This is a genomic window from Streptomyces sp. NPDC031132 (assembly GCF_055570595.1).
The window spans coordinates 57,143-106,919 of the sequence record NZ_JBVIGX010000016.1; the positions used below are offsets into that span (position 1 = coordinate 57,143).

The window sequence follows — 49,777 nt, forward strand, 5'->3', positions numbered from 1 at the left end:
TCCTGGCGCTGGGGGCCCGGCGGATCGTCACCGGCTCCTCCGGCAACCACGGCATCGCGCTGGCCCGGCTGGCGGCCGGGCTCGGCGCCGAGGTGACCGTGGTGCTGGCCGGTGGCGCGCAGCCCGCGAAGATCGCCCTGATCCGGGCCCTCGGCGGACGGACGGTCAGCGTGCCCGGCGGCGTCGCCGAGCGCGACGCCCGGGCGCAGGCGCTGGCCGAGGAGACGGGGGCGGTCCTCGTGCCCTCCTCCGACCACGAGCTGGTGGTCGCCGGGCAGGGCACGGTCGGCCTGGAGATCCTCGCCGAGGCGCCCGACGCCGAGACCGTGTACGTGCCGACCGGCGGGGGCGGGCTGCTCGCGGGGGTCTGCCTCGCCGCGTACGGGCACCCGGTGCGGGTGGTGGGCGTCGAGCCCGCCGGCACCCCCCGCTACGCCCGGTCCCTGGCCGCGGGGCACCCCGTACGGCTGGCGCCCGGTGACACCGTCGCCGACGGGCTGCGCGGGCAGCAGCCGGGGGCGGTGCCTTATCCGGTCATCCGGGACCGGGTCGACGACCTGGTCACCGTGTCCGACGCGGAGATCCTCGCCGCGGCCGCGCTGCTGCGGCGGCGCGGGATCGAGGCCGAACCGTCCGGCGCCGTCGCCCTGGCCGGGGCGATACGGGCGGGACGCGGCACCGGCCGCTCCGTCGCCGTCGTCTCCGGTGGCAACACCACGGCGGCCCTGACGGCGGCGGCCACAGCTGCCACAGCATCCCGTACCGACCGACCTACGCACACGACTCGCACCACCCCCACCACTCACACCACCCGTACGCTCCTGGAGGAGATCTCATGACCGCGACCGTGGCCGAGACCCAGAACCTGACCGCGCAGCTGACCGGCGCCGCCCTGACCGAACTGGTCGTCTCGATCTACCGCGAGACCCTGGGGGTGGCCGACCTCGACGAGCAGAGCGACTTCTACGAATGGGGCGGCGATTCGCTGACCGCGTTCCGGATCACCGCACGGCTCGAGGAGGCACTGGGGGCGGAGGTCCCGGTGGCCCTGGTCTTCGCCTACCCCTCGCCCGCGGACCTCGCCGACGTGGTCCACGCCGACTTCGTCCAGGCATGAGGGGCCGGCCATGACCGATACCTACGTGCCCGGCGGCCGCTGGCGGCTCTGGGACCAGTTCGCCCTGCGCGGGGCGGGTTTTCCGGTCGGGGGCGTGCTGCGGCTGGCCCCGGACGGGCTGGCCGCGGCCGCCGACAAGTTCGAGCCCGGCGACGGCTCGACCGGCCCGGCCGCCCTGGCCGGTGAGCGGTGGGGTGAGTTCACGGCCCTGTTCGCCGACGCCCAGGTGGAGGTGGCGCACACGCTCCAGGAGATCGCCCGGACGCCCGCCTTCCGGGAGGCGGTGGCCTGGCAGAACCGCCCGGTCCTCGGCTCCGGGATCACGCCCTTCCTGAACTGGACGCCGACCGCGGCGGGCCGTACCAGCATGCCCCGCCAGCGCGAGGAACTGGTCGCCCACTACTGGCAGCGGTTCTGCGTCAAGAACGACACCATCGGGTTCTTCGGCCCCGTCGGCTGGGGCCGCTGGGACCTGTCCGCGCAGGGCGTCCGCGTCGACGCCGGCGCCCCCGGCACCGGCCTGATCGCCGGATCGGAGGTGTACTTCGCCAGCTGGGCGATCGACGCCCTGGCCGCGCGGATCGACAGCGACCCGGAGATGCGGGAGTGGGTGGCGCCCCGGCGCGTGCCGTTCGTCCGCCAGTCCGGGATGGACGTGACGGTGCCGGGCCGGCCGCGCCAGGCCCTCGGCGAGGAGGCGCGCGCCGTGCTCGCGCTGTGCGACGGCGTACGCCCCGCGCGGGAGATCCGTGCCGCGCTGCCGGACGTGGACGTGTCCGCGGTCCTGGCCGACCTGGTCGCCCGCCGGTGGGTGGTGTGGAAGCTCGAGGTGCCCGCCGACGCCCGCCCCGAGCGGCACCTGCGGGCCTGGCTGGACCGGGTCGGGGACGCGGAGCTGCGCGCACCCGGCCTGGCCGCCCTGGACGCCCTGGAGCGGGGCCGGGACCGGGTGGGCGAGGCGGACGGGCCCGAGGCCCTGGTGGCCGCGCTGACGGAGCTGGAGGGCGAGTTCGTCGCGCTGACCGAGACCGCCGCCGTACGCGAGAAGGCGGCCGGTACGGCGCCCTGCCGGGCCCTGGTGTACTCCGACTGCCGGCGGGCGGCGACCGCCACCCTCGGGCGGACCGTGCACGAGGCCCTCGCCCCGCTGGACCCGCTGCTGACCAGCGCCGGCTGGCTCACCGCCCGGCTCGCCGACGCGGTGATGGCCAGGGCGCGCGAGGTGTACCGCCGGCTCGCCGCGCAGGGACCGGTCGACCTGGCCGCGTTCTGGTTCGCCTGCATGCCGATCCTGCACGGCGCGGCCCGTACGGAGTCCGCCGATCTCCAGCAGGAGTTCCGCAGGCGCTGGGACGCCATCCTGTCGCCGCCCCCGGGGACCCGCCGGGTCAGGCTGCCGCTGGAGGTTGTCGCGGGGCCCGTTGCCGAGCAGTTCGGCGGCCCGGGCGGCGGCTGGACCGCCGCCCGCTACCTCAGCCCGGACATCATGATCGCCGCGTCCGGGGAACAGGCCGTGGCCCGCGGTGACTTCGAGCTGGTCCTCGGTGAACTGCACGTCGCGGCCAACACGTTGGGCGCCTCGCTGTTCGTCAACCAGCATCCGGACGCCGAGGAGCTGCTCCGGCTCACCGACCGGGACCATCCCGGTCCGCGGCTGATGCCGCTGCTGCCCAAGGAGCACCGCTCGCGGCTGTCGGCGCGGATCCGGCACTCCCTGGTCCGCCCCGAGGACTACTACGTCGCCCTCGTCGACTTCACCGCCGATCCGGGCCGGCCCCGCACCGTGCTCAGCGCCGACGTGACCGTTGCCGAACGGACGGACGGCGAGCTGGCGGTGGTGCTGCCCGACGGGTCCGAGTTCCCTGCGGTGGACGTGTTCTCGCACGTGCTGACCACCCTGGCGATGGACCTGTTCCAGATCCTGCCGGACGCGGCCGAGCACTCCCCCCGGGTCACGGTGGACCGCCTCGTCGTGGCCCGCGAGACCTGGCGGCTGCCGCCGTCGGACATGGACTTCGCCGAGGAGAAGGACGAGGCCCGCCGGTTCGTACGGGCCCGGCAGTGGCGGGAGCGGCGCGAACTGCCGCGGTTCGTGTTCGTCGTGCTGCCGACCGAGACCCGCCCGTTCTACGTGGACTTCGACAGCCCGGTGTACGTCAACATCCTGGCCAAGGCGGTCCGCAGGATGGCCCGCAAGGAGCCGGAGGGCCGGGCCGTGTTCACCGAGATGCTGCCGAGCCCCGAACAGGCCTGGCTGACCGACGACCGGGGCGAGGCGTACACCTCCGAGCTGCGCTTCGTGGCGGTGGACGAGGGCTGACCGGAGCAGGGCCACACGCACGAACGGAGCGACGCGTACCGGCGGCGCGCACGGCGGTTCAGCAGGCCGTGCGGGGCCGCCGTTGCGCGTTCTACCCCCCGGCGGCTGCGTGCGCGGCTGCGTCTTCTTCCCTACTGACGGATCTCCGCAGACAGCAGTGTTGAGGAAAACACCGCTTGGAGGCCCACAGTGAAGGTTGTCGCAGCGCACGGCGGAGCGGCGAGGCACGGCATCGAAGCCGGCGGCGTCGTACGTGACGGTGACGTCGTACGTGACGGTGACGGAGTGTCGTTCGCGCAGCGGAGGCTGTGGTTCCTCGACCAGCTCACCGGAGGCTCCGCCGAGTCCCTGCTCCCGTTGGCCCTGCGCATCCGCGGCGCCCTCGACGTCCCGGCCCTGGAGCGGTCGCTGGCGGGCATCGTGGACCGGCACGAGGTGCTGCGCACCCGGTTCACGGCCGTCGACGGCGAGCCCGTGCCCGTGGTGGACCCGGCGGGCCGCACCCGGCTGGCGCGGACGGAGGCCGGCAGCACCGAGGAGCTGTTCGACCGGGAGCTGGCGCGCCCGCTCGACCTGGCGAAGGAGCACCCGCTGCGGGCCACGCTCGCCCGCCTCGGGCCCGACGAGCACGTGCTGCTCCTGGTGGTCCACCACATCGCGGTGGACGGCTGGTCGTGGGACGTGCTGCTGCGCGAACTGGACGCCGGCTACCGGGGCGAGGCGGTGGACGCGCCCGCCCTCCAGTACACCGATGTGGCCCGCACCGAGGCCGAGCGGCTGGGCGGGCCGCGCATGGAGCGCCTGCTCGGGTACTGGCGCGAGCGGCTCGCCGGTGTCGCCCCGCTCGCGCTGCCCGCGGACCGGCCGCGGCCGGCGTTCTGGGACGGCTCCGGTGACGTGGTCCGCTTCGAGCTGCCGGCCGAGCTGGTCGCCGAGGTCGACCGAGTGGCACGCGAGCAGCGCGCGACCCGCTACATGCTGCTGCTCGCCGTGTACCAGGCCCTGCTGGGGCGCTACTCCGGCCGCTCCGACATCGCCGTCTGCACCACCCTGGCCGACCGCGGGCGCGCCGAAGTGGCGGGCCTCATCGGCCCGTTCGTCAACACGATCGTGCTGCGCACCGACCTGTCCGGCGATCCGACCTTCGCCGCCCTGCTGAGCCGGGTCCGGTCGGGGGCCCTGCGGGACTTCTCGCACTCCGAGGCCCCGTTCGACCGGGTGGTCGGCGAGGTGGTCACCGAGCGCGACCTGTCCCGCCACCCGCTCGCGCAGGCCTCCTTCACGCTGCTCAACACCGTCCCCTCGGCGGCCCGTCTGGACGATCTGGACGTCGACCTGGTGCGGACCCCGCTGACGGGCACGCCGCTGGACGTGTTCCTCGACCTGAGCCTGCGCGCCAACGGCGACATCGCGGCCCGGCTCCAGTACTCCACGGCCCTGTTCGACGAGAGCACGATGGTCCGCTTCACCGAGGGCTACGTTGAACTCCTGCGTGCGGTGACGGCCGCGCCGGGAACCCCGGTGGCCGAACTCGCCGGCCGGCTCGCGCCGTTGCCCGGCAAGGAGCGCCGCCGCCTGGTCGAGCTGGCGGGCTCGGGGCGCCCCGGGCCGGCCGCGGCGGCGCCGTTCACCGTGGCGGGCGCGCCCGACGCGGTGGCCCTGGTGTGCGGGGAGGAGAGCCTGCGCTACGGCGAACTGGACGCCCTCGGCGGCGGCCTGGCCACGGCACTGCGGGCGACCGGCGTCGGCCCGGGAACCCCGGTGGGCGTGTGCATGAAGCGCGGGATCCGGTCCGTGGCCGCGATGACCGCGATCTGGCGGGCCGGCGGGGTCTACGTACCCCTGGATCCCGCGCTCCCCGAGGAGCGGCTGCGGTTCATGGCCGAAGAGGCCGGGCTGCACTGCGTACTCACCGATGCCGCGACCGGCGAACTGGCCGCCGCGCTCGGCCCGCAGGTGCTCCGGGTGGAGGAGGCCGGGCCCGACGGTGCCGCCCCGCACCACACCCCCGATCCGCAGGACCTCGCGTACGTCATCTTCACCTCGGGCTCGACCGGCCGCCCGAAGGCCGTCGGCATCGAGCACGGCGCGATCGCCGCCCATGTGGACGCCGTCCGCGCGGAGTTCGGGATCACCGCCCGGGACCGGGTACTCGCCTTCTCGTCCTTCTCGTTCGACGCCTCGCTGGACCAGCTGCTGACCGCCCTCGGCTGCGGGGCCACCCTGGTGGTCCGGCCGGACGAGCAGTGGCTGCCCGCGCAGCTCCCCTCGGTGGTCGAGCGGCACGGGATCACCGTCCTGAACCTGCCGCCCACCTACTGGGCCGAGCTGGCCTTCTCGCTCACCGACCGCACCGCGGCCTCGCTGGCCCCGCTGCGCCTGCTGATCCTCGGCGGGGAGTCCGTCCCGGCCGCGGCACTGGCCGCCTGGCAGGCGCGGGCCCCGCACGTACGGGTGCTCAACGCGTACGGCCCGACCGAGACCACCGTCACCGCCACCACGCACGAGATCGGCTCGGCCGGGGACGCCGAACGGGTGCCGATCGGACGCCCGCTGGGCTCCCGCCGGACGTACGTGGTCGATGCGCACGACGAGCTCGTACCGGTCGGCGAGCCCGGCGAGCTGCTGATCGGCGGCCCGGAACTGGCCCGCGGCTACCTCGGCCAACCTGCCCTCACCGCCGAGAAGTTCGTCCCCGATCCGTACGGCGGTGACGGCGGGCGGCTCTACAGGACCGGCGACCTGGTCCGCCGACTGCCCTGCGGGCAGCTGGAGTTCCTCGGCCGCACCGACGACCAGGTCAAGATCCGCGGCTTCCGCATCGAACTCGGCGAGGTGGAGGCGGCCTTGGCGCAGTGCCCGGGCGTGGTGGCCGCCGCGGTGGCCGTCGGCGCGGACGCCCAGGGCGGCAAGAGCCTGACCGGCTACGTGGTGGCCGGTCCCGGCGGCCCGGTGGAGCCCGTCGTACTGCGGTCGTTCTGCGCCGGCCGGCTGCCGCACTACGCCGTGCCCGCGGACTTCGTCGAGCTCGAAGCGCTCCCCGTGAACGCCTCCGGCAAGCTCGACCGGGCCGCCCTGCCCGCCGCCCGCCCGGACGGGGAGCGGGCGGAGCGGGACCGGGCGGCCGCGGGCGGCCCCGCGTTCCTCGCGCCGCGCGACGCCACCGAGCAGGTGGTCGCCGCCATCTGGGCCGAGGTGCTGGGCGTGGACCGGGTCGGCATCGACGACGGGTTCTTCGACCTGGGCGGCCACTCCCTGCTCGCGACGATGGCCGTGTCCCGGATCGCGGAGCGGCTCGGCCGCGAGGTGGAGCTGCGCACCCTGTTCGAGAACCCCCGCATCCGCGAGTTCGGCCCGCTGGTGGCCGCCGCCCGGCAGGCGGGCGCCGCGACCGTCGTCCCCGTGGACCGCTCGGGGCCGCTGCCGCTGTCCTTCGCGCAGGAGCGGATGTGGTTCCTGGACCGCATGTCCGACGTCGGCGACGAGTACGTGCTGTGGTTCTCCTGGAGGATGCGCGGCGGGCTCGACCGGGACGCCTGGCAGGGCGCCCTCGACGAGGTGGTGGCCCGGCACGAGGCGTTGCGGACCGCCCTGGTCGAGGTGGACGGCCGCCCGGCGCAGCGGGTGGTCGACGGGGTCCGCGTACCGCTGGTGTGGCAGTCGGCCCCGCCCGGCGACGACGAGGCCGTACGGCTGGCCCGGCTCCGGGAGGTGGCCGTCCCGTACGCCACCCGCCGCTTCGACCTGGCCGGTCCGCCGCTGCTGCGGGCGGGGGTGTGGGAGCTGGACCCCGAGGACCACGTCGCCGTCATCGCCTTCCACCACGTGGCGACCGACGGCTGGTCCAAGGACGTGATCATCGGCGAGCTGGCGCAGGCGTACGCCGCCCGCGTGGCCGGGCGCCCGGCCGGACTGCCGCCCGTACCCGTCCAGTACGGGGACTTCGCGGTCTGGCAGCGCGACCGGATGGCCGGCGAGGTGCTCGAGCGGCAGCTGGCGTACTGGGAGCGGGCCCTGGCCGGTGTACCCGTACTGGAGCTGCCGACGGACCGGCCGCGTCCGGCGGGCTGGTCGGGGCGGGGCGGGGCCGTCGAGATCGACCTGCCGAAGGAGTTGGAGGCCGCCCTCGGCGAGCTGGCCCGCCGGCACGGGGTGACCCGGTTCACGGTGCTGCTGGCCGTGGTGCAGATCGTGCTGGGCCGCTGGTCCGGGCAGCAGGACGTGGCGGTGGGCACACCGGTCGCGGGCCGCGGCCAGGTGGAGCTGGAGCGGCTGGTGGGGCTGCTGGTGAACACGGTGGTGCTGCGCGGGGACCTGTCGGGCGCGCCCTCGTTCGCGGAGTTCCTGGGCCGGGTCCGGGAGTCGGTGCTCGGGGCCTTCGACCACCAGGAGGTGCCGTTCGAGCGGCTGGTGGAGCAGCTGCGGCCGGAGCGGGACCCGTCCCGCAACCCCTTGTTCCAGGTGATGTTCGACGTACAGGAGAGCGCCGCCGGCGGGCCGCGGGTCGAGGGCCTGGAGGTGGAGCACTTCGTCCTGCCGTGGGGTTCGGCCAAGTTCGACCTGACCGCCACCTTCCTGCTCTATCCGGACCGCTTCGCGCTGAACGTGGAGTATGCGAGCGATCTCTTCGACGCAGCCACGGTCACCCGGTTCGCCGGGCACGTGGGCCGGGTGCTGGAGTCGGTCGTCGCCGATCCGGAGCAGGCCGTCGGGCGGCTGGAGCTGCTGTCCGCCGCGGAGCACGCGGAGCTGGCCGGGGCCGCGGGCACCACGGCGGCCGCCCCGGCCACGCCGTTCAGGGTGGCGGGTGCGCCGGACGCGGTGGCGCTGCTCTGCGGGGACGAGAGCCTGACGTACGGCGAACTGGACGGCCTGACCGGCGGGCTGGCCCGCGCCCTCGCGGCCGCCGGCGTACGGCCGGGCACGCCGGTCGGCGTGTGCCTGCGGCGCGGCATCCGCTCCGTCGCCGCCATGGCCGCGATCTGGCGGGCCGGCGGGGTCTACGTACCGCTCGACCCCAGGCTGCCCGAGGACCGGCTGCGGTTCATGTGCGCCGAGGCGGGCGTGCACAGCGTCTTCAGCGACGCCTCGACCCACGCGCTGGCCGCCGGGCTCGGGCCGCGGACCGTCCCCGTCGACACCGTCGTGGCCGACCCGGACGCCCCGCACCACACCCCCGCTCCCGACGACCTCGCCTACGTCATCTTCACCTCGGGCTCCACCGGCCGCCCCAAGGCCGTCGGCGTCGAACACCACGCACTCGGCGCGCACACCGCCGCGGCCCGCGAGCTCTTCGGCATCACGGCGGAGGACCGCGTCCTCGCCTTCGCCTCCTTCTCCTTCGACGCCTCTCTGGAGCAGGTGCTGCCCGCCCTCGGCGCGGGAGCGTCGGTGGTGGTCCGGCCGGACGAGGTGTGGGCGGTGGAGGAGCTCGCCGAGGCCGTCCGCACCCGGGGCGTCACGGTCATGGAGGCCACCCCCGCCTACTGGGAGGAGATCGTCGCCCGCCTCGACACGGTCGCCGGGGACCTCAAGAGCCTGCGCCTGCTGGTCACCGGCGGCGAGTCACTGCCCTCGGCGCCGCTGGCCCGCTGGTTCGCGCACCTCCCCGACGTGCCCGTCGTCAACACGTACGGCCCGACCGAGTCGGTCATCTCGGCCACCGCGCACACGGTCACCGCACCGGTCGAGGGCCGGGTGGCGATCGGCAGGCCGCTGGGCTCGCGCCGGGCGTACGTCGTGGACGCCCTCGGACAGCTCGTCCCCGTCGGGGTGCCGGGCGAGCTGCTGATCGGCGGCCCGGAGCTGGCCCGCGGCTACCTCGGGCAGCCCGCCCTCACCGCCGAGAGGTTCGTACCCGACCCGTACGGCGCCGCCGGCGGCCGGCTGTACCGGACCGGCGACCTGGTCCGCCGACTGCCCTGCGGAGAGCTGGAGTTCCTCGGCCGCACCGACGACCAGGTCAAGATCCGCGGCTTCCGCATCGAACCGGCCGAGGTCGAAGCCGTCCTGGAACAGCACCCGGGCGTGCACGGCGCAGCCGTACAGGTCCGGGAACTGCGCGGGGAGCGCGCCCTCGTCGGCTACGCGGCCGGCCAGGGGCTCGACGCCGAGGCGCTGGCCGCCTGGTGCCGGACCCTGCTGCCCGGCTACATGGTGCCCGCGGCGTTCGTCCTGCTCGACGCCCTGCCCCGCACCGTGCAGGGCAAGACCGACACCGCCGCCCTGCCCGATCCGGTCCTGGCCGCGCCCGCCGCGTCCGTGGCACCGCGCACCCCGACCGAGGTCGTGACGGCCCAGATCTGGGCCGAGGTCCTGGGCCTGCCCGAGGTCGGGATCCGGGAGGACTTCTTCGCCCTCGGCGGCCACTCGCTGCGCGCCGTGGCGGCCGCGTCCCGCCTGCGCACCGCGTTCGACTGCCCGATCCAAGTACGCGACCTGTTCGACCACCCGACGGTCGAACTGCTCGCCGTGGAAGTGGAACGACAGCTCATCGACCAGATCTCCTCGATGAGCGACGACGAGATCGACCTGTCCCTGACCTCCGACTTCTGATCGCCGCAGCGATCCAGCCCCGATCCCAGCCTTGATTGGACGGCACTTCCGATGACCACTGCACAGGTCGAACCCTCCACCACCGCTTCCACGACGCCCGGCGGTCTCTCCCCCGCGGCCCGCCGGCTCCTCGAAATGCGCCTGCGCGGCAAGGCCGCCGCCGCGCCCGCCGGCATCCCCCGGCTCGACCCGCGCCCCGCGCAGGCCCCGCTGTCGGCCGCCCAGCAGCGGCTGTACTTCCTCGACCAGCTCGACCCCGGCGGCGTCGAGTACCTGATGCCCGCGGCCTGGCGGTTCACCGGCCCGCTGGACGCGGCCGCGCTGAGCGCCGCGATCGGGGACCTCGTCGCCCGCCACGAGCAGCTGCGGGTGGTGTTCACCCACGAGGAGGGCGTACCGGCCCAGCACGTGCTCGCCGCCTCCGACGCACCCGGCCTGGAGGTGGTCGACCTGCCCCCGGCGGTGCGCGACGGCGGCCCCGAGGCGATCGCCGAGGCCGTACGGGAGGTGGCGCTGCGCCCCTTCGACCTGGCCGCCGCGCCCCCGTTCCGGGCCACCCTGCTGCGGATCGCCGCCGAGGACCACGTCCTCGTCCTGGCCATGCACCACATCGTCTCGGACGGCTGGTCGCTGGACATCCTGACCGGCGACCTGAGCGCCTCCTACCGCGCCAGAGCCCAGGGCCGGCCCCCGCACCTCGTGGCACCACCGGTCGAGTACACCGACTACGCGCACTGGCAGCGCGGGGCCGACGAGAGCACGGAGCTCGGCTACTGGCGCACGGCCCTGTCCGGCCTGACCCCGCTCGAACTGCCCACCGACCACCCGCGACCGGCCGTACGCACCTCCGCCGGCGCCGTGCACGCGGTGGAGCTCCCCCAGCCGCTGACGGCGGCCCTCGCGGAGCTCGGCCGCCGGGCCGACACCACCTCGTACATGACCCTGATGGCGGCGTTCCAGGCGGCGCTGGCCTTCCACAGCGGCCAGGACGACATCGCGATCGGCACCGTCGTCGCCAACCGGGAGCGCCCGGAGATCGAGCAGCTGGTCGGGTTCTTCGTGAACACCCTGGTGATCCGCACCGACCTGTCGGGCGACCCGACCTCGGCGCAGCTCCTCGCCCGGACCCGGGAGAGCGTCCTGGGCGCCCTGTCCCACCAGGGCCTGCCCTTCGAGCGGGTCGTCGACGAGCTGAGCCCCGAGCGGGACCTCTCGCGCAACCCCCTGTTCCAGGTGCTGTTCTCGCACTCGGCCGCCGCGGAGCAGGGTGCGTACACCCTCGGCGGGGCGACGGGCACGGCCTTCCCCATCGACCTGACCACCGCGAAGTTCGACCTGACGCTGGACGTCAGCGAGGACGCGGACCGCATCCGGCTCCGGTTCGTCTACCGCCCCGACCTGTTCGACGCCGCATCCGTGGCCCGGCTGGCCGAGCACACCGTCGCGGTGCTGCGGGCGTTCGCCGAGGCCCCGGACGTCCCGCTCGGCATGGCCGACCTGCTCACCGCCGAGGAGCGGGCCGCGCTGCTCGGCCCCGACGGCCCGGCGAACCGCCCGCTCGCGGGCGCCGTACCCGAGCCGGCGCCGCGGCTCGCGCTGGAGCGGCTGACCGAGCGGATCCGGCTGGCCCCCACGGCCGTGGCCGTCTCCGGCGGCGGCCGCAGCCTGACGTACGCCGAACTCGACGCGGCGTCCCTGGCCCTGGCCCGGCGGCTGCGGGCCGCGGGCATCGGCCCGGAGTCCCTGGTGGGGGTCTGCCTGGGCCGCTCGGTCGACCTGGCCGTGGCGCTGCTCGGCGTATGGCGGGCGGGTGCGGCGTACCTGCCGCTGGACCCCGCCCACCCGCGGGCCCGGCGAGAGTTCACGGTCGGCGACGCCGGGGTGGAGTGGGTGGTCGCCGACGGCGTCGGCCGCGCCGCGGTGGAGGGGCTGCCGGTCGGCGTGATCCCCCTGGACGGTGCCGCCGACGAGGCCGCCGACGAGCTGCTCCCCGCCGCGCTCCCCGGACCGGAGACCCTCGCGTACGTCATCTACACCTCGGGATCGACCGGGCAGCCCAAGGGCGTCGAGATCACCCACGGCAACCTCGCCTGGCTGCTCGGCGCCGCCGACCGCCACTTCGACTTCGGCGCCGACGACGTGTGGACGCTCCTGCACTCCCCCGCGTTCGACTTCTCCGTCTGGGAGCTGTGGGCCCCGCTGACCTCCGGCGGCCGTGTGGTGGTGCTGACCGAGGACGAGGTACGCGACCCCGCCGCCGTGCACGCCGTCCTGCGCGACGAGCGCGTCACCGTGCTCAACCAGACCCCGGCCGCGTTCAAGGGGCTGCGGGCCCATCTGGCCCAGCAGGGGGAGGAGTTCGGTGCGCTCGCGCTGCGCACGGTGGTCTTCGGCGGTGACGCCTTCGACGCCCGCGACTACCGCGACTGGTTCGCCGTGCCCGAGGGCGAGCGGCCCGCGCTGGTGAACATGTACGGGATCACCGAGACCACCGTGCACGTCACCTACCGGCTGATCACCGAGGAGGACACGGTCTCACCCGTGTACTCGCCGATCGGCCGCCCCCTGGCCGGCCAGCACGGCTACGTCCTGGACCGGGCGGGCCGGCTGGTGCCGCACGGCACCGTCGGAGAGCTGTACGTGGCCGGCGGCGGTGTCGCCCGCGGCTACCGCAACCGCCCGGAGCTGTCCGCCGAGCGCTTCCCCCTCGACCCCTTCGGTCCGGCCGGGACCCGTATGTACCGCACCGGTGACCTGGTACGGGTGCTGCCCGACGGGCAGTTGGCGTACGCCGGCCGGGCCGACCACCAGGTGAAGATCCGCGGATTCCGCATCGAGCCCGGTGAGATCGAGACGGCGCTGCGCGCCCTGCCCGGCGTACGGGACGCCGCGGTGGTGGCCCGGCCCGACGCGCACGGCGGCGCCCGCCTGGTCGCCCACGTGGTGCTGACCGAGGGCCGGCCGCTGGATGCGCCGGACCTGCGCGACAGGCTGCGCCTCACACTGCCCGAGTACATGGTGCCGGCGCTGTTCGTCCGGCATCCGAAGCTGCCGATCACCGCCAACGGCAAGGTGGACCGCACGTCCCTGGTGGCGGTGGCCGCGGACGGGGCCGCCGCGCCCGCCGGGCACGTCCCGCCGGCCGGTGCGACGGAGGAGGCGCTGGCCCGCATCTGGTCGGACGTGCTGGGCGCCGAGCGGATCGGCCGTACGGCGAACTTCTTCGACCTGGGCGGCGACTCGATGCTGGCCCTGCGGGTGATCGGGCAGGCCCGCTCCGCCGGGCTGGGCCTGAGCGTCCCGGACCTGTTCCGGGCCCGCACCCTGGGCGATCTCGCGGCGCTGGCGACCGAGGCCGCCGACGGCGCCGGCCCCGCGCCCGTGGAGCCGTTCTCCCAGCTGGACGCGGCCGATGCGGCCCGGCTGCCGGAGGGGCTCGACGACGCGTACCCGCTGACCATGCTGCAGGCCGGGATGCTGCACGAGATGCTGGCCGATCCGGGCCGGGGCGCGTACCACAACGTCACCGACCTCAAGATCACCGTGCCGGAGGGCTTCGACCTCGGCGCCTTCCAGTCCGCCGTGGACGCCGTCGTACGCGGCCACAGCATCCTGCGGTCCTCCATCGACCTCGCCTCCTTCTCCGAGCCGCTCCAGCTGGTGCACCGCACCGCCGGACTCCCGGTCGGCTACAGCGATCTGCGCGGCCTTCCCCACGAGGAGCAGTGGGCCTCCGTACGGCGCTACGTCGACGCGGAGTTCGCCCGGCGCTTCGACCTGGCGGCCCCGCCCCTGGTCCGCATCCACCTGCACCGGCTCACCGACCAGGAGCTGCGGCTGACGCTCACCGACTGCCACGTGGTGCTCGACGGCTGGAGCCTGACCTCGCTCATCGCGGACCTGCTCGACCTGCACCGGCAGGCGGTGGCGCAGGGCCGTACCCCGCAGCTGCCGGCGGCGCCCCCGTACGCCGAATACGTGGCCCTGGAGCGGGCCGCGCTCGTCGACGAGGAGGGGCTCGAGTTCTGGCGCAAGACGCTCGGCGACCTGAGTCCGATCCGGTTCACCCGGCGCGGTACGGAGGCCTCCGACAGCGGCCAGTTCGTCCACGAGGTGCGCCGCTCCTACGCCGCCCTCGCCGAGCCGATCGGCCGGCTGGCCCGGCTGGCCGGGGTGCCCCGGCGTACCGTCCTGCTGACGGCGTTCCACCACACCATGAGCCTGTTCGCCGAACGCGACGGCGACGCCGAGGGCCACTCGGTCGGCCTGGTCACCAACGGCCGCCCCGAGGTGCCCGGCGCCGACCGGATGCGCGGGCTGTTCCTGAACACCGTGCCGTTCGGGGTACGGCGGCCGCGGGGCAGCTGGCTGGAGTACCTGAAGGCCGCGTTCGCCGCGGAGCAGGAGATGCTGCCGTACCGCAGGGTGCCGCTGGCCCGGATGGCGCAGCTGAGGCCCGGTGCGCCGAGCGTGGCGGACACCCTGTTCAACTACGTCAACTTCCACCGGCTGTCCGGGGACAGCTGGGACGACTCGCTGGAGATCGCCCGTACCGCCTTCCCGCTGATGCTCAACGCGAGCGTGGAGTCGCTGATCCTCGACGTCGACCCGGACTACCTGGCCCCCGCCACCGCCGAGCAGCTCGCCGACCTGATGTGCGAGGTGCTGAAGGCGATGACCGGGCGGCCCCAGGCGCCGGTCGCGGCGCCGGCGCTCGCCGGCGAGGCGCGCATGCGGGCGCTGGAGGAGTGGGGCCGCGGGCCCGAACTTCCGGGCACCTCGCTGATGTTCCACGAGTGCGTCGCCGAACACGCGGTGCTCACGCCCGGCGCGGTGGCCGTCCGGCAGGGCGAGCGGGAGGTCACGTACGCGGAACTGGACGACTCCGTACGGGAGTTGGCGGACCGGCTGCGGGCTCTCGGGGTCGGACCGGAGGTGCCCGTCGGCATCTGCCTCGACCGCGGAGCCGAGATGGTCCGGGCGGTGCTCGGGGTACTGCGGGCGGGCGGCGCGTTCCTGCCGCTGGAGTCGCAGCACCCGGCCGACCGGCTGAAGTTCATCGTCGAGGACAGCGGGATGGCGGTGCTGATCACCCAGTCCTCGCTGCTCGGGGTCGTGCCCTTCGACGGACCGACCCTCGTCGTGGACGATCCGGAGACCTGGGCCGCTCCCGTCGGCGCGCCGGTGCCCGCGCTGCCCGTCACCGCGGACAACGCCGCGTACGTCCTCTACACCTCCGGCTCCACCGGCACGCCCAAGGGCGTCACCATCCAGCACCGCAGCCTGACCAACATGCTGGAGGGGCAGCGCGATCTGTTCCCCGTGACCGCCGAGGACCGGGTGCTCCAGTTCGCCTCCCTCAGCTTCGACGTCTCCATCCTGGACCTGACGTGGGCACTGGCGAACGGCGCCCAGCTGTGCACCCCGCCCAGGGAGGCGCTGCGCGCGGGTGCCGACCTGGCGAACACGCTGCTCGAGTACGGGATCACCGTCGCGATGCTCGCGCCGAGCGCCCTGGCGGCCCTGGGCGAGGACCGCTTCCCGGCGCTGCGGATCCTCCAGGTGTGCGGCGAGGCCTGCCCGGCCGAACTCCCCCAGAAATGGGCGCGCGGACGGCGGTTCTACAACGTCTACGGGCTCACCGAGACGGCGGTGTGGTCCGTCTCCACCCTCCTCAAGCCGGACTGCAAGCGGCCGCCGATCGGCTGGCCGATGCGCAACACGCAGGTCTACGTGCTCGACGAGGACCTCCGGCCCGTTCCCGTCGGGGTGCAGGGCGAGGTCTACCTGGGCGGGTGCGCCATCGGCCGGGGCTATGTCAACCGTCCCGACCTGACCGCCGCCGCGTTCGTCCCCGACCCGTACGGCGCCCCCGGCAGCCGGCTGTGCCGCACCGGCGACATCGGCGTCCAGCTGCCCGACGGAGCCGTGGAGGTCCTCGGCCGCCGCGACAGCCAGGTGAAGCTGCGCGGGTTCCGCATCGAGCTCGGCGAGATCGAGCACGGGCTGCGGGAACTGCCCGAGGTACGGCAGGCGGTGGTCCTGCTGCGGCGCGACCTGCCGGAGCCGGCCCTGGTGGCGTACGTGGTGCCCGAGGAGGGCGTGGAGCCCGTCGTCGAGCCCTTCCGCCGGGCGCTGCGGGCCAAGGTGCCCGCGTACATGGTCCCCGCGCGGTTCGTGTTCCTCGACGCGATGCCGGTCAACAGCAGCGGCAAGATCGACAAGAAGGCCCTGCCGCTGCCCTCGGCCGACCGCCTGCACAGCGCCACCGCCTACGTCGCGCCGGGGACGCCGGCCGAGGTGGTGCTGGCCGAGGTGTGGCGCACGGTCCTCGGCATCTCCCAGGTCGGCGTCCACGACGACTTCTTCGCCCTCGGCGGGAGTTCGCTCTCCACCGTCCGGGTCGCCGCGCAGGCCGCCGCCCGCGGCTTGAGCGTCTCCGTACGGGACCTGCTCGAGCTGCCGACGATCGCGCAGCTCGCGGCCCGCGCCACGGAGGCGGCGGCGCAGGCGGCCGGGGAGACGTCGGCCGTGGAGACGTCGGCCGGGGCGAAGGCCCGGGCCGTCACCTCGGAGGTCCGGCTGCGCGAGGGTGACGGCGCCCCCCTGTGGTGCGTGCACCCCAGCGGCGGCAGCGGCGCCTGGTACGTACCGCTCGCCCGGGCCCTCCCGCCCGGGCAGCCGGTCCGGGCCTTCCAGGCCCGGGGCCTGCTCGGCGGCGTGGACCCGACCACGATCGCCGGCATCGCGGCCAACTACGCCGCCGAGATGGCCGCCCACGGCGGGAACGGCCCGCACGACCTGCTCGGCTGGTCCATGGGCGCCAACATCGCCCTCGAGATGGCCACCCAGCTGCACGGGGCCGGTCACACCGTCGCACCGCTGACGCTCATCGAGCCGCACCTGCCCCACCCGGCGTCCCGCGAGCGCCTCGCCGCGGTCGGCCGGGACATGGAGCGGGGGCTCCGGATGCGCGACCGCGTCCGCACGCTGGCGCCGTCCGCGGAGCGGGAGGCGGCCGTGGCCGAGCTCACCGCCCTGCTGCTGGGCGCCGGCATGAGCCCCGGCGAAGCCTCCCTGGTGGAGCACGCCCCCATCGAGGTCTGGCACTCCCTGCTGACCGCCCTGTCCGACTACGTACTGCGCCCCTACCCCGGCCACGTCCACCTCCTGGTGGGCAGCGCGGCCGCGGAACTGCCCGACGGCGAACCGATGCCCGGTCTGGACGTGGACTTCCGGACCTACGTCGAGCGCTGGCGCGAGATCGCGCTCGGCGGGCTGACCGTCCACGTCACCGAAGGCGACCACATGTCCATGATGTCCGAACGGCTGATGCACAAGACCGCTGGTGTGCTCGGCCGGATCCAGTCGGAGGCACGCCGATGACCGTCCTGACCACGAACACGGCCCCGAACGCCACCCTGGGCGCGACCACGAGCGCGACCACGAGCACGGACCCGTCCGCCCTGGTGTGTCCGATCACCGGGAGGACCGCGCCGCCGGCCGCCCCGCCGGCTCCGGTGACCCGTACGAACCCGCCGGCCCCGCCCGTCCCGCCGGCCGCCTTCACCGAGCGGTACCTCCTCGACCCCGCCGTCAACGCGGACCCGTACGGGTACCTCAACTCCCTGCGCGACCACGACCCCGTGTACTGGTCCGCCATGCACCGGGCCTGGCTCGTCACCGGGCACGCCCAGCTGATGCACTGCCTGCGCGACCCCGCGGTCTCCGCCGAGCGGGTGCGCCCGCTGATGGACGCCGTGCCGGAGGGCGCCCGCGAGGACGCCGAGCGGGCCTTCGCGATCCTGTCCCGCTGGATGGTGTTCAACGACGCCCCGCAGCACCGGCGGCTGCGCCAGGTGTTCCAGGAGCAGTTCGCGGCCCGCTCGATCGGCCGCTACCGGGCCTTCGTCGAGCGCGCCACCCGCGCCATGCTCGCCCGCCGCGCCGTCCCCGGCCGGATCGGGGACCTGGTCGCCGACATCGCCCGCCCGCTGCCCGCCCTCGTCTTCGCCCGCTGGCTGGGCGTCCCCCAGGCGCACGGACCCTCCTTCTGGTACTGGAACGCCCGGGTCGGCGACCTCGTCCTGGGCGCGGCCCAGGAGGAGCGCGAGTACCGCACCTCGCTCCAGTCCCTGGTCAACCTGGACGACTACCTCGCCGACCTGGTCGCACAGCGTCGCGCCGACCCCAAGGACGACCTGATCAGCGCCGTGCTGGCGGGCGGCCAGATCGGGAAGTCGGTCAGCGAGGAGGAGTTCGTCGGGATGCTGACGCAGATGGCGTTCGCCGGCGGCGAGACCACCAGCAACCTCATCGTCAACGCCGTACTGGCCCTGCTGGAGCACCCCGAGCAGCTGGCGGCCGTACGGGAGGACCCGCATCTGGTGTCGATGGCGGTGGAGGAGGCCATGCGCTTCGACGGCCCGTCGAAGATGTCGATCCGCACGGCCGCCCGGGACTTCGACCTCGACGGGCGATCCGTCCGCGCGGAGGACCGGCTGTTCCTGGTGACGGCGGCGGCCAACCGGGACCCGGCGCGCTTCGCCGATCCGGACCTGTTCAGCGTCCGGCGCGGCAGCGCCTCGCACCTGGGGTTCGGCTTCGGCGCGCACTTCTGCATCGGGGCGGCGTTCGCCCGGCTGGTGGCCGGCGCGGTGGTCGACGTGCTCGTACGCGAGTACCCGGGCCTGGAGCTGCTCGACCGGCAGCAGCACACCTGGCAGCTCTCGCTCCTCAACCGCGCGCTGACGGCCCTGCCCGTCCGCTACTGACCACGGCGAAGGGATTCTGTTCATGGCTTCCACCCTGGTGGACGCGCGGTCCCGGCTGAGCGCCCCCGCCCGGCTGCCGTCGTTCCGCCTGTTGTGGCTGGGGCAGTCCCTGTCCCTGCTCGGCGACGGGTTCAGCTACATCGCCTTCTCCTGGATCACCCTCGGCCTCACGCAGTCCCCCCTGGCCCTCGGCTACGTACTCGCCTTCCAGGCGGTGCCGCGGGCCCTGCTCACCCTGGTCGGCGGCTCCCTCAGCGACAAATGGTCCTCGCGGACGCTGATGACGCTCTCCAGCTGGGCCAGGGCCGGCCTGATGGCCGGCGTGGGCCTGGCCGGACTGGCCGGGTCCCTGACGGTGTGGATGCTGTGCTGCGCCGCCGCGGGCTTCGGCGCGGTCGACGCGTTCTTCCAGCCCGCCCGGGCGTCGATCCTGCCGTCGGTGGTGGACAAGGAGCAGCTCGCCCCGGCCAACGCCCTGCTCGCGGTCGCCGCCAAGGTGTCGGCCGTGCTGGGCCCGGCCGTCGGCGGCATGGTGGTGGCCTTCTCCAATGCCCCGGTCGCCTTCCTGGTCGACGGGGTGTGCTTCGCCCTCTGCGGCCTGTGCGTCGCGAGGATCCGCCCGCTGCCCCGCCCCGGCGGGGACACGGCGGCGGACCCGGCCGAGGCCGCCCTCTCACTGGGCGCCCGGATCCGCGCCGGGCTGCGGTACGCGTTCGAGGATCCGCGGATCCGTACGATCCTGGCCGTCGACGCGGCGGTGACGTTCTGCCAGGCGGGCCCGTTCACCGTCGGCTTCGCCTCCCTGGCCAAGGTCGACCTGCACGGCGGCTCGACCACCCTCGGCCTGCTCAACGGCGCGCTGGCCGGCGGGGCGATGCTGGGCACCCTCGTCGGCGGCGCCGTGAGCAGCCGCCCCCGGATCGGCCTGCTGATCGCCGCGCTCGCGGGCTGGCTCGCCATCGGCACGGGGCTGCTCGGCCTGATCGGCAGTACGGCGGGTGCGCTCGTGACGGTCCTGGCGATGGGCTTCGGGATGGGGTTCCAGGGGGTCTTCGGCCTCAGCTGGATCCAGCGCACCATCGACGGCCCGGTGCTGAGCCGGGTGATCTCGGTGGACATGGTCATCGGCTACGCGGTGGCCCCGCTCTCCCTGATCGTCTGCGGAGCCATGGCGCAGTCGGGCACCGGCCCGATGTTCGCCCTCTCGGCGGCGGTCCTGGCGGTGACGGCGATCGGGATCCTCAGCTCCCGGAGGGTTCGCGAGATGCGCTGACCGGGCGCCGGCCGCCCCCGCGTCGTCCCGGCGCGGGGGCCGGGGCGTCAGGGCGCCGAGGAGGCCAGGGACGCGGAGAGTTCGCAGAGGGCGGCGCGGTTGGTGCGGCCCGTCTTGGTGCCGAGGGCGGCGATGTGCTTCTCGACCGTGCGCGGGGAGATGTAGAGGCGGTCGGCGATGTCCTTGTTGCCCAGGCGCTCCGCGAGGAGCCGGAAGACCTCGTACTCGCGGACCGTGACGCCCTGGGAGCGCAGGACGTCCGGGATCGTGCTCGAACCCGTGCGGCGCTGCTGGACCGGGGCGCCCATCCGGCGCAGGGCCGCGCGGCAGGCGCCCGCGACCGCGGTCACGCCGCCCTGGTGGAAGTGCTCCTCGACGCGGCGCAGCCAGGCCACCGGCTCGCCCCAGCCGTCCTCGTACGCCGCTTCGGCGATCAGCCGCAGGCCCAGGTGGAGTGCGGTGGCGTACGGGGCTGCGGCGCGCAGGGCCTCGGCCGCGGCGGCCGCGGCCTCCTCGGGGCGGCGTTCGCGGCCCAGCAGGACGGCGCCGGCGAAGAGGACGAACTGCCGGTTCCAGCGCATCCGCCCGGGCGCGGTGGCGGCGATCTCCTCGTACGCGGCCCGGTCGGCGTCCCCCGACAGCACGTCCAGGAGCAGGCCGATGCCGTACCGGCCACTGAGGTAGTACGTGCTGGGGTTGGTGTCCTCGAGGTCGGCGACGGCGCGCAGTTCGCGGACGGCGCCGGGCCGGTCCTCCTCCGTCAGCGCGCAGAAGGCCCGGGCGAGGCCGCGGGTCAGCGGTTCTTCCTGCGAGCCGGCCCCGTCGCAGTCGGCGAAGGCGGCGAGGGCGCTCTCCATCGCGGGCCGGTCGCCCCGGTGGGCCGCCATCGCCGCCCGGGCCATCAGGACGTAGCGGGTGGCCGGGGCCAGCCGCAGGCGCTGTACGACGGCCAGGCACTCCTCGGCGGACTGCTGCGCGGCGGTGAACTCGGCGCGCAGGACGGCGTCGAGGATCATGATGCCGTCGATGGTGTAGACGATGGTGGCCGAGCCGAGGCGCTGGGCCTCGCTGCGGGCCGCCAGCAGGGGGGCCGTGGCGCCCTCGGTGAGCCAGTAGTTGCCGCCGATCCGGGTGAGCGCGTACATGCGCTGGAGCGGGAGCTGGTGCTGTTCGGCGGTCTGCAGGGCCGATTCCAGCAGGGCGGTGGCCTCGTCGAAGTCCCGTTCGCGGGCGAGGGTGGCGAGGAGTTCCAGGGACTGGCAGGCGACGGTCGCCAGGCCGTGGCGCTGCGCCGCCTCGAGTGCGGAGTGGGCGAGTTTCTCGGCCAGTTGGGTGCGGTCCGGGCCGGGGGTGTCGAGTGCGAGGTACGCGGCGGTGACGTCGATCGAGGCGGTGCAGCGTTCGTCGGGCCGGGCTCCCAGGAGGGCTCTGGCCTGCGATATCTGTCTGTTGCCGTCCTCCCAGCGGCCTGCGGTGTGGGCCACCTTGGCGAGCCGGGTGTGCAGTGCGGCGAGCCGGGAGGCGCTCAGGCCGCTGCCCCCGAGGGTGTGCAGGTTCTCCGCGAAACCGAAGGCCCGGGCGAAGTCCCCGGCTTCGGCGAGTGCGGGGAGCAGGGCCTCCAGGGCGTCGGTGCGCCCGGCGGGGTCCTGGCTGGCGGCGAGCAGCCGTTCGGCGCGGCTGAGCAGGGTGATCGCGGAGCCGATCGCGCCGGCGGCGAGGGCGCGCAGGCCGGCGTCGGTGAACAGGCGGCCGGCCTCGGCCTCGTCGCCCGCCTGGGAGCGCAGCTCGGCGACGAGGGGGCACCAGTCGCCCTCGAGGTCCGGGTAGAGCGCCTGCACCGCGTCCGCGGCACGGCCCGACATCGTCGCCCGGTTGCCCGGGGTGAGCTGGGTGAGTAGGGCCTCGGCCGTGAGCGAGTGGCGGAACGCGTACCAGTCCGGGGCGGGTTCGTCGGGGACGACGAGCTGGGCCGCGACGCCGGCGTGCAGGTGGCTGAGCAGTCCGCGGTCGTCGATGCCGGTCATCCGCTGGAGCACGGTCAGCGGGAAGCGGCGGCCGATCACGGCGGCCGCGGACAGCAGGGTCAGCCCCTGCGGGCCGAGCCGGTCGATGCGGCGCAGGATCCCGCGCGCCAGGGCGGTGGACACGTCGCTGCGCAGGTCGCCGACCACGCGCCAGCCGTCCTCGAAGCGGACGAGCGCACCGCTGCCGATCATGCCCTGGAGGAGTTCCTCGACGAGGAAGGGGCTGCCCGCGCTGTCGTCCCAGAGCCGGTCCAGGGCCGCCTGCGGCACCAGCTCGGGTTCGGTGTCCAGCTGGGCGGCGATGACCGCGCGCACCTCGGGGCGAGTGAGCGGGGCGAGTTCCAGTACGGTCCCCACGCCGCGCCGGCGGGCCGAGTCGGCCATGTCGAGCGCGTCGCAGGGCTCCGTACGGATCGTGGCCAGGAGCACCACGTTGGTGTACTCCAGGTTGTCCACCAGGTACTCGACGACCGCGAGCGTCTCGGGGTCGGCGTCGTGCAGGTCCTCCAGGAGGAGGAGCTGTCCGTGCTCCTTGCCGGTGGCGATGAGCAGCCGCAGCACGGCCTCGCCGAGGATGACCATGGAGCTGTTGTCCTGGGCGTCGCTGCTCCAGTCCGGGATGATCCTGCCGAGCGCGGGCCGGTAGGGGCCCAGCGGCAGGTCGTCCAAGGAGGTGCCGTCGAGCGGGCCGCTGCGGAAGAGCGACATCAGCGCTTCGGTGAGTGGCCGGAAAGGGACGGTGGGGCCGGTGGTGCTGCTCCGGCCCCTCAGGGCCCGCACGCCCATGCCGAAGGCCATGCCCACGGCTTCGGCGGCGAGCCGGGACTTTCCGATTCCGGCTTCGCCGACCAGGAAGACGACGCCGCCGCGCCCTTCGCCCGCGTCGGTCAGTGCCTGCTTGATCTCGCGCAGTTGCGAGTCACGACCGACGATGTACCGCGAACGGGAACGCATGTCCGCAATCTAGTTCATGTGAACGGCTCATTGTGCGACGAAAGTTGGCCGTTCCGAACAAGGGCGGCGTGGAGATCCGGGAAAGATCCGGAGAAGATCGGACACGGACCACCAGGTGACGGGAGACGGGCTACCAGGTGACGTTCGGGGCCGAGACGCTGGTGTCGATCGAGCTCAGGGTGATCACGATGCCGCTGGTGAGCACCACACCGGCCAGCGCACGGGCCCGGGCGCACGCCTTGTTCCGACCCGACAGGGTGATCCCGCCGGCCGGGTCCTCGATCCGCGCCTCGGCCGCGGTGTCGGCGGCGGCCTCGTCGGCGGCGGTGACGGACTGGGCGTTGACCTGGGGCTTCTGCATGGTGGTGAGTACCTTTCTCGTTGCCTGACGGGGAGTGGTGCTCAGTGCTGACGTGCTGCGGTGCAGAGCTGCCGATCGGGTTCGAGCAGCAGGACGGACGGAACGGCCTCCGGGAAGCCCAGCCTGAGCAGGGCGTATCCGATCCCGGAGAGCCCGGTGAGGAAACCGGGCGAAGGCACGTGGTCGGGGGTGCCGCAGCGGTGGCCGTGGTCCTCGAGCCGGCCGAGGACCTCCCCGGCGCGGTGGCCGAGTGCGGCCCGGGCCCCCTCGTGGCCCTGCCCGGCGAGGACGCCGAGCAGTTCCAGGGAGCCGAGGGCGCCGTGGTGCAGGCTGAGGTCGGAGGATGCGAAGGGCGCGCCCGACAGGGCGGCGCACCGGTCGAGTTCTGCGACGGGCACGTCGGCGCCGAGTGCGTCGCGGCCGAGTGCGTCGCGGCCGAGCACGTCCGCGGCGGCCAGCGCGGTGCCCGCGAGGCCGGTGTGCCAGCCGAGGTCCGTGGGGCGGCGCAGGGCTTCGTCCAGCGCCGGGCGCAGCAGCGCGGCACCGGCACGGGAGTACGCGGCGTCCGGCTGCCCCGCCTCCTGCGCGGCGGCGGCGTGGCGCAGCAGGGCCCAGCCGATTCCGGCGTCGCCGTGGGCGAAGCCGGGAACCACCGGGCGCTGTTCGGCGAGCCGCTTCTCGGCCCGGACCAGCAGCCGGTCGGCGAGCCGCCGGGCCACCGCCCCCGCCTCGGCCCCGTACGTACGCTGCGCGGCGACCGCGGCGGCCAGGGCTCCGGCGAGGCCGTCGGCCAGATCGGCGGACCCTTCGGCGCCCTCCTCGGCGTCGGCCTCGGCGGCGCGTTCCAGGGCGGCGAGGGCGTCGGGCAGGCAGTCGCCCAGGCCCTCACCCAGCAGCGGGGCCAGCCGGGCCACGGTGTAGACGATGCCGCCGAGTCCGTGCAGGGCGCCGGGACCCACCGCGGCGCCGAGCCCGGGGTTCGCGGCCAGCGTCGCCAGCAGCGCGGGCAGTGGCCGTACGGCCTGCCGGGCCAGCGCGGTGTACCGCTCGGCGCCGGTCAGGGCGCCGAGCTGGGCCAGGAACAGCGCCACCCCGCAGTAGCCCTGGGCGAGCCCGCCGCCCATCGGCAGCACGGCCCAGTGCTCGCCGGCCACCTGCTCCAGGCCGAGCCAGTTGACCCGGCCGCCGCCGTGCACCGCCCGGGCCGCGATCTCGTCCGCGATGCCGCAGGCCGCGGCCAGCAGCCGGGAGGGCTCGGGTACGACGGCCGGCGCGGCGGGGCCGGCGAGGGTCGAACGGGGGCCGCCGACGCTGAGGTTGGCCCCGGTGACGGCGAGCGTCGCCGAGATGATCCACTCCTGGTCGTGGCGGTCCACCTCCCCCATGGCGGCGATCTTGTCGCGGGCGGAGCGCAGGCTCGGGGCCGGCAGCACCCCGTCGAGGCGGGTGCCCCGGGAGGCGCGCAGCGCGGTGTCGGCGGGGTGGTGGAAGAAGAGCGGCACGTCCCCGGACCACAGGTCGGCGATCTCGTCCTCGATCAGCCGCTGGCGGGCCGGGTCGTGCTCGGACTCCGCCCAGAGCACGGCGAGCACCGCGTCGCGGGTCAGGGCGTCGCGCAGCACGTCGGGGTGCGTGGACTCGTCCAGCAGCGTCGTGTAGAGGCGGGTCGAGCGGGCGATCAGGCGCCCGGGGCTGGTGGCCCAGCTGGCCAGCAGACCGCCGTCGAGGCCCTCCCCGCCGTCGGCGTCTGCATCTGCGCCGCCCAGGAGTTCGGCCCGGTGTTCGGCGATCGCGTCGTACCCCGCCCGGAACCCCTCGAGCAGCGCCGCCCGGTGGTCGGCGTGGCCGGCCGCCCGGCCCTGCGGCGCCGGCCGGTTCTGCCCGGCCGCGCTGGCCACCGGGCCGCGCAACAGCCGCATCCGGTCCGTCCCGGCGGCCTCCCAGCGCAGTCCGTCGCTGGGGTACGAGCCGCCGTCGCCGCCGCCCAGCGCCGAGATGTCCATGGCGCCGTTCTCGCCGATCAACAGGCTCGGCAGCAGGCAGGTGCGGTACACCGAGGAGGCCAGGGCGTCCGCCGCCGGGTCGGAACCGCAGGTCACGGCCGCGGGCAGCCCGGAGTGGAGCAGGGTCTCGGCGTCCACCAGCACCGGCTGGTCACCGCAGGCGATGACGTTCTCGTAGTGCATGTCCACGCCGTCGACCGCGTAGAGGAGAGCGAGCAGCGCGCCCTGGCGCCGGTAGAACCGGTCCAGTTCGGTGGGCGTGGCGCACCAGCCGTGCTTGATGAACTCCAGCCACCCGTACCCGTCGCCGCGCACCGAGCGCGGGGTCCTCAGGCCCAGGCCCGGCACCTTGCCGTTGGTCCAGTCCACCGCCCGGTCCAGCAGGACGTGCTGGTCCAGCGGCCGGGGCTTGTAGACGACGGTCGCCCCGTCGGCGAAGCCCAGCAGGGCCACGGACCGGTTGCCCTGGTGGACGTCGCCCCGGCCGAGGTCCACCCGTACCAGGGCGCCCGGGTCGCAGCCGTGCAGCAGCCCGTCGACGATCGCCGCCCGGTCGGCGGTGAAACGGTCCAGCAGTTCCACCGTGGCCGCGGCGGCCAGGACGCAGGTCTGGCCCAGCATCCGCGCCAGCACCGGGTGGCGGGTGAAGAGTTCGGCGAGGCCCTGCCGGGTGCCGAGCCGGGCCAGGAAGGCCGCGAACCGCTCCCGCGGGGTCTCCCCCGCCAGCAGGCCCTCCGTACGGGCCCGGTGGAGTTCCCGGACCAGGGTGCGGGCCGCCTGCCGGATCAGCCGGTCGCCGAGCCGCTCCTCGAACGCGGCCCGCACGGCGCCGAGTTCACCCCCGGCGAGGTCGATGCCTGCGGCCGCCTCCGCCCAGGCCGCCTCGATCAGGGGGCGCAGCGCGGGCAGGAACACCGCGGCGCCGTCCGCGTCCTGCGCCGCGGGGACCGGCCGGCCGGCCCGTGCGGGGGCCGCGGCCACCGTCTGCTCGATGTACCGGGCCCACTGCGGCTTGGCCGTACGGGCGGCCAGCCGGCCGGGAGCCTCCGCCGCGAGGGCGTACGCCACGTCCTCGCCGGCTCCCAGGCTCGCCAGCCGGGCCGCGAAGCCCTCCGGGTCCCCCAGGGCCCACAGGGGCGGGGAAGCCGGTCGGCCGTGCGGGGCGTCGGCCGGTGCGGGTACCGGGGCACCCGGGGCGGCGAGCCGCTCCCGCAGGTTCAGGGCCCGTGCCCACCAGGAGGGGGCCAGGCCGCCGACCTGGGTTTCTTCGGCGGTGGTGGCGGTGTCAGTCACAGGAGAAAACTCGCAGAGCGCGGCGCCGCGCACATGGGGGCCGATCCCCCATATTCCGCGGACCCGCCCCCATGGACCCTGCGGGCCTGCCGTACGGGGTCGTGCGGCGGCCGTCGGGCGGGGCGGCGGCGCACCGGTTCCGGCAGGTCGCGGGCGGCCTCGAGGGCTGCCTGCGCAGCATCCGTACCTGCGGAAGGGCAGGTTCGCGAAATGTGGGGGCCGGGGCCCGATGCCCCGCCCGGCCGGTGCCCCGCAGCCTGTGTCCAGTGCCCCTTCCGCCCGTCCGGCTACCCCGGCCGGCGGATGATCATCGGAGGACCTGGTGGGAGTACCCGTCCCTGTCGACGTCGTCGCATTCGACCCCGTGCTGGAAGCCGGAACCAAGAGCACCCTGTTCGCCTGCCCGGAGGTGTGCCTGACGGCGCCGGGCGGCGCACCGCGGGTCGTGGTCATGACCGTGGACCAGGTCGGCCGGCCGGAGCTCGACGTCCTGCGCACCGTCCGCGACGCCCCGGCCCGCCCCGATGTGGTGCTGGTGGCGGGCGAGTTGGCGCCCGACGGCGCCCTGCACGCCATAGCGGCCGGCGCACGCGGGCTGCTGCGCCGCCGCGAGGCGGACGTCCATCGGCTCTCGCGCGCCGTACTGGCCGCCTCCCGCGGCGACTGCACGCTGCCGCCGGACCTGCTGGACCGGCTGCTGGAGCGCTCCGGCGCGGGCGGCCGGGCGGGCAGCGGGTCCGACGGGAGTACGGACCCGTGGGCGGCTGCGGGCCTGAGCGACCGGGAGCGCAGCGTGCTGCGCCTGGTCGCCGACGGCCACGAGACGAACGAGATAGCCAAGCAGCTGTGCTACTCGCCGCGCACCGTGACGAGCGTCGTCCACGACATCACCCAGCGGTTCCGGCTGCGCAACCGCGCGCACGCGGTCGCCTACGCCCTCCGGGTGGGCCTGCTGTGAGCGCCGTAGCCGAACTCACGCGCCAGAGCGCGCCCGTACGCGTCCCGGCGGCGCCGGACCGGCTGAGCCTGCTGCGCCAGGCCGGGGACGGCCGGATGCCGTACCCGGCCCTGGTCCGCCTGCTCGGCGCGGCCACGACCGCCGGCACCGCCATCGGCATCGCCACCGGAGCCGCCGGAGCCGCCACCGCGACCGCACCGGGGCCCCGGTCCGCGGCCCCGCCGGACACCCCCCGGCTCACGGCCCGCCAGACCGCGGTGCTGACACTGATGGCGGAGGGCCACGGCAACGCGGTGATCGCCCGCACCCTGTCCTGCTCGGAGCACACCATCAAGAACGTGATCTACGAGCTGATGTCGCGCCTCCAGGCCCGCAACCGCGCCCACGCCGTGGCCTGTGCCGTACGGCACAGCCTCATCTGAGGTGTTGGCCGGAAATGCGCCCTTGCCCATCGTGGTGCGGTGTACGGTCAGCGCTCAAGTAGGCCTGTCGAGACGGGGGTTGGGGTGACATGAGCAACGAAGTTCGCCGTCGGAGCGCGGACGTCCGCCGCAGGGTGGAGCAGATCGCGCTCGGCCTGCTGGCCACGTCGGGTGTGGTGGTCCTGCTGGCGGACCTCTTCGGCTGGCTCGACGCACTCGCCCCCGGAGGCGCGCTCCCCAAGGTCACGCTGCTCATCCTGAGCACGGTCACGGTGTTCCTGTTGCTGGAACTCGACCGCCTGAAACGGCTCGACGAGGTGCAGGACGACGTCAAGGCCCTGGACACCAGCGTCCGGACCAAGATCGACACCCTGCACGACAACGTCGAGGCGCACCTGTCCAAGCTGGACGTCGACGCCATCGCCCAGCGCCTCAAGCGGCAGCACTACGGCGGCGTGGTCGGGGTGCACAGCCGCTTCCCCGAAGACGTGTTCACCGGGTTCCTCGAACGGGCCGGGGAGGAACTGGTGATCCTGCAGACCTGGATCCCCAACCTGCACCATCTCAGGGCCGCCCTGCGCAAGGCGCTCGTCGATCAGCAGATCAGCGTACGCATCCTGCTGCTGCACCCCTCGTCGCCGGTGGCGGGGCTGCGCGACGAGGCGCTCCGAGCCGTGCGGGATCCCGCGCTCGCGGTCAACGTGAGGGCCAGCGTCGAATCCTGCCTCGCCGGACTCGCCCAGCTGAACGGGGACGTTCCCGCCGAGAGCCGGGCGCGCCTCCAGGTGCGGCTCTACAACTCCCTGCCCTCCATCGCCGTGTTCAAGGTCGACCAGCATTTCCTGGTCAGCTCGTTCCTGCACGGCCAACTCGCCATCGACTCCACCCAGATCGAGATCGACGGCGGCGACACCGTCATGGGCGAGGAGGTCCAGCAGGAGCTGCGCACGCTGTGGAGCATCGGCAAGGACGTGGATCTCCTCGACTGGCGCACGTCGGTGGCAAGCATCAGCCTGTGATCCACGGAAAGGTACGGCCATGCACGATCTGCACGCTCTGGACGCGTTCGAGGATTCCCTGATCGCCGAGTTCACGGCGCATCCGGTCCTCGCGAACGCCGCCGGGCTCCCGGAAGAGGACTTCGCAGCGCTCCTGCTCCAGCGGCGCTTCGTCTCGCTCGCCTTCACCCCCTCCTACGACCTCGCGATCGACCTGCTGCGCGACGAGGAGGGGCTGCGGATCGCGCGGGTCATCCTGCGCGAGGAGTATCCGGACGGCCACGGCCTCACGCCCTCGCACCGGGAGGACATGACGCAGGACATGAGCCGGCTGGGGATCTCCCGCTCCGCCCTGGCGGCCTCGCGGCCCACGGCCGAGACGCAGCAGGTCGTCCAGGACACCCTGGAGCTGATCGCCGACGCGGGCGGCCACGCGAATGCCGACCTGCGGCTGCTGACGATCCTGCGGTTCTGGGGCGAAGTGCTGGTCTCCGTCGAGTACGGGCAGCTGTGGGAGCGGATGGCCCCCCAGCTCACCGACGACGGCAGGAACCGCTCACGCTTCTACCACCCGCACCACGTCCACGACGCGAAGACGCACTCCCTGGCGACGGTGTCCCTGCTGTCCGGCTCCCACTCCGACCGCCTGGCCACGCGGGTGACCGAACTCCTCGCCCAGGAGGAGTCGACCGACTGCTTCCGGGAACTGGAGGAGCACGCCCTGCGCCTCAAGACGGCCTTCTACGACCAGTTCCTCCCCGCCGTGGACCGCGTCGCGGTCTGAACCCCGGGAAGCCGGGGACGCCAGGCGGGGAGGAGCCGAGCGGCATCAGCCCCCGTCGGGCGCCAGCCGCAGCGAGATGGAGTTGATGCAGTAGCGCTGGTCGGTGGGCGTGGGGTAGCCCTCGCCCTCGAAGACGTGGCCCAGGTGGGAGCCGCACTTCGCGCAGAGCACCTCGGTGCGGACCATCCCGTGCGAGACGTCCGCCTTCAGCTCGACGGCGTCGGAGTCCTTCGGGTCGAAGAAGGACGGCCAGCCGCAGTGCGACTCGAACTTCTCGGTGGAGCGGAAGAGCTCGTTGCCGCAGGCGCGGCAGGAGTAGACGCCGGCCGTCTTCGTGTCGGTGTACTCACCGCGGAACGCCGGCTCGGTGCCGGCCAGGCGCAGCACCTGGTACTCGGACGGCGTCAGCTCCGCCTGCCACTGCTCGTCCGTCTTCTCGACCTCGTACGACATGACTTTCCCGCTCCCTCGTCCGCTCAGTCCGTCAGCCGGGCGAGGATCGCCGGACCGAGGTCCGTGACGTCGCCCGCGCCCATGGTGAGAACGAGATCACCGGGCTTGGCCATTCCCGCGATGACGTCGGCGACGGCGGCCTTGTCGTGCTCGGCGGTGACGTCGGCGCCCGCGGCACGGGCCGCCGCGATGATGATCTCGCTGGTGATGCCGGGGATCGGGTCCTCGCGGGCCGGGTAGATGTCCAGGACCACCGAAGAGTCGGCGAGGGAGAGGGCCTGGCCCATCTCCTTGCCCAGCTCCTGGGTGCGGGAGAAGAGGTGCGGCTGGAAGACGACCAGGATCCGGGAGTCCCCGGCGGCGCCCCGGATGGCCTCCAGGTCGGCCGTCATCTCGGTCGGGTGGTGCGCGTAGGAGTCGATGACCTGCACGCCCGCGGCCTCGCCCTTGAGCTGGAGGCGGCGCTTGACGCCGGTGTACTTGCCGAGGGCGGAGGCCAGGTTGTGCGCCGGGATGCCGAGGGCGACACCGGCGGCGAGGGCCGCGACGGCGTTGTGCGCGTAGTGGCGGCCGGGCACGGAGACGGTGAAGGTGAGCATCCGGCCGCCGATGACCACGGTGACCTCGCTGGTCAGACCACGCGGGGTGATCTTCGTGATCCGGACGTCGGCGTCCGCCTCCTCGCCGTACGTGACGACGTTCAGGCCCTCGGTTCCGCGGACCCGGCGTGCGATCTCGGCGGCGCCCGCCTGGCCGTGGGCGACGACCAGGGTGCCGCCGGGCACGATCTTGCCGACGAAGGTCTCGAAGGACTCGTAGATCTCGTCCATCGACGCGTAGTTCGCGTGGTGGTCGAGCTCCGCGTTGAGGATGATCGCGACCTGCGGGGTGTACTTGTGGAAGCTGCGGTCGCTCTCGTCCGCCTCGGCCACGAAGACGTCGCCCTCACCGTGGTGGGCGTTGGAGCCGGGGGCGTCCAGGTCCCCGCCGATGGCGTACGAGGGGTCCAGGCCCAGGGCCGACAGGGACACCGCCAGCATCGACGTGGTGGTGGTCTTGCCGTGGGTACCGGCGACCGCGATCGGCCGCAGGCCGTCCATCAGGCCGGCCAGGGCGTCGGAGCGGTGCACGACGGGGATGCCGAGCTCGGCGGCGCGGGCCAGCTCCGGGTTGTCGGCGCGGATGGCGCTGGAGACGACGACGCAGGTGGCGTCGTCGGCGAGGTGGCCGGCCGCGTGGCCGACGTGGACCGTGGCGCCGTGGGCGCGCAGTGCCTGGGCCGTCTCGGAGTCCTTGGCGTCGCTGCCGGCGACCTGCGCGCCGCGCTGGGCGAGGATCTTCGCGATGCCGGACATCCCGGCGCCGCCGATGCCGATGAAGTGCGGGCGTTCCATGGCGTTCGGCAGGCCGGGCGGCGTCATACGGGATCTCCCCAGAGTGCGGGTCGGTGCGTCGGGGGTCTCGGCGGTGCGGGCCGCCCGGCGCGTGTGTCGGACGCCAGCCTATTCGTTGTGGGCGAAGAGCTTGAGCACCGGAACCCCGACCTTGTGGCGCGCGCGGGAGGCCCAGTCCCGGTGGAAGAACTCCTCGACGAAGTGCGGGGCGGTCAGGACGATCACCTCGTCGGCGTTCGACTCCTCCACGACGGCCTTCAGCTTGTCGAGCGGGTGGTCCTCGATGATCTGCCCGCTGGCCTTGGCGCCCTTCTTGCGCAGGGCCTCCAGGGAGATCACGAGGGCCTGCTCGGCCGGGCCCCGGGCGGCGTGTCCCTCGGGCACGTCGCCCTCGCGGAGCGCCTCGGGCAGCTCGCCGAGCGCCACGTCGTCGATGGCGCGCAGCAGCCGGTCCTGGTCGCCCCGGGGCTGCATGAGGACGAGGAAGGAGACCGGGTCGTCCCCGTGCAGGCTGGTGACGAAGTCCACGTCGAAGCCGGTCAGCGGCTGCTCGATCATCAAAACGCTCGTGAACACGGACGCCCTCTCCTTCATGGGCCGAGGCCGGTCGGCCGGCCCCTGCGGAAACCATCCTGCCCCGCTCTCGCACGGGGCCTTGCGGGGATATGTCTGCCCAGGTATGTGCCCACCGGAAGCTAAGCGGAACAAGAAATTCCGCCCCTTCTCAGATCCGACGGTAGCTCGTGAAGAGGAACCCGGCCTCCTCCAGTACGGAGGCGGGCGCCAGCCGGTGCGGCACGGCGACGGAGGGCCCTCCGGAGATCCTCTGGGCGCCGCCCGCCGCCAGCATCGGCGAGATCGTCAGGCACAGCTCGTCCAGCGCGTCGGCGGCCACGAACTGCCCCAGCAGCCGGGGCCCGCCCTCGGTGAGCTGGCGGCGCAGCCCCCGGTCCGCGAGCTCCCGCACCACCCGGCCCGGATCCGCGCCGGCCCCGCTGCCGGCCACCACGACCTCGGCCCCGGCCTTGGCGGCCGCGGCCACCCGGTCGGCGGGCGCGGTCGCCCCGGTCACCAGGAGGGTGGGCACCAGGGGGGAGGTGAAGAGGGGGAGCGAGAAGTCCAGGTCGAGGCTGGCCGTGACCACCGCGATGGCCGGCGCGGGACCCTGTCCGGCGGCCGCGCGCCGGGCCGCGAAGGCCTCCCGGGCCCGGGCCGGGCGGTAGCCCTCCTGGCGAACCGTTTCGGCGCCGACGACCACCACATCGGCCAGGGCCCGCAGGGTGCCGAAGATCCGCATGTCGGTCTCGCCGGAGATCGGCTGCGAGCGCCCGTCGTGCTGGGCCGCGCCGTCCAGGGTGGAGACCATGTTGGCCCGCAGCCAGTGGCCCTCCGGGCCGAGCTCGGGGTACGCGTACGCATCCGCCAGCTCGTCCAGCGACCACTCGCGGTCCGCGGGGGCCCCGGGGGCTGGTGGCTGATCGGCCGGTGTCTGATCGGTCACAGGGAACAGGCGTCGCATCGGTGCAGTGTGCCACGCCCCGTAGAGTTAAGAGCTGTGTCAACATCACTCTCCACCTCCGGATCCACCTACGGGCGACCCCCGATAGCCGGCCCGGCCGACGTCGGCCCGCAGGCCCTGTGCGCCCGCGAGCCCCGGGTGCCCGCCGAACGGCTGGTGGCCGAGATGGTGCCGCCGCCCCGCTTCGACTCGGTGCGCTTCGACACGTACAACCCGGACCCCGGTCAGCCGAGCCAGTCCGAGGCCGTCACCGTGCTCAGCGGCTTCGCCGCCGGGCTGGGCGGAGCCCACGCCAGCGGCGGCGGCAAGCGCCGCTGGTTCGCGAAGAAGGCCCCGGTGCCGACCGCCCCGCGCGGGGTCTACCTCGACGGCGGCTACGGCGTCGGCAAGACCCACCTGCTGGCCTCCCTCTGGCACGCCACCCCGGCCGAGCCCGCGCTGAAGGCCTTCGGCACCTTCGTGGAGCTGACGAACCTGGTCGGCGCGCTCGGCTTCCAGCAGACGGTCCAGACCCTGGGCGGCCACCGCCTCCTGTGCATCGACGAGTTCGAACTGGACGACCCGGGCGACACCGTCCTCGTCTCCTCGCTGCTCAGCCGCCTCGTCGAGCAGGGCGTGGCGCTCGCCGCCACCTCCAACACCCTGCCCGGCAAGCTCGGCGAGGGCCGGTTCGCCGCCGCGGACTTCCTGCGGGAGATCCAGGGGCTCTCCGCGCACTTCCGCCCGCTGCGCATCGACGGCCAGGACTACCGCCACCGCGGCCTGCCGGAGGCGCCGGCGCCGTTCTCGGACGAGCAGGTCACCAAGGCCGCGTACGCGACCGAGGGTGCGAGCCTGGACGACTTCCCGGGCCTCCTCGAACACCTGGCCCGGGTCCACCCCAGCCGGTACGGCGCCCTCACGGACGGCATATCGGCGGTCTGCCTGACCGACGTCGGCCCCGTCCCGGACCAGTCGACGGCGCTGCGCCTCGTGGTCCTGGCGGACCGGTTGTACGACCGCGAGATACCGGTCCTGGCATCCGGCGTCCCCTTCGACAAGCTCTTCAGTGAAGAAATGCTGAACGGCGGCTACCGCAAGAAGTACTTCCGGGCCATCTCGAGGCTCACTGCGCTGGCGCGCGACGCGAAACCCCTGGTGTCCCAGTAGGTTTGGAGGCGCCGGCCGTTCCCTATGGAGGACGGTCCGGCCGTTCTCCCATCCTCCGAAGGGATCCACCATGGCCACCACGCGTACCGCGCACACCGACTGGGAAGGCAACCTGCTCAAGGGCAGCGGTGTCGTCACCCTCGACTCCTCGGGTCAGGGTTCGTTCGACGTCTCCTGGCCCTCGCGCGCCGAGGCCGCGAACGGCAAGACCAGCCCGGAAGAGCTGATCGCCGCCGCGCACTCCAGCTGCTACTCGATGGCCCTCTCGCACGGCCTGGACGGTGCCGGCACCCCGCCCACCCGGGTGGAGACCAAGGCCGATGTGACGTTCCAGCCGGGTGAGGGCATCACCGGCATCCACCTGACGGTGCGCGCCGAGGTCCCGGGCCTGGACGCGGAGGGCTTCGCCGCGGCCGCGGAGGACGCGAAGAAGAACTGCCCGGTCAGCCAGGCCCTGACGGGCACGACGATCACCCTCAGCGCAGAGCTGATCTAGGCCGTCCCTTTCGGATCCTGCCGGTTGAGCCCGCGTCGTCCGGGGCCGTGCATCGCACGGCGGACAGGCTCCCGAGTACCGGACGTACTCGGGAGCCTCGACAACGCGGCGAGGTGCGGTGCCGGACGGCGCGGGTCTGGGGGCACCTCCCAGCGGTAGCTGGGGGAGCAAGATCCGGAACAGACGGCCTGGCGACTCCGCCCGGCGGGGCGCCCTTGCCGCTCCGCCGGGGCAGGGGCGCCGCTCGGCGCGTCCCGGTGCGGGGGGCGGGGGTGCGTGGTAACACGGCCCCGTCACCCCTCACCCCGGGAGCCGCCGATGTCCGTCACCCGCCGCACCCTGCTCGCCGCCGGCACCGGCGCCGGAATCGCCTTCACCGGAGCCCTCGGCGCCCTCTTCGCCGGGAGCTCCCGCGCCACCCCGCCCCGGCAGGGGTACGGGCCACTGGTCGCCGACCCCGGCAAGCTGCTCGACCTCCCCGCCGGGTTCCGCTACCGGGTGCTCTCCCGCGCCGGCGACCCCCTCCGCTCCGGCGAGGGCGTCGTACCGGCCAACTGCGACGGCATGGCCGCCTTCGACGCGGGCTCCGGCCGCGTCCGCCTCGTGCGCAACCACGAGAACCGCACCACCGCCGCCCTCCGCGTCCCGGCCGTCGGCGGCCTCACGTACGACCCCCACGCCCTCGGCGGCTGCACCCTCCTCGAGCTCGACCCGAGCGGCGGCGTCACCGCCGAGCGCGTCGCCCTCGCCGGCACCGCCGTCAACTGCGCGGGCGGCCGCACCCCCTGGAACACCTGGCTCAGCTGCGAAGAGACCGAGGACCGGGCCGGGACCTCCGGGTACACCAAGGACCACGGCTACGTCTTCGAGGTCGACCCCGGCGACCCGCACCGCTCCGGCGCCGTCCCGCTCACCGCGATGGGCCGCTTCGCGCACGAGGCCGTCGCCGTGGACCCGTACCGCGGGACCGTCTACGAGACCGAGGACGCCTTCATCGAGCCCTTCGGGCTCTTCTACCGCTTCCTGCCCGCGCAGCCCCTCCGCGGCCCGGGCTCCCTCCGCGCCGGCGGCGCTCTCGACGCCCTGCGCGTCCCGGGGCTGGCCGACCTCTCCGTCGTGGACGAGCCCGGCGCCGAGTTCCCGGTCGAGTGGGTCCCCGTGCCGGACCCCTCCGCGGCCGACACCCCGATCCGGTTCCAGGACTTCGGGCCGGGCGGGATCACCCACGCGCAGAAGCTGGAGGGCTGCTACTGGGGCGACGGCGGCGTCCACTTCGTCTCCAGCTACGCCCGCACCCTCGAGGGCGCGGCCGCCGACCACCACGGCCAGGTGTGGTTCCACGACCCGCGGCGGGCCACGATCCGCCTGGACGTGCTGTTCGGCCCGGCCGCCGACATCCAGCTGCCCGGGGACTCCCCCGACAACATCTGCCTGGCGCCGGACGGCGGCCTGATGGTGTGCGAGGACGGCGGCGGGGCGCAGTACGTCTTCGGCGTCACCCCGGCCGGCGAGGTCTACCCGATGGCCCGCAACGCCGACGACATCGGCCGGCCCGGCGCCCCGGAGTGGGGGGAGTTCGCCGGGGTCACCTTCTCCCCGGACGGGCGGACGATGTACGTCAACGCCTACACGCCGGGAACCACCTTCGCCGTGACGGGCCCCTGGCGCTGAGCCGGCCGTGCCCTCGCGACCCCGTCCGATGTGATGGAGGATCGGAGGGAATCGACCGGATCGGGGTGGGTGGCGGTGGCCCAGAAGACCAAGAAGAAGAAGGACGACGAGAAGGACCGGAAGAAGGACCGGCAAGAGAACAGGAAGGGCGGCAAGGCCCCGAAGCGGCTCGAGAAGGCCGCGCGCGCCGAGAAGGCCGCGCCGCCCGCCCCCGACGCCCCGCTGCGGCCGCTGCTCCGCGTCCCCGCCGGTGAGCGCATCGACCTCGGTGCCTTCGATCCCGCCGCGACCCCCGGCGGCCCCGCCGGCAAGGCCGCCGGCCTGGCCGCCACCGCGCAGCTGGCCGGGCCGCTCGCCTCCCTCCAGGAGCGGCTGTACGCGGCGAGCACCGCCGGCGACCGCCGCAGCCTCCTGCTCGTGCTCCAGGGCATGGACACCAGCGGCAAGGGCGGCACCGTCAAGCACGTGATCGGCTTCTTCAACCCCGCGGGCTGCCGTATCCGGGCCTTCAAGGCGCCCACCCCCGAGGAGCACGGCCACCCCTTCCTCTGGCGCATCAAGCAGGCGCTCCCCCTGCCGGGCGAGATCGGCATCTTCGACCGCTCGCACTACGAGGACGTCCTCGTCGCCCGCGTCCGCGAGCTGGTCTCGCGCAGCGAGCTGAACCACCGTTACGCCCAGATCAACCGGTTCGAGGAGTCCCTCGCGCAGGACGGCGTGACCGTGGTGAAGGTGCTCCTCCACATCAGCTACGAGGAGCAGCGCAAGCGGCTGCTGGCGCGGCTCGACAACCCCGACAAGCACTGGAAGTTCAGCCGGGCCGACATCGACGAGCGCGGACTGTGGCCCGAGTACCGGCACGCGTACGAGCTGGCCCTGGAGCGCTGCTCCAGCGACGCCGCACCGTGGTACGTCGTCCCCGCGGACCGCAAGTGGTACCGCAACTGGGCGGTGAGCACGCTGCTGCTCGAGCACCTGGAGGAGATCGGTCCGCGCTATCCCGCGGCCGGCTTCGACGTCGAAGCGTGCCGCGCCCAGCTGCTCGAAACCTGAGGAGACGTGGCGGGCGGGCGATTGACGGACCCGCCCCCGCGCCGCTGCGATCTGCTTGGCAGATGGTCATATATTTTGCCTGCGTGACCCTTTCTGTGCGCAATGTGGCGGTCGCGGCCGCCCTCAGTGCCGCTCTCTGCACGGCCCTCGCCGGCTGCGGAGGCGGCAGCGGCCCCTCCGGCCCCGGCGCCGGTTCCGGCGGCCAGGCCCGTATGGGCACCCCCGGGGCCTCCGCGCCGCCGGTCTCCCCCGCCTCGCCGCAGGCGGCCGGCTCCTCCCCGGCCGCCGCCCCGCCGCCCACCAAGGCCCCGACCCTGGCGCCCGGCCCGAACGGCCTGACACCGGTCTTCGAGCGGGCGAAGCAGCAGACCGACAAGACCGTCGCGCTGACCTTCGACGCCGACATGACCTCCGACCAGGGGCAGCGGGCCGCGGACGGGGAGCACTTCGACAACCCCCAGCTCATCGCGACCTTGCGGGGGCTCCGGGTGCCCTCGACGATCTTCATGACGGGCCGCTGGGCCGAGGAGTACCCGGACCAGGCCAAGTCGATCGGCACCGACCCGAACTTCGAGATCGCGAACCACTCGTACAGCCACCACGCCTTCACGTCGCCCTGCTACGGGCTCCCCGCGCTCGACACCGCCGCCGCGCGGGCCGATGTGGACCGGGCCTTCGCCGCCTTCCGCACGGCCGGCGCGGTCAACACCGTCCCGTACTTCCGCTTCCCGGGCGGCTGCTACGACGACCAGGCGCTGCGGGCCGTGTCCACGGCCAAGGTCACGGCCGTCCAGTGGGACGTGGTCAGCGGGGACGCCTTCGCCAAGGACCCCGCCGCGGTGGCCGAGCAGGTCCTCAGCGGGGTGAAGCCCGGCTCGGTGGTGGTCATGCACTGCACGCGCAGCGCCGCCCCGGTCACCGAGGAGGCCGTCCGGAAGATCGTCCCGGAGCTGCGCAAGCGCGGCTACCGCTTCGTCAAGGTCTCCGAGCTCATCGGGAAGTAGGCCGGGCCCGGCCTCAGCCGGAGCAGGCGGTGCGCTGCGCGTCCTGCCACTCGCACACCGGGCACAGCACCACGCCCGGGGTCGCGACCCCGTACTCGGTGGGCTTGCCGCACTCCAGGCAGTCGGCGTACGGCGGACCGGCCACCCGCCCGGCCGGCGCCGCCGGGGCGGGGCAGTACGACTCGGTTCCCGCCGGCGCGTCCACTTCGTCCATGTCTCCGAGCCTACTCAGCCCCGGCGCGCACTGACGACGCAGGCCAGCGCACCCGCCCCGCAGGCCAGCACCAGCGCCCCCGCGAAGGCCGCCAGCGGCAGCGTCACGACCTCCACCCGGGAACCCTCCACCAGCGCGGTCACCGCGCTGCGCGCCGGGGAGCCGGCCAGGCCCCAGGCCAGCAGGGAGCCCAGGCCGCCCGCCAGGACCGCGACCCCCGTCGACCGCAGCAGCGGCCGGCTGCACAACGCCCCCACGGCCGCGCCGGTCAGCGCGCACGCGAGGACCGCCAGTACCCCGGCCAGGGCGGCGTCTTCCGGTGCCACCTTGCGTCCCGGATTGCCGATCAGCAGCACCGCCACCGTGCCCACGGCCCCGGCGAGCAGCGCCCCGCCCAGCGCGACGAGCAGGGCCGCCGCGTGCACCCGTACGGGACCGGCCGCGGCGGCCGCGCAGTCGCGGGCGGCGTCGGGCTCGTTGGTCACGCAGACCCGGACCAGCCAGACCGTCACCGGCACCAGTCCGGCGGCCGCGAAGCCCAGCGAGTCCAGCAGGGGATCGCCCGGGCGGACCCCGGCGGCGAGGAACGCCGCGTACACGAGCAGCGGTGCGATCCAGCGCTGGGAGCGCAGCAGCAGCACGCTCTGGTAACGCAGCAGGCCGGTCACGGCAGTTCCTCCACGGCTCTGATGTGCCAGGGCGCGGGCGCGGTGAGCAGCTCGCGCAGCACGGCGTCGGACCGGGCGGCGGGCACCGTCAGCAGCAGGCCCCCGCCGGGCGCGGGCGCGGCGGCCAGGCCCGCGGGGGGCTCGGCGCCGGGCGGTCCGGCGACCTCGATCCGTACGTACGCCCCCGCATCGGCAGCCACCCGTACGGGAACCAGCGCGGCCCCCTCGACCCGGTGGTGCGCATCGGCCGCTCCGGCGAGCCGCGCCGGGTCGTGGTCGACGAAGACCACCGTGCCCCCGGCGGCGGTCCGCTCGGCGACGGCCCGGTCCAGCTCGGCGCGGGCGGGCACGTCCAGCCCGGTCCAGGCCTCGTCGAGGACGAGCAGCCCGGGCTCGGCGAGCAGCGCCTGCGCGACGGCCACCTTCTGGCTGCTGCCCTTGGAGAGTTCGGCCAGCGGGGTGTGCGCGTACCCGGCGGCCCCGAACCGCTCCAGCCACTCGGCGGCCCGGTCCGCCGCCTCGCCGCGTGCCAGCCCGTGCACCCGGCCCATGTGGGTCAGGTAGGCCGCCGCGGTGAGCGGCAGCGCCGCAGGGAAGCGCTCGGGCACGTATGCCGTACGGCTTGGCCGCCCGGTGATCCGCCCCTCGGACGGGGTGTCGATCCCGGCGACGATGCGCAGCAGGGTGGACTTGCCGCCGCCGTTGGGGCCTTCGATCCGGACGAGGGCGCCGGGCGGCAGGTCCAGGGCGACCCCGCGCAGCACCCAGGGCCGCCGCAGCCCGTAGCGGCGGCCCACACCGGTCAGCTTCAGTGCGCCGCCGCCGTCTCGGTCACCTCGCTGGGGCGGACGATGACGAAGCCCTCGCCGCGCAGCATCAGCTGGACGGCTTCGCCGGAGCCGCCGCGGATCATCGAGCCGACCGACTGGGAGCGGTGCAGGCCCGTCTCCAGCTGGGCGCTCCATCCGACCACCGCGTCGGTGTCCACGTACACGGGGTTCTGCGCCGTGACCGGGATGATGATCGGGTGGCCGTCGCAGATCACGGCGAGCTTGCCGGTGCCGGTGAAGAGGCTGTTGAAGAGGCCGCCGCCGGTCATGCCGGCGCCCTTCACCATCTTTATCTCGTACGAGAGCGTCGGGTCGAAGCAGAGCACGTTGCGGCCGTTGATGGTCAGCGAGTCGCCGGGCTCGAAGTCGATGATGAAGCAGTTCCCGGCCTGGTGCGCGAACCAGGCCTCGCCCTGCCCGCGTACGGACATCAGCGCGAGGCCCTCGCCGGTGACGGCGCGCTTGAGCATGCCGCCTATGCCCTGGCCCTTGCGCTCGAACTGGAGGTTCCCCCGGAAGGCGACCATCGAGCCCTGACGGGCCAGCATTTCACCGTTGACGGTGTACTTCACGGACTTGGCGTTCTGGAGGGTCATGCCCGGAGCCGCCGACGGCTGGGCCAGGTTCTCGGACGCAAAAAGATCGCTCTTCATGACCCCGATCCTCACCCGGCCCGGGACCCCGCGGCATCCTCCTCAAGTGGGAGGCTGGCATCCTTGGCGGGATGAGCAGCCAGCACCAGAACCACACTTCAGACGTACCTGCGGTCGGGGCGGACAGCCCGTTCCGTCAGGAGCACGTCGCCCGCGACGAGGCGCCTCAGTTCGTCCTGCCCCTGGTGGTACGGATCGAGAAGGCCGAGCCGCCCGCCCGGACGGACGCGCTGGAGACCGCGGCCCGGGCCGTGCTGGTCCTGCTGACGGACGAGCGGGCGCACGGCGAGGGCGAGTGGGCCGAGGCGGTCCGGGACTGGCAGGACGCCCGGATCCGGAAGGTGGTGCGGCGGGCGCGCGGGGCGGAGTGGCGCAAGGCCGGCACCCTGCCCGGCGTCACGGTGCACGGTGACATGGCGGAGGTTCGGGTCTTCCCGCCGGTGCCGTTGGACGGCTGGCCCAAGGAGCTCGCGAAGCTCCAGGTCTCGGGGACCGACCTGGACGACCCGGAGCCGGTCGCTCCGGCCCCCGCGGGGACTCCGGTGCTGTGGCTCAACCCGGACCTGGAGATGTCCGCCGGCAAGGCGATGGCCCAGGCCGGGCACGCGGCGCAGCTGGCGTGGTGGGAGCTGACCGGCGCGGAGCGCACCGCCTGGCAGGACTCCGGTTTCCGGCTGGCCGTACGGACGGCAGCGCGCGAGCGGTGGGCGGAGCTGAGCGCGAGCGGGCTGCCGGTGGTCCGGGATGCCGGTTTCACGGAGATCGCCCCCGGTTCGGCGACGGTGGTCGCGGACCATCCCGCCCTGCGGGCGCGGCTCGCCGGCGGAGTTCCGCGCTGACCGGGAACCTCAAATGTTGCTCTGAACGTCCCTCTGCGCGGTTGGCCTGACTCCGTCGGGGCGATGACATCGGCACACGACCGATGAGAGGGGGCGAGGGGACATGAAGACCATGGCACACCTGGGGGTGGGCATCGGATGGCGGCCGGAGATCGCTGACGCGGTGGAGCGGCTGCCGGGCCTGGACTGGGTCGAGGTGGTGGCCGAGAACATCTGCCCCGGCCACCTGCCCGCATCACTGCTGCGGCTGCGCGAGCGGGGGGTGCGCGTCGTCCCGCACGGGGTCTCGCTGGGGCTCGGCGGCGCCGGGCGTCCCGACGCGGAGAAGCTGGCCGCCCTCGGGGAGCGGGCGGTGGCGCTGGGGGCGCCGCTCGTCACCGAGCACATCGCTTTCGTACGGACGGCCTCGCCGGCGCTGGAGGCGGGGCACCTGCTGCCCGTGCAGCGGACGCGGGACGCGTTGGACGTGCTGTGCGAGAACGTCCGGATCGCGCAGGACGCGCTGCCGGTGCCGCTGGCCCTGGAGAACATCGCCGCGCTGATCTCGTGGCCCGGGGAGGAGCTGACGGAGGCGCAGTTCCTGACGGAGCTGGTGGAGCGGACGGGGGTCCGGCTGCTGATCGACGTCGCCAACCTGCACACGAACCGGGTGAACCGGGGCGAGGACCCGTTCGCCGTGCTGGACGCGATCCCGCTGGAGGCGCTCGCGTACGTGCACGTCGCCGGGGGCGTGGAGCGGGGCGGGGTGTGGCACGACACGCATGCGCATCCGGTGCCGGCGGTGGTGCTGGACATCCTGGCGGAGCTGCGCAAGCGGGTGGAGCCGGCGGGCGTGCTGCTGGAGCGGGACGACGACTTTCCGGCGGAGGCGGAGCTGGCCGGGGAACTGGCCGCGATCCGGGAGGTGGTCGGCCCTGCGGGGCTGTCCCCCGCCCGCCCTTCCACCGTTCCCCGGGGCTCCGCCCCGGTCCCCGGGCCCGAAGCGCAGGGAGACCTCGAGCGGGCTCGGATCCGTGTCGGGGTGGAGCAGGCGGCGCTGTTGTCCGCGCTGGTGGGCGGGACGCCCGTGCCCGAGGGGTTCGACCGGCAGCGCGTACGGGTGCAGGCGCGGGCGCTGGCCGCCAAGCGGGCCGGGGTCGTCGCGAAGCTCGCGCCCGAGCTGCCCGGGATCCTGGGCGGTGAGGACCCGTACCGCGAGGCCTTCCTCGCGTACGCCCGCAACCGGCCCATGACCGCCGGATACCGGCGGGACGCCCTCGACTTCGCCGAGCACCTGCTGATCCAGGACCTGCCCGCCGACCCCGTGGCCCGACGCCGGCTCACCTCCTGGTGGCAGGACCGGGTCGGGGCGCGGCCGCCGCGCCGGATCGTGCGCTGGGCCCGGACCCTCGTGGGGCGTGCGGCATGAACGTACTCGCCGTTGCGATCTGGATCGCCGTCGTCGTCTCCACCGTCCTGCTGCTCCGCGGAATCCGGCGCTCCCGGCCGCCGTCGGCCGGTCCGGCCCCGCGCCTGCACGACCTGTCCGAGGCCGCGTTCATGGCCGGCGGCCCCGGCGCGGTCGTGGACTCCGCGCTCGTCTCGATGCTCGGGGACGGCCGGCTGGTGGTCGGCGGTCCCGGGATCGTCCAGGTACGCCCCGGGGCGCGGGCCGGCGACACGGCCGAGCGGGCCGTGCTCGAGGCCCTTCGGCAGGCTCCGTCCGGCTGGCTCTACCAGGTGCGGTACGCCGCCATGCTCGACCCCGCCGTCCAGGAGACCGGCGACGCGCTGGCCGCCCGCGGGCTGCTCGCCGCTCCCGGCTCCGGGCGGAAGTGGCGGCGCTGGGCGCTGGCCCAGGTCGTGGTGTGCACGGTGTGGGTGGTGTTCTCGCTGCCCCTCACCTTCGTGGCGATGGCGCTCGACTCCGGTCCGCAGGTGCCGTTCGCCTTCAAGGTGTTCCCCGCGCTGGTGGGCGGGATCGTCATGGGATGCGCCCTCGCCGCCCGGGCCAGGCAGCGGCTCACCCCGGCGGGGCAGGCGGCGCTGCGCGAGATGCGCACGCAGTACCTGAACGACCAGACCCCGCACGTGCAGACCGCCCTGTACGGGCTGCGCGGCCTGCGGGACCCGTACCTGCGGGAGCAGCTGGTGCCGGCCGCGCGCAGCACCCGGCTGGCGGCCGCTCAGTCGCGCTCCGCGCTCCGCAGCTCGTCCTCGTCGTCCTCGTCCTCGTCGGACTACTGCGGGTCTTCCGCCGCGGTCCTGCCCGTCGTGTGGTGCGCGGGCAGCAGCGACGGCGGCGGAGGCTCCGGATCCGGCTGCGGATCCACCGGATCCGGCTGTGGTTCCTCGGGGTCGAGCTGCTCCTCTTCGGGCTCGGGCTGCGGGTCCTCGTCCGGCGGCAGCAGCTGCGCGAGCAGCAGCTCCAGTTGTTCCAGCAGTTCGAGTTGCAGCAGTTCGTCCGGTTCGAGCTGCGGCAGCAGTTCCTGACCTGCCGTACGGGCGGCATCGGGCCGGGCAACGGGGGGATTGCGGCCGACACCCGGCGGTGATCCTGTACAGGGCGGGGTCCAGCGCATCTCATCAGCTCATCCGAAGAGATGAAGGCGGCCCATGATGCGGACTCCGCTCGCCCGCTGCGGACTCGCCGCGGCGGTCCTCTCCCTCACCCTGTGCACCCCGCCCCCACCGGCCCACGCCACCACCGCCGGCCCGAACACCACCGGCTCCGCCGCGCGGACGGCCGCCGCGAACGCCGGCGCCGAACTCGCCGCCCACCGCGCCGCCCGGGCGGCCGGGGCCGGCGGGCTCCGCTTCCGCCGCTGTGCCTCCGTCGAGGAATTGCCCTCCACCGTGCGGTGCGCGAGTCTGCGGGTTCCGCTCGACTACGCCCGCCCCGACGGCCCGCAGATCACCCTCACCGTCAGCCGGGTCGCCGCCACCCGCCGCGGCGGCGCCGCGCGCCAGGGGGCGCTCGTCTACAACCCCGGCGGCCCCGGCGCCTCCGGGATGTTCTTCCCCCTCCTCGGCGACCTCCCCGAGTGGGAGCGCATCGGCGCCGCCTACGACCTCGTCGGCTACGCCCCGCGCGGAGTCGGCCGCTCCGCCCCGCTGTCCTGCGAGGACCCCGCCGTCCGCGCGAAGGGCCCCACCCAGGTCCCGGCGGAGCCCTCGGCCGCGTACAAGCAGCAGCGCATCGCCGCCGCCCGGGCCTACGCCCGCGGCTGTGCGCAGCGGGCCGGCGCGGCCCTGCCGTACTACTCGACCCTCGACAACGTCCGCGACCTGCACGTGCTCCGCGCCGCGCTCGGCGAGGAGAAGCTGACCTTCATGGGCGCCTCGTACGGCACCTATCTGGGGGCCGTGTACGCCACGCTCCACCCCGGCCACGTCCGCCGGATGGTCCTCGACTCCGCGGTCGACCCCGACCCGCGCCGCATCTGGTACCTCAACAACCTCGACCAGGCACCGGGGTTCGAGCGCCGCTGGTACGACTTCCGCGCCTGGGCGGCCCGGCACCACGCCACGTACCGGCTCGGCGCCACCCCGGCCGCCGTTCAGGCGAGCTACGAACGCGTGCGGGACGCGGTGGCGCGCACTCCGGCGGCCAAGACCGTCGGCACCGGCGAGCTCCAGGCCGCCTTCCTGCAGGCCGCGTACTACGACGACGTCTGGCCGGAGCGGGCGGCCGCGCTCAGCGCCTTCCTGGCCGGAGATCCGGGCCCGCTGGCCGAACAGGCCCGCCCGGACCCGCAGTCGGCGGCCGCGCGCGAGAACGCGCGGGCGGTGTACACGGCGGTGCTGTGCAACGACGCGGCCTGGCCCGCGCAGTGGGAGACCTGGGACCGCGACAACACCGAACTGGCGCGCCGGGCGCCCTTCGAGACCTGGGCCAACGCCTTCCTGAACCTGCCGTGCGCGTACTGGCCGGTCGCCGAGCGGCAGCAGCCCGTGGCGGTCGGCGCGCAGCCGGCGGTGATCCCCCGCACGCTGATCGTGGCGGCGGAGCGCGACGGGGCGACCCCGTACCCGGGCGCGCTGGAGCTGCAGCGGCGGCTCGGCAGCGGGGCCGCACTGGTCACGGAGGAGGGGGCGGGCGCCCACGGAGTGGTCGGCGGACGCAATGACTGCGTGGACCGTCACGTGGAGCGGTACTTGCTGACGGGTGACACCTCGGGGTGGCGTGTCACGTGTGCGCCGCATCCGGAGCCCGCACCGGTGTCGCTGGACGACCGGGCAGCGAGAGTTCCCGGGAAGGTACCCAGGGCTCTGCTGCCGCCAGTCGTCTGAACTTCCGGGCGGGGTCTCCGGCTGCGTCGTTTCGGGGGTCAGGCCGTCATCCGGACCAGCCTCCCGATCCACCGGAGGCCGCTCCCCAGTCAAGAGAGCAGTACTCCGGTTCCTTCCCCCCAGGGGAGGTATCAGGCGAGTCCGGCCACCAGATCGGCGACGGACTTGCGGCGTCCGGTGTAGAAGGGCACTTCTTCACGGACGTGCATACGGGCCTCGGAGGCACGCAGGTGACGCATGAGGTCGACGATGCGGTACAGCTCGTCGGCCTCGAAGGCCAGCATCCACTCGTAGTCGCCCAGCGAGAAGGAGGCGACGGTGTTGGCGCGGACGTCGGGGTAGCCGCGGGCCATCTTGCCGTGGTCCGCGAGCATGCGGCGGCGGTCCTCGTCGGGCAGCAGGTACCAGTCGTACGAGCGCACGAACGGGTAGACGCTGACGTAGTCGCGCGCGACCTCGTCGGCCAGGAAGGCCGGGATGTGCGACTTGTTGAACTCGGCCGGGCGGTGCAGGGCCATGTTCGACCACACCGGCTCCAGCGCGCGGCCGAGCCTGGTGCGGCGGAACAGGTTGTACGCGGTCTGCAGCTCGTCCGAGGTCTCGGCGTGCCACCAGATCATGATGTCCGCATCGGCGCGCAGGCCGGAGACGTCATAGGTGCCGCGGACGGTGATGTCCTTGGCGGCCAGCTGGTCGAACAGCTCCTGGACCTCGTCGGCGTAGCCGGCGCGGTCCTCGGGCAGGACGTCCTTCAGCTTGAAGACGGACCACAGGGTGTAGCGGATGACCTCGTTGAGGTCCTTCGCCTTCTTCCCCGCGTTGGGAATCTTCTCTGGTGCAGTCATGTGTCCATTGTCCCGTGTGCTGATCAGTGGTCGGTGCCAGGGGTGCCCAACGTGGCGATCACCACGTCGGCGGCCCGGCCGGCGCTGGCGATGCACGCCGGGATGCCCACCCCGTCGTACAGCGCGCCGCAGACCGCGAGGCCCGGCAGGGCCGCGACGGCGCCGCGGATCCGGGCCACGCGGGCGAGGTGGCCGACCGGGTACTGGGGCAGGCCGCCGTCCCAGCGGGTGACGGTGGAGGCGACCGGCCGGGCCGCGAGGCCGACGGCGTCGCCGAGGTCGCGCAGCGAGACCTCGACCAGCTCGGAGTCCTCGCGCCCCAGGTCGCCCTCGTCGCCGTACCGGCCGACCGAGGTGCGCAGCAGGAAGAGCTCGGGGTCGGCGCCGGCCCAGGCCCACTTGTTGCTGGAGAAGGTGGAGGCCTTGATCGTCCGGCCGTCGACGGGCGGTACGAGGAATCCGCTGGCACCGCCCCCGGTGATCGCGGCGGGCAGCTCGGAGCGCCGGAAGGCCATCGTCACCAGGGCCATCGAGGCGTACTCGACGGCCCTCAGCTCGGCGGCCGCGGCCGGCGCGAGCCCGTCCAGCAGCCGGGCGGCGGGCCCCGCCGGGACGGCCAGGACCACAGCGTCGGCGTCGACGACCTCCGCGTCGGTGACGACCCTCCAGCCCCCGGCGCTGCGCCGGACCTCGCGCACGGCGGTACCGGTGCTGATCCGCGCCCCGGCCGCCCGGCATGCCTCGGCCACGGCCTGCGGGAGCCGTCCGATGCCGCCTTCGATGCCGGAGAAGACGGGGCGGCCGGCCTGCTGGGGCTGCTGCGCGGCCTGCTGCTGGAGTTCGCGTACGCCGTCGCCCAGCGAGGCGTGCGTACGGGCGGCCTCGAAGAGCTGTGGGACGGCGGCGCGCATGGAGATGCGGTAGGCGTTGCCGGCGTAGACCCCGCCGAGGAGCGGCTCCACCAGGCGGTCGACGACCTCGTGGCCGAGGCGGGCGGCCACGTACTCGCCGACGGCGACGTCCTCGCCGATCTCCGTGGGCGGCAGGTCGCGTTCGGCCTCGATCCGGGCCAGGCCCTCGGCGGAGAGCACCCCGGAGGCGGCGAGCGGGGTCAGGTCGCCGGGCACGCCCATGACATGGCCGCGCGGCATGGGCCGCAGCGCGCCGCGGGTCCACAGGTGGGCGGTGGCGGTGGCGGGCGGCTGGAGGGCCTCGCCGAGGCCCACGGACCGGGCCAGCTCCAGGGCTTCGGGGCGGCGGGCGAGCACGGACTCGGCGCCGAGGTCGACGGGGGCTCCGGCGAGTTCGCCGGCGAGCAGCTTGCCGCCGAGGCGCGGCCCGGCCTCGAGGAGCGTGACGCGCAGGCCGTCGGCGAGCAGCCGGTGGGCCGCGGCGAGGCCGGCGATGCCACCGCCGATGACGACGGCGTGGCGGGCCGGGGCTGCCGCGGCCGCCGCACCTACGGCGTCGTCCGTACGCATGTCCGCTTCGTGCATGGACACATCGTCTCAGACCGTTGCAGGGCCGATCACCGAGGCCGGACCGTGACCGCATCGGGATCGGCTCGGGACCGCCGGAGCGAAACCCGCGACGGGACCCTGTACGTCACAACGGCGACAACAGCCGATCCTCGGGGGGTACCACCGATGCGCACCAGCAGTAGAGGCACCGCTGTGAGACACCGTGGCGCGGCCACCCTGGCCGCCCTGTCCCTGGCCGGAGCGCTCGCGCTCACCGGCTGCGGCGCCGACCGGGACGCCGTCGGCTCGGCCTCGGCCGACAAGGCCGCGGTCGGCGCCCGGGAGGGCGCGGCCCAGGGCAAGCCGGGGGCTGCCGCGGCGGCTCCCCCGGCGGCCGCCGGGACCTCGGGTTCCGATGCGGCCAAGAACGGTCAGCAGCCGGCCGTTCGCCCGCACGTCATCCGTACGGCCACGCTCGCCCTCGAGACGGCGGACGCGCAGAAGGCCCTGGCCGCGGCCCGTACGGCGGCGGAGGGCGCGGGCGGGTACGTGGGCAACGAGTCCACCAAGCGCGGCGAGGACGGCCGGATGACGTCCACGCTGACGCTGCGCGTGCCGGGCGACCGCTTCGACGCGGTGCTCGGCGCGATGGAGGGCAGCGGAAAGCTGCTGAACCGCAAGGTCGAGGCGCAGGACGTGACCGAGAAGGTCGCGGACGTCGACAGCCGGGTCACGTCGCAGCAGGCGAGCGTCGCCCGGGTGCGGGACATGATGGACAAGGCCTCGGCGCTCGGTGACGTGGTGATGCTGGAGAGCGAGCTGAGCAAGCGCCAGTCGGACCTGGAGTCGCTGCTCGCGCAGCAGACGGCGCTGAAGGACCAGACCTCGATGGGCACGATCACGATGGAGGTCTCGGAGCCGGCGCCCGAGGCTGCTCCGAAGCCGAAGGACGAGGAGCCGACCTTCCTGGGCGCCCTGAGCGGCGGTTGGAACGTCTTCACGGCGATCGTGCGGTACCTGACCCTGGTGGTCGCCGTCCTGCTGCCGTTCGCGGTGACGGCCGCCGTCGTGCTGCTGTGCTTCCGCGCGTACCGGCGGCTGCGCCCGGCGAAGCCGAAGGCGGGGCTGACGCCGAAGAAGGTCACGGCCGTACCGGGGGCGCGGTCCGCGGACCCGACGGAAAGGACCGACGTCCAGGACTGAACACGCATTCGGCCGTAGCGTGTTCGGTACGAGACGGCGGTGCGGAGGACGGGGCGGACGATGGCGACGGAACGACTGGTGGTGGTCGGCGGTGGGGGGGGGGGGGGGGGCGCCCCTTCCCAAACCCCGCGGGTCCCAGGACCAGAGGAAGTTGGGAGCGTGGCCCTCCCAAGCGGGGCACTCACTCCTCCCCCCGCGTGCTGGGGTCCGTACCGGGT

General features: G+C 74.2%; 34 protein-coding genes (1 of these 34 only partly in view). 21 read left to right on the forward strand and 13 right to left on the reverse strand.

What is annotated here, in order from left to right:
* From ACZ49B_RS23625 to ACZ49B_RS23655, 7 genes are all read left to right on the forward strand, one after another.
* Positions 1–839 carry the 3' portion of a threonine ammonia-lyase gene (locus ACZ49B_RS23625; RefSeq protein WP_468309133.1) on the forward strand. 286 nt of this gene lie to the left of the window's left edge, so the window shows 839 of its 1,125 coding nt (coding positions 287–1,125); its start codon lies off the left edge, out of view; it ends in the stop codon at positions 837–839.
* The gene (locus tag ACZ49B_RS23630; protein WP_468309136.1) at positions 836–1,117 is read left to right on the forward strand and encodes an acyl carrier protein; all 282 of its coding nucleotides are present in this window, start codon (positions 836–838) and stop codon (positions 1,115–1,117) included. The genes ACZ49B_RS23625 and ACZ49B_RS23630 overlap by 4 nt, the downstream gene beginning before the upstream one ends.
* A gap of 10 nt (positions 1,118–1,127) precedes the next feature.
* Positions 1,128–3,437, forward strand: coding sequence for a lantibiotic dehydratase (locus tag ACZ49B_RS23635; RefSeq protein ID WP_468309138.1), 2,310 nt, complete (start codon positions 1,128–1,130; stop codon positions 3,435–3,437).
* Positions 3,438–3,626: 189 nt separating this feature from the next.
* Positions 3,627–9,992: an amino acid adenylation domain-containing protein gene (locus ACZ49B_RS23640; protein WP_468309141.1), complete on the forward strand. Its 6,366-nt coding sequence runs from the start codon at positions 3,627–3,629 to the stop codon at positions 9,990–9,992.
* A gap of 51 nt (positions 9,993–10,043) precedes the next feature.
* Positions 10,044–17,378 carry an amino acid adenylation domain-containing protein gene (locus ACZ49B_RS23645; protein ID WP_468309143.1) on the forward strand — a complete coding sequence of 2,445 codons (7,335 nt, stop codon included), beginning with the start codon at positions 10,044–10,046 and terminating at the stop codon, positions 17,376–17,378.
* Positions 17,375–18,766 (forward strand): cytochrome P450, encoded by a 1,392-nt coding sequence (locus ACZ49B_RS23650; RefSeq protein WP_468309146.1) that lies wholly within the window; start codon positions 17,375–17,377, stop codon positions 18,764–18,766. The genes ACZ49B_RS23645 and ACZ49B_RS23650 overlap by 4 nt, the downstream gene beginning before the upstream one ends.
* 22 nt (positions 18,767–18,788) lie before the next feature.
* Positions 18,789–20,039 carry an MFS transporter gene (locus tag ACZ49B_RS23655; RefSeq protein ID WP_468309148.1) on the forward strand — a complete coding sequence of 417 codons (1,251 nt, stop codon included), beginning with the start codon at positions 18,789–18,791 and terminating at the stop codon, positions 20,037–20,039.
* 47 nt (positions 20,040–20,086) lie between these two features.
* Here ACZ49B_RS23655 and ACZ49B_RS23660 read toward each other — a convergent pair whose 3' ends face one another.
* From ACZ49B_RS23660 to ACZ49B_RS23670, 3 genes are all read right to left on the reverse strand, one after another.
* On the reverse strand, positions 20,087–23,017 hold the full coding sequence (locus tag ACZ49B_RS23660; RefSeq protein WP_468309151.1) for a helix-turn-helix transcriptional regulator: 2,931 nt from the start codon (positions 23,015–23,017) through the stop codon (positions 20,087–20,089).
* A 130-nt stretch (positions 23,018–23,147) separates the two neighbouring features.
* Positions 23,148–23,378, reverse strand: coding sequence for a hypothetical protein (locus ACZ49B_RS23665; RefSeq protein WP_468309153.1), 231 nt, complete (start codon positions 23,376–23,378; stop codon positions 23,148–23,150).
* A 41-nt stretch (positions 23,379–23,419) separates the two neighbouring features.
* On the reverse strand, positions 23,420–26,674 hold the full coding sequence (locus tag ACZ49B_RS23670) for a type 2 lanthipeptide synthetase LanM family protein (protein WP_468309155.1): 3,255 nt from the start codon (positions 26,672–26,674) through the stop codon (positions 23,420–23,422).
* Positions 26,675–26,996: 322 nt separating this feature from the next.
* Between ACZ49B_RS23670 and ACZ49B_RS23675 the strand changes: the two genes are divergently transcribed.
* The 4 genes from ACZ49B_RS23675 (at position 26,997) to ACZ49B_RS23690 (ending at position 29,836) form a co-directional block, all read left to right on the forward strand.
* The gene (locus ACZ49B_RS23675; RefSeq protein ID WP_468309158.1) at positions 26,997–27,632 is read left to right on the forward strand and encodes a helix-turn-helix transcriptional regulator; all 636 of its coding nucleotides are present in this window, start codon (positions 26,997–26,999) and stop codon (positions 27,630–27,632) included.
* Positions 27,629–28,054: a helix-turn-helix transcriptional regulator gene (locus ACZ49B_RS23680; protein WP_468309161.1), complete on the forward strand. Its 426-nt coding sequence runs from the start codon at positions 27,629–27,631 to the stop codon at positions 28,052–28,054. Before ACZ49B_RS23675 ends, ACZ49B_RS23680 begins: the two co-directional genes overlap by 4 nt.
* A gap of 89 nt (positions 28,055–28,143) precedes the next feature.
* Positions 28,144–29,073 (forward strand): hypothetical protein, encoded by a 930-nt coding sequence (locus tag ACZ49B_RS23685; RefSeq protein WP_468309164.1) that lies wholly within the window; start codon positions 28,144–28,146, stop codon positions 29,071–29,073.
* Positions 29,074–29,092: 19 nt separating this feature from the next.
* On the forward strand, positions 29,093–29,836 hold the full coding sequence (locus tag ACZ49B_RS23690) for a hypothetical protein (RefSeq protein ID WP_468309165.1): 744 nt from the start codon (positions 29,093–29,095) through the stop codon (positions 29,834–29,836).
* A 45-nt stretch (positions 29,837–29,881) separates the two neighbouring features.
* Here the strand turns inward: ACZ49B_RS23690 and msrB are convergent, their stop codons facing one another.
* The 4 genes from msrB to ACZ49B_RS23710 form a co-directional block, all read right to left on the reverse strand.
* Complete coding sequence (gene msrB, locus ACZ49B_RS23695; protein WP_468309168.1) at positions 29,882–30,289, reverse strand: peptide-methionine (R)-S-oxide reductase MsrB; 408 nt, start codon at positions 30,287–30,289, stop codon at positions 29,882–29,884.
* A 23-nt stretch (positions 30,290–30,312) separates the two neighbouring features.
* Positions 30,313–31,710, reverse strand: a complete 1,398-nt coding sequence (gene murC / locus ACZ49B_RS23700) for a UDP-N-acetylmuramate--L-alanine ligase (protein WP_468309170.1) — start codon at positions 31,708–31,710, stop codon at positions 30,313–30,315.
* A gap of 81 nt (positions 31,711–31,791) precedes the next feature.
* Positions 31,792–32,259 (reverse strand): indole-3-glycerol phosphate synthase, encoded by a 468-nt coding sequence (locus ACZ49B_RS23705; RefSeq protein ID WP_468309172.1) that lies wholly within the window; start codon positions 32,257–32,259, stop codon positions 31,792–31,794.
* A gap of 148 nt (positions 32,260–32,407) precedes the next feature.
* Positions 32,408–33,202: a pyrimidine reductase family protein gene (locus ACZ49B_RS23710; RefSeq protein WP_468309174.1), complete on the reverse strand. Its 795-nt coding sequence runs from the start codon at positions 33,200–33,202 to the stop codon at positions 32,408–32,410.
* A gap of 84 nt (positions 33,203–33,286) precedes the next feature.
* On the opposite strand from ACZ49B_RS23710, the gene zapE reads away from it, so the two are divergent.
* The 5 genes from zapE (at position 33,287) to ACZ49B_RS23735 (ending at position 38,575) form a co-directional block, all read left to right on the forward strand.
* Positions 33,287–34,351 carry a cell division protein ZapE gene (zapE, locus tag ACZ49B_RS23715; RefSeq protein ID WP_468309266.1) on the forward strand — a complete coding sequence of 355 codons (1,065 nt, stop codon included), beginning with the start codon at positions 33,287–33,289 and terminating at the stop codon, positions 34,349–34,351.
* Between the two features lie 70 nt (positions 34,352–34,421).
* Complete coding sequence (locus ACZ49B_RS23720) at positions 34,422–34,847, forward strand: OsmC family protein (protein ID WP_390351083.1); 426 nt, start codon at positions 34,422–34,424, stop codon at positions 34,845–34,847.
* 318 nt (positions 34,848–35,165) lie between these two features.
* The gene (locus tag ACZ49B_RS23725; RefSeq protein WP_468309178.1) at positions 35,166–36,518 is read left to right on the forward strand and encodes an alkaline phosphatase PhoX; all 1,353 of its coding nucleotides are present in this window, start codon (positions 35,166–35,168) and stop codon (positions 36,516–36,518) included.
* A 222-nt stretch (positions 36,519–36,740) separates the two neighbouring features.
* Positions 36,741–37,571 (forward strand): PPK2 family polyphosphate kinase, encoded by an 831-nt coding sequence (locus ACZ49B_RS23730; protein WP_468309269.1) that lies wholly within the window; start codon positions 36,741–36,743, stop codon positions 37,569–37,571.
* An 83-nt stretch (positions 37,572–37,654) separates the two neighbouring features.
* Positions 37,655–38,575: a polysaccharide deacetylase family protein gene (locus ACZ49B_RS23735; RefSeq protein WP_468309180.1), complete on the forward strand. Its 921-nt coding sequence runs from the start codon at positions 37,655–37,657 to the stop codon at positions 38,573–38,575.
* A gap of 13 nt (positions 38,576–38,588) precedes the next feature.
* On the opposite strand, the gene ACZ49B_RS23740 is transcribed toward ACZ49B_RS23735, so the two are convergent.
* Genes ACZ49B_RS23740 through ACZ49B_RS23755 form a run of 4 tightly spaced genes read right to left on the reverse strand, consistent with a single transcriptional unit; the run spans position 38,589 to position 40,940 of the window.
* On the reverse strand, positions 38,589–38,789 hold the full coding sequence (locus ACZ49B_RS23740) for a hypothetical protein (protein ID WP_468309183.1): 201 nt from the start codon (positions 38,787–38,789) through the stop codon (positions 38,589–38,591).
* A gap of 14 nt (positions 38,790–38,803) precedes the next feature.
* The gene (locus ACZ49B_RS23745; protein ID WP_468309185.1) at positions 38,804–39,457 is read right to left on the reverse strand and encodes an ABC transporter; all 654 of its coding nucleotides are present in this window, start codon (positions 39,455–39,457) and stop codon (positions 38,804–38,806) included.
* On the reverse strand, positions 39,454–40,269 hold the full coding sequence (locus ACZ49B_RS23750; protein WP_468309271.1) for an ATP-binding cassette domain-containing protein: 816 nt from the start codon (positions 40,267–40,269) through the stop codon (positions 39,454–39,456). Before ACZ49B_RS23750 ends, ACZ49B_RS23745 begins: the two co-directional genes overlap by 4 nt.
* Positions 40,266–40,940 carry an AIM24 family protein gene (locus ACZ49B_RS23755; protein ID WP_468309187.1) on the reverse strand — a complete coding sequence of 225 codons (675 nt, stop codon included), beginning with the start codon at positions 40,938–40,940 and terminating at the stop codon, positions 40,266–40,268. Before ACZ49B_RS23755 ends, ACZ49B_RS23750 begins: the two co-directional genes overlap by 4 nt.
* Positions 40,941–41,011: 71 nt before the next feature.
* Between ACZ49B_RS23755 and ACZ49B_RS23760 the strand changes: the two genes are divergently transcribed.
* The 4 genes from ACZ49B_RS23760 (at position 41,012) to ACZ49B_RS23775 (ending at position 46,051) form a co-directional block, all read left to right on the forward strand.
* On the forward strand, positions 41,012–41,779 hold the full coding sequence (locus ACZ49B_RS23760) for an aminoacyl-tRNA hydrolase (protein ID WP_468309189.1): 768 nt from the start codon (positions 41,012–41,014) through the stop codon (positions 41,777–41,779).
* Between the two features lie 112 nt (positions 41,780–41,891).
* Positions 41,892–43,187 (forward strand): MbnB/TglH/ChrH family RiPP precursor modification enzyme, encoded by a 1,296-nt coding sequence (locus ACZ49B_RS23765; RefSeq protein WP_468309273.1) that lies wholly within the window; start codon positions 41,892–41,894, stop codon positions 43,185–43,187.
* A complete protein-coding gene (locus tag ACZ49B_RS23770; RefSeq protein ID WP_468309191.1) occupies positions 43,184–44,251 on the forward strand; it encodes a TIGR04222 domain-containing membrane protein in 1,068 nt (355 codons plus the stop codon). The genes ACZ49B_RS23765 and ACZ49B_RS23770 overlap by 4 nt, the downstream gene beginning before the upstream one ends.
* 126 nt (positions 44,252–44,377) lie before the next feature.
* Complete coding sequence (locus ACZ49B_RS23775) at positions 44,378–46,051, forward strand: alpha/beta fold hydrolase (protein ID WP_468309276.1); 1,674 nt, start codon at positions 44,378–44,380, stop codon at positions 46,049–46,051.
* A 131-nt stretch (positions 46,052–46,182) separates the two neighbouring features.
* Here the strand turns inward: ACZ49B_RS23775 and hemQ are convergent, their stop codons facing one another.
* Both hemQ and hemG read right to left on the reverse strand, forming a co-directional pair.
* Positions 46,183–46,896, reverse strand: a complete 714-nt coding sequence (gene hemQ, locus ACZ49B_RS23780; protein WP_352216033.1) for a hydrogen peroxide-dependent heme synthase — start codon at positions 46,894–46,896, stop codon at positions 46,183–46,185.
* 23 nt (positions 46,897–46,919) lie between these two features.
* Complete coding sequence (gene hemG, locus ACZ49B_RS23785; RefSeq protein ID WP_468309278.1) at positions 46,920–48,377, reverse strand: protoporphyrinogen oxidase; 1,458 nt, start codon at positions 48,375–48,377, stop codon at positions 46,920–46,922.
* Between the two features lie 192 nt (positions 48,378–48,569).
* Here hemG and ACZ49B_RS23790 point away from each other — a divergent pair, with 192 nt between their 5' ends.
* Positions 48,570–49,559, forward strand: a complete 990-nt coding sequence (locus tag ACZ49B_RS23790) for a DUF4349 domain-containing protein (protein WP_468309193.1) — start codon at positions 48,570–48,572, stop codon at positions 49,557–49,559.
* Positions 49,560–49,777 lie beyond the last annotated feature (218 nt).

What these genes read in the sequence shown, in the direction of transcription:
- ACZ49B_RS23630 (WP_468309136.1), top strand. Translation starts at nt 836, where the DNA reads ATGACCGCGACCGTGGCCGAGACCCAGAACCTGACCGCGCAGCTGACC.
- ACZ49B_RS23635 (WP_468309138.1), top strand. Translation starts at nt 1,128, where the DNA reads ATGACCGATACCTACGTGCCCGGCGGCCGCTGGCGGCTCTGGGACCAG.
- ACZ49B_RS23645 (WP_468309143.1), top strand. Translation starts at nt 10,044, where the DNA reads ATGACCACTGCACAGGTCGAACCCTCCACCACCGCTTCCACGACGCCC.
- ACZ49B_RS23650 (WP_468309146.1), top strand. Translation starts at nt 17,375, where the DNA reads ATGACCGTCCTGACCACGAACACGGCCCCGAACGCCACCCTGGGCGCG.
- ACZ49B_RS23655 (WP_468309148.1), top strand. Translation starts at nt 18,789, where the DNA reads ATGGCTTCCACCCTGGTGGACGCGCGGTCCCGGCTGAGCGCCCCCGCC.
- ACZ49B_RS23660 (WP_468309151.1), bottom strand. Translation starts at nt 23,017, where the DNA reads ATGCGTTCCCGTTCGCGGTACATCGTCGGTCGTGACTCGCAACTGCGC.
- ACZ49B_RS23665 (WP_468309153.1), bottom strand. Translation starts at nt 23,378, where the DNA reads ATGCAGAAGCCCCAGGTCAACGCCCAGTCCGTCACCGCCGCCGACGAG.
- ACZ49B_RS23685 (WP_468309164.1), top strand. Translation starts at nt 28,144, where the DNA reads ATGAGCAACGAAGTTCGCCGTCGGAGCGCGGACGTCCGCCGCAGGGTG.
- ACZ49B_RS23690 (WP_468309165.1), top strand. Translation starts at nt 29,093, where the DNA reads ATGCACGATCTGCACGCTCTGGACGCGTTCGAGGATTCCCTGATCGCC.
- msrB (WP_468309168.1), bottom strand. Translation starts at nt 30,289, where the DNA reads ATGTCGTACGAGGTCGAGAAGACGGACGAGCAGTGGCAGGCGGAGCTG.
- murC (WP_468309170.1), bottom strand. Translation starts at nt 31,710, where the DNA reads ATGACGCCGCCCGGCCTGCCGAACGCCATGGAACGCCCGCACTTCATC.
- ACZ49B_RS23710 (WP_468309174.1), bottom strand. Translation starts at nt 33,202, where the DNA reads ATGCGACGCCTGTTCCCTGTGACCGATCAGACACCGGCCGATCAGCCA.
- ACZ49B_RS23720 (WP_390351083.1), top strand. Translation starts at nt 34,422, where the DNA reads ATGGCCACCACGCGTACCGCGCACACCGACTGGGAAGGCAACCTGCTC.
- ACZ49B_RS23725 (WP_468309178.1), top strand. Translation starts at nt 35,166, where the DNA reads ATGTCCGTCACCCGCCGCACCCTGCTCGCCGCCGGCACCGGCGCCGGA.
- ACZ49B_RS23740 (WP_468309183.1), bottom strand. Translation starts at nt 38,789, where the DNA reads ATGGACGAAGTGGACGCGCCGGCGGGAACCGAGTCGTACTGCCCCGCC.
- ACZ49B_RS23755 (WP_468309187.1), bottom strand. Translation starts at nt 40,940, where the DNA reads ATGAAGAGCGATCTTTTTGCGTCCGAGAACCTGGCCCAGCCGTCGGCG.
- ACZ49B_RS23760 (WP_468309189.1), top strand. Translation starts at nt 41,012, where the DNA reads ATGAGCAGCCAGCACCAGAACCACACTTCAGACGTACCTGCGGTCGGG.
- ACZ49B_RS23765 (WP_468309273.1), top strand. Translation starts at nt 41,892, where the DNA reads ATGGCACACCTGGGGGTGGGCATCGGATGGCGGCCGGAGATCGCTGAC.
- ACZ49B_RS23770 (WP_468309191.1), top strand. Translation starts at nt 43,184, where the DNA reads ATGAACGTACTCGCCGTTGCGATCTGGATCGCCGTCGTCGTCTCCACC.
- ACZ49B_RS23775 (WP_468309276.1), top strand. Translation starts at nt 44,378, where the DNA reads ATGCGGACTCCGCTCGCCCGCTGCGGACTCGCCGCGGCGGTCCTCTCC.
- hemQ (WP_352216033.1), bottom strand. Translation starts at nt 46,896, where the DNA reads ATGACTGCACCAGAGAAGATTCCCAACGCGGGGAAGAAGGCGAAGGAC.
- hemG (WP_468309278.1), bottom strand. Translation starts at nt 48,377, where the DNA reads ATGCGTACGGACGACGCCGTAGGTGCGGCGGCCGCGGCAGCCCCGGCC.